At 65.9% G+C, this 56742-nt stretch carries 52 protein-coding genes (1 of these 52 only partly in view); 26 read left to right on the plus strand and 26 right to left on the minus strand.

Annotated features, from left to right (window positions below; translation table 11 throughout):
- Together prpC and prpB are read right to left on the minus strand one after the other, a co-directional pair.
- On the minus strand, positions 1-1124 hold a 1124-nt coding region (prpC, locus tag AC3FOF_RS21220), incomplete at its 3' end, for a bifunctional 2-methylcitrate synthase/citrate synthase (protein WP_488727689.1).
- Between the two features lie 83 nt (positions 1125-1207).
- The gene (gene prpB / locus AC3FOF_RS21225; RefSeq protein ID WP_017229720.1) at positions 1208-2116 is read right to left on the minus strand and encodes a methylisocitrate lyase; all 909 of its coding nucleotides are present in this window, start codon (positions 2114-2116) and stop codon (positions 1208-1210) included.
- A 287-nt stretch (positions 2117-2403) separates the two neighbouring features.
- Between prpB and prpR the strand changes: the two genes are divergently transcribed.
- On the plus strand, positions 2404-4419 hold the full coding sequence (gene prpR / locus AC3FOF_RS21230; RefSeq protein ID WP_488727690.1) for a propionate catabolism operon regulatory protein PrpR: 2016 nt from the start codon (positions 2404-2406) through the stop codon (positions 4417-4419).
- Positions 4420-4438: 19 nt separating this feature from the next.
- Here the strand turns inward: prpR and AC3FOF_RS21235 are convergent, their stop codons facing one another.
- The 3 genes from AC3FOF_RS21235 to AC3FOF_RS21245 all read right to left on the minus strand — a co-directional run bounded on the left by AC3FOF_RS21235 (position 4439) and on the right by AC3FOF_RS21245 (position 6680).
- Positions 4439-5446, minus strand: a complete 1008-nt coding sequence (locus AC3FOF_RS21235) for a cysteine synthase A (protein ID WP_488727691.1) — start codon at positions 5444-5446, stop codon at positions 4439-4441.
- Between the two features lie 193 nt (positions 5447-5639).
- Positions 5640-6026 (minus strand): hypothetical protein, encoded by a 387-nt coding sequence (locus AC3FOF_RS21240; protein WP_488727692.1) that lies wholly within the window; start codon positions 6024-6026, stop codon positions 5640-5642.
- A gap of 360 nt (positions 6027-6386) precedes the next feature.
- Positions 6387-6680, minus strand: a complete 294-nt coding sequence (locus tag AC3FOF_RS21245; RefSeq protein WP_017227670.1) for a putative quinol monooxygenase — start codon at positions 6678-6680, stop codon at positions 6387-6389.
- A gap of 248 nt (positions 6681-6928) precedes the next feature.
- Between AC3FOF_RS21245 and AC3FOF_RS21250 the strand changes: the two genes are divergently transcribed.
- Entirely contained in the window at positions 6929-7342 is a 414-nt protein-coding gene (locus tag AC3FOF_RS21250) for a RidA family protein (RefSeq protein ID WP_017227671.1), read from the plus strand.
- A gap of 24 nt (positions 7343-7366) precedes the next feature.
- Here AC3FOF_RS21250 and AC3FOF_RS21255 read toward each other — a convergent pair whose 3' ends face one another.
- The 7 genes from AC3FOF_RS21255 to AC3FOF_RS21285 all read right to left on the minus strand — a co-directional run bounded on the left by AC3FOF_RS21255 (position 7367) and on the right by AC3FOF_RS21285 (position 15961).
- On the minus strand, positions 7367-8833 hold the full coding sequence (locus tag AC3FOF_RS21255; protein ID WP_488727693.1) for an N-acyl-D-amino-acid deacylase family protein: 1467 nt from the start codon (positions 8831-8833) through the stop codon (positions 7367-7369).
- 73 nt (positions 8834-8906) lie between these two features.
- On the minus strand, positions 8907-9908 hold the full coding sequence (locus AC3FOF_RS21260; protein ID WP_488727694.1) for an ABC transporter ATP-binding protein: 1002 nt from the start codon (positions 9906-9908) through the stop codon (positions 8907-8909).
- Complete coding sequence (locus tag AC3FOF_RS21265) at positions 9905-10933, minus strand: ABC transporter ATP-binding protein (RefSeq protein ID WP_276267830.1); 1029 nt, start codon at positions 10931-10933, stop codon at positions 9905-9907. Before AC3FOF_RS21265 ends, AC3FOF_RS21260 begins: the two co-directional genes overlap by 4 nt.
- 17 nt (positions 10934-10950) lie before the next feature.
- The gene (locus tag AC3FOF_RS21270) at positions 10951-11850 is read right to left on the minus strand and encodes an ABC transporter permease (RefSeq protein ID WP_488727695.1); all 900 of its coding nucleotides are present in this window, start codon (positions 11848-11850) and stop codon (positions 10951-10953) included.
- Between the two features lie 46 nt (positions 11851-11896).
- On the minus strand, positions 11897-12832 hold the full coding sequence (locus AC3FOF_RS21275; protein ID WP_488727696.1) for an ABC transporter permease: 936 nt from the start codon (positions 12830-12832) through the stop codon (positions 11897-11899).
- A gap of 41 nt (positions 12833-12873) precedes the next feature.
- Positions 12874-14457, minus strand: coding sequence for an ABC transporter substrate-binding protein (locus tag AC3FOF_RS21280; RefSeq protein ID WP_488727697.1), 1584 nt, complete (start codon positions 14455-14457; stop codon positions 12874-12876).
- Between the two features lie 49 nt (positions 14458-14506).
- The gene (locus AC3FOF_RS21285) at positions 14507-15961 is read right to left on the minus strand and encodes a M81 family metallopeptidase (protein WP_488727698.1); all 1455 of its coding nucleotides are present in this window, start codon (positions 15959-15961) and stop codon (positions 14507-14509) included.
- A gap of 343 nt (positions 15962-16304) precedes the next feature.
- Here AC3FOF_RS21285 and AC3FOF_RS21290 point away from each other — a divergent pair, with 343 nt between their 5' ends.
- Positions 16305-17051 (plus strand): helix-turn-helix domain-containing protein, encoded by a 747-nt coding sequence (locus tag AC3FOF_RS21290; RefSeq protein ID WP_276267825.1) that lies wholly within the window; start codon positions 16305-16307, stop codon positions 17049-17051.
- A 165-nt stretch (positions 17052-17216) separates the two neighbouring features.
- The gene (locus AC3FOF_RS21295; protein WP_488727699.1) at positions 17217-18428 is read left to right on the plus strand and encodes a cyclic di-GMP phosphodiesterase; all 1212 of its coding nucleotides are present in this window, start codon (positions 17217-17219) and stop codon (positions 18426-18428) included.
- Positions 18429-18447: 19 nt separating this feature from the next.
- Here the strand turns inward: AC3FOF_RS21295 and AC3FOF_RS21300 are convergent, their stop codons facing one another.
- Both AC3FOF_RS21300 and AC3FOF_RS21305 read right to left on the minus strand, forming a co-directional pair.
- Positions 18448-20004: a class I adenylate-forming enzyme family protein gene (locus tag AC3FOF_RS21300; RefSeq protein WP_488727700.1), complete on the minus strand. Its 1557-nt coding sequence runs from the start codon at positions 20002-20004 to the stop codon at positions 18448-18450.
- Between the two features lie 73 nt (positions 20005-20077).
- Positions 20078-21718 (minus strand): acyl-CoA dehydrogenase family protein, encoded by a 1641-nt coding sequence (locus AC3FOF_RS21305; RefSeq protein ID WP_488727701.1) that lies wholly within the window; start codon positions 21716-21718, stop codon positions 20078-20080.
- A gap of 120 nt (positions 21719-21838) precedes the next feature.
- Between AC3FOF_RS21305 and AC3FOF_RS21310 the strand changes: the two genes are divergently transcribed.
- A complete protein-coding gene (locus AC3FOF_RS21310) occupies positions 21839-22480 on the plus strand; it encodes a TetR/AcrR family transcriptional regulator (RefSeq protein ID WP_488727702.1) in 642 nt (213 codons plus the stop codon).
- Between the two features lie 195 nt (positions 22481-22675).
- Here AC3FOF_RS21310 and AC3FOF_RS21315 read toward each other — a convergent pair whose 3' ends face one another.
- The 6 genes from AC3FOF_RS21315 to AC3FOF_RS21340 all read right to left on the minus strand — a co-directional run bounded on the left by AC3FOF_RS21315 (position 22676) and on the right by AC3FOF_RS21340 (position 27088).
- The gene (locus AC3FOF_RS21315) at positions 22676-23470 is read right to left on the minus strand and encodes a peptidylprolyl isomerase (protein ID WP_017227910.1); all 795 of its coding nucleotides are present in this window, start codon (positions 23468-23470) and stop codon (positions 22676-22678) included.
- A gap of 4 nt (positions 23471-23474) precedes the next feature.
- Positions 23475-23789, minus strand: coding sequence for a BolA family protein (locus tag AC3FOF_RS21320; protein WP_276267820.1), 315 nt, complete (start codon positions 23787-23789; stop codon positions 23475-23477).
- Positions 23790-23869: 80 nt separating this feature from the next.
- Positions 23870-24409 (minus strand): septation protein A, encoded by a 540-nt coding sequence (locus AC3FOF_RS21325; protein ID WP_017227912.1) that lies wholly within the window; start codon positions 24407-24409, stop codon positions 23870-23872.
- A gap of 70 nt (positions 24410-24479) precedes the next feature.
- Complete coding sequence (msrB, locus tag AC3FOF_RS21330; RefSeq protein WP_488727703.1) at positions 24480-24926, minus strand: peptide-methionine (R)-S-oxide reductase MsrB; 447 nt, start codon at positions 24924-24926, stop codon at positions 24480-24482.
- Between the two features lie 127 nt (positions 24927-25053).
- Positions 25054-26745 carry a protein adenylyltransferase SelO gene (locus tag AC3FOF_RS21335; protein ID WP_488727704.1) on the minus strand — a complete coding sequence of 564 codons (1692 nt, stop codon included), beginning with the start codon at positions 26743-26745 and terminating at the stop codon, positions 25054-25056.
- Positions 26666-27088 carry a hypothetical protein gene (locus AC3FOF_RS21340; RefSeq protein WP_276267838.1) on the minus strand — a complete coding sequence of 141 codons (423 nt, stop codon included), beginning with the start codon at positions 27086-27088 and terminating at the stop codon, positions 26666-26668. The genes AC3FOF_RS21335 and AC3FOF_RS21340 overlap by 80 nt, the downstream gene beginning before the upstream one ends.
- On the opposite strand from AC3FOF_RS21340, the gene AC3FOF_RS21345 reads away from it, so the two are divergent.
- The 6 genes from AC3FOF_RS21345 (at position 27029) to AC3FOF_RS21370 (ending at position 33987) form a co-directional block, all read left to right on the plus strand.
- Entirely contained in the window at positions 27029-28654 is a 1626-nt protein-coding gene (locus tag AC3FOF_RS21345) for a 3-(methylthio)propionyl-CoA ligase (protein ID WP_276267818.1), read from the plus strand. The two genes, AC3FOF_RS21340 and AC3FOF_RS21345, sit on opposite strands and share 60 nt — an antisense overlap.
- Positions 28655-28818: 164 nt before the next feature.
- Positions 28819-30063 (plus strand): branched-chain amino acid ABC transporter substrate-binding protein, encoded by a 1245-nt coding sequence (locus AC3FOF_RS21350; protein WP_276267817.1) that lies wholly within the window; start codon positions 28819-28821, stop codon positions 30061-30063.
- Between the two features lie 175 nt (positions 30064-30238).
- Positions 30239-31186: a branched-chain amino acid ABC transporter permease gene (locus AC3FOF_RS21355; RefSeq protein ID WP_017227917.1), complete on the plus strand. Its 948-nt coding sequence runs from the start codon at positions 30239-30241 to the stop codon at positions 31184-31186.
- Positions 31187-31190: 4 nt separating this feature from the next.
- Positions 31191-32504 (plus strand): branched-chain amino acid ABC transporter permease, encoded by a 1314-nt coding sequence (locus AC3FOF_RS21360; protein WP_488727705.1) that lies wholly within the window; start codon positions 31191-31193, stop codon positions 32502-32504.
- Positions 32501-33274 (plus strand): ABC transporter ATP-binding protein, encoded by a 774-nt coding sequence (locus AC3FOF_RS21365; protein ID WP_017227920.1) that lies wholly within the window; start codon positions 32501-32503, stop codon positions 33272-33274. The genes AC3FOF_RS21360 and AC3FOF_RS21365 overlap by 4 nt, the downstream gene beginning before the upstream one ends.
- Positions 33274-33987 (plus strand): ABC transporter ATP-binding protein, encoded by a 714-nt coding sequence (locus tag AC3FOF_RS21370; RefSeq protein WP_017227921.1) that lies wholly within the window; start codon positions 33274-33276, stop codon positions 33985-33987. The genes AC3FOF_RS21365 and AC3FOF_RS21370 overlap by 1 nt, the downstream gene beginning before the upstream one ends.
- 84 nt (positions 33988-34071) lie before the next feature.
- Here the strand turns inward: AC3FOF_RS21370 and AC3FOF_RS21375 are convergent, their stop codons facing one another.
- A complete protein-coding gene (locus tag AC3FOF_RS21375; protein ID WP_488727706.1) occupies positions 34072-34203 on the minus strand; it encodes a hypothetical protein in 132 nt (43 codons plus the stop codon).
- A 2-nt stretch (positions 34204-34205) separates the two neighbouring features.
- Positions 34206-34568 (minus strand): autotransporter domain-containing protein, encoded by a 363-nt coding sequence (locus AC3FOF_RS21380; RefSeq protein WP_488727707.1) that lies wholly within the window; start codon positions 34566-34568, stop codon positions 34206-34208.
- Positions 34569-34757: 189 nt separating this feature from the next.
- Between AC3FOF_RS21380 and AC3FOF_RS21385 the strand changes: the two genes are divergently transcribed.
- Complete coding sequence (locus AC3FOF_RS21385; RefSeq protein WP_488727708.1) at positions 34758-35030, plus strand: hypothetical protein; 273 nt, start codon at positions 34758-34760, stop codon at positions 35028-35030.
- A 270-nt stretch (positions 35031-35300) separates the two neighbouring features.
- Here the strand turns inward: AC3FOF_RS21385 and AC3FOF_RS21390 are convergent, their stop codons facing one another.
- The gene (locus tag AC3FOF_RS21390; protein ID WP_488727768.1) at positions 35301-36674 is read right to left on the minus strand and encodes an esterase-like activity of phytase family protein; all 1374 of its coding nucleotides are present in this window, start codon (positions 36672-36674) and stop codon (positions 35301-35303) included.
- 523 nt (positions 36675-37197) lie between these two features.
- On the opposite strand from AC3FOF_RS21390, the gene AC3FOF_RS21395 reads away from it, so the two are divergent.
- Together AC3FOF_RS21395 and prfH are read left to right on the plus strand one after the other, a co-directional pair.
- Positions 37198-38349, plus strand: coding sequence for an RNA ligase RtcB family protein (locus AC3FOF_RS21395; RefSeq protein ID WP_488727709.1), 1152 nt, complete (start codon positions 37198-37200; stop codon positions 38347-38349).
- Positions 38346-38960, plus strand: coding sequence for a peptide chain release factor H (gene prfH / locus AC3FOF_RS21400; RefSeq protein ID WP_488727710.1), 615 nt, complete (start codon positions 38346-38348; stop codon positions 38958-38960). Before AC3FOF_RS21395 ends, prfH begins: the two co-directional genes overlap by 4 nt.
- 87 nt (positions 38961-39047) lie before the next feature.
- On the opposite strand, the gene AC3FOF_RS21405 is transcribed toward prfH, so the two are convergent.
- A complete protein-coding gene (locus tag AC3FOF_RS21405) occupies positions 39048-40547 on the minus strand; it encodes a Fic family protein (RefSeq protein ID WP_488727711.1) in 1500 nt (499 codons plus the stop codon).
- A 418-nt stretch (positions 40548-40965) separates the two neighbouring features.
- Between AC3FOF_RS21405 and AC3FOF_RS21410 the strand changes: the two genes are divergently transcribed.
- The 7 genes from AC3FOF_RS21410 to AC3FOF_RS21440 all read left to right on the plus strand — a co-directional run bounded on the left by AC3FOF_RS21410 (position 40966) and on the right by AC3FOF_RS21440 (position 48035).
- Entirely contained in the window at positions 40966-41607 is a 642-nt protein-coding gene (locus AC3FOF_RS21410; RefSeq protein WP_276267809.1) for a helix-turn-helix transcriptional regulator, read from the plus strand.
- Positions 41597-42568, plus strand: coding sequence for an ornithine cyclodeaminase family protein (locus tag AC3FOF_RS21415; protein ID WP_276267808.1), 972 nt, complete (start codon positions 41597-41599; stop codon positions 42566-42568). Before AC3FOF_RS21410 ends, AC3FOF_RS21415 begins: the two co-directional genes overlap by 11 nt.
- A 51-nt stretch (positions 42569-42619) precedes the next feature.
- Positions 42620-43582, plus strand: coding sequence for a threo-3-hydroxy-L-aspartate ammonia-lyase (locus tag AC3FOF_RS21420; RefSeq protein WP_488727712.1), 963 nt, complete (start codon positions 42620-42622; stop codon positions 43580-43582).
- A 546-nt stretch (positions 43583-44128) separates the two neighbouring features.
- Positions 44129-44557 (plus strand): RidA family protein, encoded by a 429-nt coding sequence (locus tag AC3FOF_RS21425; RefSeq protein WP_276267807.1) that lies wholly within the window; start codon positions 44129-44131, stop codon positions 44555-44557.
- A gap of 83 nt (positions 44558-44640) precedes the next feature.
- Positions 44641-45969, plus strand: a complete 1329-nt coding sequence (locus AC3FOF_RS21430; protein ID WP_488727713.1) for a dicarboxylate/amino acid:cation symporter — start codon at positions 44641-44643, stop codon at positions 45967-45969.
- Positions 45970-46114: 145 nt separating this feature from the next.
- The gene (locus AC3FOF_RS21435; RefSeq protein ID WP_035804950.1) at positions 46115-47020 is read left to right on the plus strand and encodes an amino acid ABC transporter substrate-binding protein; all 906 of its coding nucleotides are present in this window, start codon (positions 46115-46117) and stop codon (positions 47018-47020) included.
- 40 nt (positions 47021-47060) lie between these two features.
- Entirely contained in the window at positions 47061-48035 is a 975-nt protein-coding gene (locus tag AC3FOF_RS21440; RefSeq protein ID WP_488727714.1) for a threo-3-hydroxy-L-aspartate ammonia-lyase, read from the plus strand.
- 5 nt (positions 48036-48040) lie between these two features.
- Here AC3FOF_RS21440 and AC3FOF_RS21445 read toward each other — a convergent pair whose 3' ends face one another.
- Together AC3FOF_RS21445 and AC3FOF_RS21450 are read right to left on the minus strand one after the other, a co-directional pair.
- Positions 48041-48553, minus strand: coding sequence for a ProQ/FinO family protein (locus AC3FOF_RS21445; RefSeq protein ID WP_488727715.1), 513 nt, complete (start codon positions 48551-48553; stop codon positions 48041-48043).
- A 95-nt stretch (positions 48554-48648) separates the two neighbouring features.
- Positions 48649-50229: an amino acid permease gene (locus AC3FOF_RS21450; RefSeq protein ID WP_488727769.1), complete on the minus strand. Its 1581-nt coding sequence runs from the start codon at positions 50227-50229 to the stop codon at positions 48649-48651.
- Positions 50230-50717: 488 nt separating this feature from the next.
- Between AC3FOF_RS21450 and AC3FOF_RS21455 the strand changes: the two genes are divergently transcribed.
- From AC3FOF_RS21455 to AC3FOF_RS21475, 5 genes are all read left to right on the plus strand, one after another.
- The gene (locus AC3FOF_RS21455; RefSeq protein WP_488727716.1) at positions 50718-52799 is read left to right on the plus strand and encodes a 3-hydroxyacyl-CoA dehydrogenase NAD-binding domain-containing protein; all 2082 of its coding nucleotides are present in this window, start codon (positions 50718-50720) and stop codon (positions 52797-52799) included.
- Between the two features lie 107 nt (positions 52800-52906).
- On the plus strand, positions 52907-53542 hold the full coding sequence (gene pncA, locus AC3FOF_RS21460) for a bifunctional nicotinamidase/pyrazinamidase (RefSeq protein WP_017223849.1): 636 nt from the start codon (positions 52907-52909) through the stop codon (positions 53540-53542).
- Positions 53543-53673: 131 nt separating this feature from the next.
- A complete protein-coding gene (locus tag AC3FOF_RS21465; protein ID WP_488727717.1) occupies positions 53674-54852 on the plus strand; it encodes an acetyl-CoA C-acyltransferase in 1179 nt (392 codons plus the stop codon).
- 16 nt (positions 54853-54868) lie between these two features.
- The gene (locus tag AC3FOF_RS21470; protein WP_017223851.1) at positions 54869-55300 is read left to right on the plus strand and encodes a PaaI family thioesterase; all 432 of its coding nucleotides are present in this window, start codon (positions 54869-54871) and stop codon (positions 55298-55300) included.
- Between the two features lie 213 nt (positions 55301-55513).
- Positions 55514-56742 carry the 5' portion of an acyl-CoA dehydrogenase gene (locus AC3FOF_RS21475; RefSeq protein WP_488727718.1) on the plus strand. Its footprint extends 622 nt past the window's final position, so 1229 of the gene's 1851 nt are visible here — the first part of the coding sequence; it begins with the start codon at positions 55514-55516; its stop codon lies off the right edge, out of view.

Raw genomic sequence — 56742 nt, forward strand, 5'->3', positions numbered from 1 at the left:
TTCTCCGGCCCGGTGTAGTTGGCGCTGGGGCGGATGATCTTGTTGTCGATGCGCTGCTCGATGATGTGGGCGGCCCAGCCCGAGGTCCGCGCGATCACGAACAGCGGGGTGAACATGGCGGTCGGCACGCCCATCATGTGGTAGCTCACCGCGCTGAACCAGTCCAGGTTGGGGAACATCTTCTTGATGTCCCACATCGTGGTTTCCAGCCGTTCGGCGATGTCGAACATCTTCATCGAGCCGGCGTCCTTGGACAGGCGCCGCGCCACTTCCTTGATGACCTGGTTGCGCGGGTCGCCGGTGGTGTACACCGGGTGGCCGAAACCGATCACCACTTCCTTGTTCTCCACGCGGTGCGTGATGTCGGCCTGGGCCTCGTCCGGGCTGTCGTAGCGCTTCTGGGTCTCGAACGCGACCTCGTTGGCGCCGCCGTGCTTGGGGCCGCGCAGCGCGCCGATGGCGCCGCAGATCGACGAGTACATGTCCGAGCCCGTGCCGGCGATCACGCGGCCGGCGAAGGTCGAGGCATTGAATTCATGCTCGGCGTACAGGTTGAGCGAGGTCTGCATGGCGCGCTCCCACAGCGCCGACGGCTTCTGGCCGTGCAGCAGGTGCAGGAAATGGCCGCCGATGGAGTCGTCGTCGGTCTCGACTTCGATGCGCTTGCCGTTATGGCTGTAGTGGTACCAGTACAGCAGCATCGAGCCGAGGCTGGCCATCAGGCGGTCGGCGATGTCGCGCGCGCCCGGGGTGTTGTGGTCGTCCTTCTCCGGCAGCACGGTGCCGAGCACGGACACGCCGGTGCGCATCACGTCCATCGGGTGGGCGCTGGCGGGCACCCATTCGAGCGCGGCCTTGACGTTGGCGGGCAGGCCGCGCAGGGCCTTCAGCCTGGCCTTGTAGGCGGCCAGTTCGGCGCGGGTGGGGAGCTTGCCGTGCACCAGCAGGTGGGCGATCTCTTCAAACTCGCAGGTCTCGGCGATGTCGAGGATGTCGTAGCCGCGGTAGTGCAGGTCGTTGCCGGTACGGCCGACCGTGCACAGTGCGGTATTGCCGGCGGTCACGCCCGACAGGGCGACGGATTTCTTCGGCTTCGGGGCGGCTAGCGGTTGCGCTTCGGACATGAGGGAGTCTCCTTGGGGATGCTGTGCTGACTGACTTGGCTTGATACGTGGTTGCGGACGTGATGGCCGTCGGGCCGCCGCGCTTATTTGGCCTTGCCCTGGGCGAACAGGGCATCCAGTTTTTGCTCAAAGGCGTGATAGCCGATGCTTTCGTACAGTTCGGCGCGGGTCTGCATGGTGTCGACCACATTCTGCTGCGTGCCGTCGCGGCGTATCGCAGCGTACACGTTTTCGGCAGCCTTGTTCATCGCACGGAAGGCCGACAGCGGGTACAGGATCATCGACACGCCGGCACTGCCCAGTTCATCGCGGGTGAACAGTGGCGTGGCGCCAAATTCGGTGATATTGGCCAGCACCGGCACCTTCACCGCTTCCACGAACTTGCGGTACATGGCGAGGTCGGTCATGGCTTCGGGGAAGATCGCGTCGGCGCCGGCTTCCACGCACGCCACGGCGCGCTCGATGGCCTTGTCCAGGCCTTCCACGGCCAACGCGTCGGTGCGCGCCATGATCACGAAATTTTCGTCGGTGCGGGCATCGACGGCAGCCTTGATGCGGTCCACCATTTCGCCTTGCGAGACGATTTCCTTGCCGGGGCGGTGGCCGCAGCGCTTGGCGCCGACCTGGTCTTCGATATGCATTGCGCCCGCGCCGAACTTGATCAGCGATTTGGTGGTGCGCGCCACGTTGAAGGCCGAGGCGCCGAAGCCGGTGTCGACGTCCACCAGCAGCGGCACGTCGCACACGTCGGTGATGCGGCGGATATCGGTCAGCACGTCGTCCAGGTTGGAAATGCCCAGGTCCGGCAGGCCCAGCGAGCCCGCGGCCACGCCGCCGCCCGACAGGTAGATCGCGCGGTAGCCGGCGCGCTTGGCCAGCAGGGCATGGTTGGCATTGATGGTGCCGACCACCTGCAGGGGGTGTTCGTCGGCCAGGGCCTGGCGGAAGCGGGCGCCGGCGGAGCGGGCGAGGTCGGAGGTGGAGAAGGTCATGATCTTCGCTTTAGGAGTGGACGGCTGGTAAGCGCAAAGGGTATGCCAGGGCGCGCAGGACGTGCATCCAGGCTTTCACGGCGACCGCCCGGCAGGCAGTCAGCCCTTGTCGGGCTTGGTCTGGCGGCGATTCTCAGGCTTCAGTCACGAAGTCTGGTGATGCTTTTTGCTCATATGTTGCATTTCAATAATGAAATTACGTATTTCAAAATTGAAATGCAGGCAGCCGGCGCGCATAATGGCAAGATTAGCCTTCCCCAGGCCTCCGCACCGTTTTTTTCGCTGCCATGACGCTCGGCCTTCCAGCGCCCCTCAATGCGCCTGTCACTGTCAATGCCGCCCGCCCGCGCATCTGGGCGATCGGTATCAGCCGCCTGTCGCGCGCTTTCGCCGACCTGATCCCCGGCTATGCGGCCCAGGCCGAATTCCGCATCGTGGGCAAGGGCTATGCGGCTGCCGCCAGCGCCATCGCCCGCGAAGCCCGCGAGGGCCGGCTCGATGCCGTGGTCGCGGGTGGCTCCAACGGCGCCTATCTGCGCCAGCACGTGGACGTGCCGGTGGTGTTGGTCAAGGTGACCGGGTTCGATGTGATGAGCGCGCTGGCCACGGCAAGGCGCATCTCGCCGAAGGTGGCGCTGGTGACCCATGCCGCGGTCTATCCGGAGGTGGACGAGTTCGTGCGGGCCTTCTCGCTGTCGGTTCCGGCCTACACCTACCTGACCGAGGACGATGCCGCGGCCCGCGTGAAAGCCCTCAAGCAGGAAGGTGTCCAGGTGGTGGTAGGGCCCGGCATGGTGACCGACCTGGCCGACCGGATCGGCCTGATCGGCGTGTTCCTGTACTCGGGCAATTCGGTGCGGGGCGCGCTGGAGGATGCGATCGAAGCGGCCCGCCTGCGCCGTATCGAGTCCGCCCGGCGCGACTACGTCAATACCATCCTGGCCCACCTCAACGAAGGCGTGGCCGCGGTCGACTCGGAAGGGCGCATCCAGACCTATAACCCGGCCATGGAACGTTTCCTCGGTACCGCGCCGGCCGCCGCGCTGGGCCGCAAGCTGCAGACGCTGGCGCCGGCGCTGTCCCTGGACGGCGTGATGCAAAGCGGCAGCAAGGAACTGGAGGCCATCCACAAGCTCGGCGACAAAATGGTGGTGGTCAACCGTATCCCCATCGTGACCGAGACCGGCACCGCCGGCGCCGTGCTCACCCTGCAGGATGCCAATGCCATCCACCGCGTCGACCGCAACCTGCGCTCGCGCAGCCGCGCGCGGCCGGCGGGGGTGCGCTACAGCCTGGACGACCTGGCCGGCGCCTCTCCCGCCATGCACCAGCTGCGCGAACTGGCACGGCGCTACGCGGCAGTGGACTCCACGGTGCTGGTGGGCGGCGAAAGCGGCACGGGCAAGGAAGTGCTGGCCCAGGGCATGCACGACGCCAGCCCGCGCCGGGTTTTCCCTTTCGTCGCGGTCAATTGCGCGGCCTTTCCCGAAACCCTGCTGGAAAGCGAACTATTCGGCTACGAGGAGGGCGCCTTCACCGGCGCGCGCCGTGGCGGCAAGGCCGGCCTGTTCGAATCCGCGCACAACGGCACGCTGTTCCTGGATGAAGTCGGCGATATGCCGCCTGCCTTGCAGACCCGCCTGCTGCGCGTGCTGCAGGAAAAGCAGGTGTTGCCGATCGGCGGGCTGGACGCGGTGCCGGTCAATGTGAGGGTAATCGCCGCCACCCACCGCGATCTTGGCGAACTGGTGCGCCAGGGCAGCTTCCGCCAGGATCTTTACTATCGCCTCAACATCCTGCGCATCGAGATGCCGCCGCTGCGCGAGCGTGCCGGCGATCTGCCCGAGCTGGCCGAACTGCTGTACCGGCGGGCCCAGGAACGGTTGGGCCAGCCGGCGCCGCAGCCGCTGCCGCAGGCCGTGCGGGCAAGGCTGTCGGGCTATGCCTGGCCGGGCAATATCCGCGAACTGGAGAACGTGACCGAGCGCATCGCCGTGCTGGTGGCAGGCCGCAGGCTGGTCCCGCGCGACCTGCTCGCGGAACTGCAGGCCGCGGCGCCGGAGCTGTTCGGCACGGAACCGGCTGGCGAGCCGGCGCCCGGGCAAGGCGGCCCACGGGGGATGACAGCAAGGGATGGCCACGGCGAGCCGGCAGCGGGCTCGCTGGCGGGCGTCGCGCGCGCCAGCCAGGCCGAGCATATCCGGCGCGTGCTGGCCGAATGCGGCGGCAACCGTGCCGCCGCCTGTCACCAGCTCGGCATCAGCAGCACCACATTGTGGCGGCGCCTGAAAGGGGCGGGGTAGCCAGCAGCCAGGGCGGCGCTCAGTGTCGCGCCCCGACGGGCGGTGTCTGCCGCGGCACCAGCCCCTTGGCGGCCAGCCAGACCGCATTGAACAGGCGCCCGGCATACAGGTCGCCGCGGTCGCAAAGCAGCGTGACGATGGTGTGGCCAGGTCCCATCTCGCGGGCCAGCCACGCTGCGGCCGCTACGTTGATGCCTGACGAGCCGCCCACCCACAGGCCTTCCTCGCGCAACAGCCGGTAAACCATGTCGACGCAGGTCTGGTCGTCGATTCGTACTGCATCGTCGATCGGCGTGTCCGCCAGGTTGGCGGTGACCCGGCTGGAGCCGATGCCTTCGGTGATGGAGTTGCCCTCCGCCTTGACCACATGGTGCTTGACGAACTGATAGAGCCCGCTGCCGTGCGGGTCGGCCAGCACGATGCGGACGGGCGGATTGCGTTCCCGCTCCTTCAGGAAGCGCGCGACGCCCGCCAGCGTGCCGCCGGTGCCGGTTGAGCAGACAAAGGCATCGACCTTGCCCGCGGTGTCATGCCAGATCTCGGGGCCGGTGGTTTCGTAGTGGGCCTGGCGGTTGGCCAGGTTATCGAACTGGTTCGCCCAGATGGCGTTCTCGGTCACCTTGGCCAGGCGGCCCGCCACTTTCTGGTAGTTGTCGGGATCCGCGTAGGGGGCTGCCGGCACCGGCCGTACCTCGGCCCCCAGCAGGCGCAGGCGGTCCATTTTTTCAGGCGACTGGGTATCGGGTATGACCACGATGCAGCGGTAACCCCGCGCCGCGCAGATATGCGCCAGGCCGATACCGGTATTGCCGGCGGTGCCTTCCACCACCGTGCCACCGGGCTTGAGCACGCCGCGCCGCTCGGCGTCGCGGATGATGTAAAGCGCCGCCCGGTCCTTGACCGATCCGCCCGGATTGAGGAATTCCGCCTTGCCGAGGATCTCGCAGCCGGTCTCGGCGCTCAGTCCTGCCAGCCGGATCAACGGCGTATGGCCGACGGTACCGACGAATCCGTCCCTGAGGTCCATGATGCACTCCGGGTATTGCGCCTCGCGCGTGCAGGGGCGTCACTCAGAGTGATAGATCGGCGTTGGGGGAATGACAAGCGCAGCAGAGGGACGCCGCGGGGCAGGCCGGCCGTGGCTAGATGAGGGGACGCTCTATGAGTGACGTCGAGTTGCCTATTGCGTACGGCGCGCGAGTCCGGTCTTCCACAAACGCCTAACTACGTTTTTTCGATCCAAAAACTATATCTCTCAGGTGCCTGGCATCTCTGTCCTCTACAAAAGCACATATGCTGCTCTTATTTTTTTCGACAAACGTGGCCGCGATTTTTGATGAGATTGTGAGTGCCAATATTAGAATAATGGAGCCTTCTTCTATTTGATCGGGTTCCAGTAGGAGGTATATCAATGTGGATGTTGTAAATAGAAATCCAATTACAATTATCGCCTTGGTTATGGCGATAATTTTTTCTGGTTTATCCAATTTTGTTTCTCCTCTCGATCTTCGAATCCAATTGCCCTCGGGTGGCCTGCGGGCGACGCTGGTTACCATATAGCCCGGCACACCTGTGCGAATTGCCATTTCCATGGCTTTTGACCGCATGCGCAAAGCCTGGTGGCATGTCAGGTCAAGGAATTATCTACTCGAGCGGATCAGTGTGATTAGCGTTGCTGATGATGCCTTATCCGCCAAATCCGTGCAGATGACCGTCAAACTCTAACATGGGATATATCAAAATGGGCTGGCCAGGCAGAAAATAGGTGCGTTCCGATAAATGATATGGGAAATATCCGAAGCGAAGTGCACAAGATCCCGCTGGCGCCGTGTCCATGAGCGTTGGCGCATCACGCAATGTGACCGGGCGTTCGGGAATGGCAAGCGATGGGCCAAGCCTGGGCGGAGACGGCTACGTCCAGGCTGGGAAGTGGACTTTGGGGTTTTTTCTGTGCCTATCTGACGACGTCAGGCCGCGTTCAACCACCGGAAATTGATATCGCCTTCGAGGAATTCCTGGCGAGTGGCGTGAAAGTCACGCACGTACTCGCTGTTGAGGTGCGATTCGAGCGCGTGCCTGGAATTCCATTCCATGTAAAGCACGAAGACTTCGGCATCCTCGGCGTCTTCCCCCACGTGGTAGCGCAGGCAGCCCGGCTCCATGGCGCCGCGCAAGCGCAGCGCGGCGAGCTTGGCTCCCAGGACCTCACGGCGGTGGGCCTTGGCGCGAGCGATACCGACGAGCGTGTACGTTGTGGACATTGTGTGACCGGCAAGCGTGTGGCGTGCCATTGTAGCCGCGCGGCCGGGGAGGGGGGCGAATGCCCGAGGGCGCCGGCTGGCTATTTGGGCGGCTTGACAAGCCGGCTGGCGGGTGATGGCGGGGTGCGGGGCGGTCGCGGCAACGCTGGCATAATCGCCTGTGCTTGCCACCCGTAACGCACATGGATGCGTGGGCATGACGCGGAACGGGCCCGCAACTGTCATGGAAATGCTGTCAAGGATCGTCAATGAGCCAGATCGACCGTCTTCGTCTCCCCGAGAACGATCCCGTTTTCGGCAGCAACAAGGTTTTCGACCTCTTCCAGTATTCCCCCGCCGTCACTGCCAACGGACTGGCCTTTATTGCCGGACAGGTCGGCATCCGCCCGGACGGCTCCATTCCCGTAACGCCCAGGGAGCAGATCCAGGTGGCGTTCGAACGCCTGGAAGCCATTCTCGGGCATCTCGGGCTCGGCTTCACCGATCTGGTGGAACTGGTGTCCTATCACGTCAACCCGGCCGAACAGCTTGCCGATTTCCGTGCCGTCAAGGCGCAGTTCATCCGGTCCGACTTTCCCGCCTGGACGATCCTGGGGGTGGCGTCGCTCGCCCGCCCTGAATTCGTGATCGAAATCAAGGCGGTGGCCGCGGTCCGCAAATAGGCGTGCCGGCGCCGTTACCGCCGCTCAGGAGACGGCCGTTCCTTGCCGGGTGATGACCTGCCCGTTGCGCGCGCCGCTATGGGTGCCGTGCCGCCAGGTGATGGCGCCATTGACGATCACGGTGTCGATGCCCTCGGCCGGGCGGGTGGGCGTCTCATAGCTGGCGGCGTCGCGCACGGTCGCGGCATCGAAGATGGCGATGTCGGCATGGTGGCCCACTGCGAGCGTGCCGCGCTGGTGCAGGCCGAAATTGCGTGCCGTGAGGCCAGTCATCTTCCAGACCGCCGTTTCCAGCGGGAACAGGCCGATCTCGCGGCAGTAGTGGCCCAGTACGCGCGGGAAGGTGCCCCACAGGCGCGGATGCGGGCTTTCGCCAACCGGAATGCCGTCCGAGCCGATCATGGTCTCGTCGAAGGCGAGGATGCGCTGCACGTCGTTCTCGTCCATCAGGAAATAGACCGCGCTGCCCGGTTGCAGGCGGCGCGCGGCCTCGTCCTTGGGGACGCCCCATTCCCGGGCGATATCGTCGAGGTCGCGGCCCGCGCATTCCGGATGCGGCTGGCTGGCGGAGATCAGCACCCGGCCTTCCAGCATGCCGCGGTCGGCGCGGATCATGGTCGAGCCGGCCGTGTACGGGTAGCAGTCGAGCGAGACGCACTGGTGCCGCATGGTCTCCCGGATGAAGGGCAGCGTGACCTGGCTCCTGCCGAAGTTGGCCGTGTTCTGTACCTTGTGGTGCGACACCACCACCGGCACGTCGAGTTCGCGGCCGATGCGGAAGGTTTCTTCCAGCGACTGCATCACCTGGTCGGACTCGTCGCGCATATGCGTCACGTAGAGCGCCTTGCGCGCGCTCAACGGCCGGCACACCGCGATGATCTCCTCGGTCGTCGCCTTGGCGGCGGGCGGGTAGAAGGTGCCGGTCGACAGGCCGATCGCGCCGGCCTGCATGGCTTCCTCCACCAGCGCCTGCATGGCGGCGATCTCTTCGGCGCTGGCGGCGCGGTCGAGCGCCGGCATGGTGACCGCGCGCAGCGTCGAATGGCCGACCATGGCGGCCACATTGACCGAGCTCGGCGCGGCGCGCAGCGCATCGAGATAAGCCGCGAAGGTGGTGAAGCGGCCTTCGGCCGGCGCGTCGATCAGGCTCAGCGGCATCGGCAGGTCCATGTCGGCGCGCAGCGGCGCGGCGCTGATGCCGCAGTTGCCGGCGATCACGGTGGTGACGCCCTGCGAGATCTTGAAGGGCATGGTGGCCTGCGACAGCACGGCCTGGTCGTCGTGCGTGTGCGCATCGATAAAGCCGGGGGCGACGATGCGGTCCGTGGCGTCAAGCGTGCGCTCGGCCATATGGCCGGCCAGATCGCCGATCGCCGCGATGCGGCCGCCGCTCACGCCGATATCGGCGCTGAAGCGCGGCGCCTTGGTGCCGTCGATCACGGTACCGCCGGCGATCAGCAGGTCGTAGTGGGTGGAAGCATTGCCTGGCATGGGATTCCTTTCCTTTCGTGATCGTGATGTTGCGAGGTCGCAAGGTCGCGAAGTTGCGATCAGGGTCAGCCGCTCAGCGGAAGTGGCAGGCCACCTGGTGGCTGCCGCCCGAAGCCGAGGGCCGTCCGGCAAGCTCGGGCGCCTGCTCCTTGCATACGGCCTGCGCAAGCGGGCAGCGCGTATGGAAGCGGCAGCCCGCAGGCGGGTTGGCCGGGCTCGGCGGATCGCCCTGCAGCAGCAGGCGCCGGGCTGGCGTGCGCGGGTCGGGCACCGGCACGGCGGAAAGCAGGATTTCGGTATACGGGTGGAGCGGCGCAGAGAACAAGGCGTCGCGGTCCGCCAGTTCGACGATCTGGCCGAGGTACATCACGGCGACGCGATGGCTGATATGGCGCACCACCGCAAGATCGTGCGCGACGAACAGGTAGGCGATGCCGAACTCGGCCTGCAGGTCCATCAGCAGGTTGACCACCTGCGCCTGCACCGAGACGTCGAGCGCCGACACCGGCTCGTCGCAGACGATCAGCTTGGGGTTGAGAGCGAGCGCGCGCGCGATGCCCAGGCGCTGCCGCTGGCCGCCGGAGAACTCGTGCGGATACTTCTTGATCGCTTCGGGCCGCAAGCCGACCTTGCCGAACAGCCACTGCACGCGCTCGGCGCGTTCCGCGCGCGAGTGCATGCCGAAGTTGCGCAGCGGCTCGGCGACGATCTCGCCGGCCGTCAGGCGCGGGCTCAGCGAGGCATAGGGATCCTGGAAGATGATCTGCAGGTCGCGCCGGCGCAGCCGCATGGCGTGCGCCGAAAGGCCCAGCAGTTCTTCGCCGTCGAGCTGTACCGAGCCCGAGCTGGGCTCGACCAGGCGCAGCACCGATTTGGCGGTGGTGGTCTTGCCGCAGCCGGATTCGCCCACCAGCGAGAGCGTCTCGCCGCGCGTCACGGTGAAGGAGACGCCGTCCACGGCCTGGATGGGGGGCTTGCGCGGCGTCAGCCAGCGCTGCGGCGCGGTGTAGTGCTTCTTGAGCCGGTCGACCCGGAGCAGGGGCGCGGGCGCTGCGGTGACGGTTGCGGTGTTCATGCGATGGCTTCCTGTTCGGGTTCGATGCGGGATGCTTCCACCGCGAAGCAGGCCACGAGGTGGTCGCCGCCGTGTCGCGTGAGTGGCGGGATATTGCTGTGGCAGCGTGCGTCGGCATGCCGGCAGCGGGCCGCAAACGGGCAGCCGCGGTGCGCCTCCTGCGGCGAGGGCACCAGTCCGGGGATTTCGGCGAGCCGCTGGCTGCTGGTATTCATCGACGGCATCGAGGCCATCAGCGCGCGGGTGTACGGGTGCAGCGGACGGTCGAAGAGCGCCATCACGCCGGCCTCCTCGACCTTGCGGCCGGCGTACATCACGATCACGCGGTCGCAGCTCTCCGCCACCACGCCGAGATCGTGCGTGATCATCACCACGCCCATGCCGAGTTCCTTCTGCAGCCGGCGGATCAGGTCCAGTATCTGGGCCTGGATGGTCACGTCGAGCGCGGTGGTCGGCTCGTCGGCGATCAGCACCTCCGGGTTGCATGCCAGCGCCAGCGCGATCATCACGCGTTGCCGCATGCCGCCCGAGAGCTGGTGCGGGTACTCGTGGACGCGGCGCTCGGGCTCGGGGATCTGCACCAGGCGCAGCATTTCCACCGCGCGCCCGAGCGCTTCGGCCCGGCTCGCGCCCTGGTGCACCTGCACCGTCTCGGCGATCTGCCGGCCGATGGTCAGCACCGGGTTCAGGGAGGTCATCGGCTCCTGGAAGATCATCGAGATGCGGTTGCCGCGGATGCGGCGCATCTCGCGCTCGCTGAGTTGCAGCAGGTCGGTGCCGCGCAGCCGCACGGCACCGCGGATGCGCGCCGGCGGTGTCGGCAGCAGCCGCATGATCGACAGGGCCGTCACGCTCTTGCCGCAACCGGACTCGCCTACCACGCCGAGAGTCTGGCCGGCGCGCACGGTGTAGGAGACGCCATTGACGGAACGGGCGGGGCCGGTGAGCGTGTCGAAATGGGTGTGGAGATCGTCGACTTCGAGCAGCGGCTCGCCGGTGGCCAGGGCAACGCGGGGCAGGGTCATGGTGTGGCTCCCGGGGTTCAGAGTTGCCGTGCCAGGCGCGGATCGAGCGCGTCGCGCAGTCCGTCGCCCAGCAGGTTGATCGCCAGCACCGTCGCGGCCAGCAGGATGCCGGGGTAGAGGATGATGTGGAAGGCCACGGCGACGAAGTTGCGGCCCTCGGCCATCATGTTGCCCCAGCTCGGCGTCTGCGCCGGAACCCCGACGCCGAGAAAGGACAGCGCTGCTTCGGTCAGCACGGCCGCCGCCGACACGAAGGTGGCCTGCACGATCAGTGGCGCCACCATATTGGGTAGCACGTGGCGCACCAGGATCACCGGCAGGCGGGTGCCGACCGCATGCGCCGCCTCGACAAAGAGCTGCTCGCGCAGCGTGAGCGCGAGCGAGCGCACCAGCCGCACCACGCGCGGCACTTCGGGGATGGTGATGGCCACGATGACGGCCGTGAGGCTGGCCTGCGTGACCGCCATCAGCGCGATCGCCAGCAGGATGCCGGGGATCGCCATCAAGCCGTCCATCACCCGCATCACGAAGGAATCGGCCCAGCGCACGAAGCCCGCGGTGAGCCCGAGCAGCACGCCGAGCGCGGTCGCCAGCAGGCCGACCGAGAGGCCGACGATCATCGATACGCGTCCGCCCCAGAGCGCGCGGCTGAACACGTCGCGGCCCAGCGCGTCGGTGCCGAACCAGTGCTCGGCCGAGGGCGGCTGCATGCGCGCCAGCGGGTCGATGTCCTCGGGATCGATGGAGGCGATCCAGGGGGCGCCGATCGACAGCGCGGCGATCACGATCAGCAGCAGCGCGCCGACGATCAGCGTGGGATGCTTGCGCACCCAGCGCCAGCGCGGCAGCACGAAGGGGGCATCGTCCGGCGTCGCCGCGGTGGCAGCGGCATCGGTCGCGGGCAGGGAGGTCGGCATGATGAAAGCGCCCGGGGGCGACGGAAGGTTCAATGAAGGTTCGATTTCAATACTTGATGCGCGGGTCGAACAGGCCGTAGCTCAGGTCGATCAACAGGTTGATCAGCACGTAGACGCCGGCCGAGATCAGCAGCACGCTCTGGATCACGGGGTAATCGTGGCGCTGCACGGAATCGATCACCAGGCGGCCGACGCCAGGAATGGCGAAGACGGTCTCGGTGACGACCACGCCGCCGATCAGCAGCGCGATGCCGATGCCGACCGTGGTGGCGATCGGGATGGCGGCGTTGCGCAGCGCGTGGCACAGCACCGGCAGCACGCCCAGGCCCTTGGCGCGCGCGGTGCGGATGTAGTCCTCGTGCAACACCTCGAGCACGGTGGCGCGCGTCATGCGGGTCACCAGCGCGATATAGACCATGGCGAGGTTGACGCAGGGCAGCACCAGGCTGCGCAGCCATTGGCCGATGCCGTCGGCAAAGCGCGCGTATCCCTGTACCGGGAACCACGGCAGCTGGATGGCGAAGGCATAGACCAGCAGGTAGCCGACCAGGAACACCGGCAGCGAAAAGGCCAGCACCGCGAACAGCATCACCAGCCGGTCCACCCAGGTGCCGGCGCGGTAGGCCGCCAGCGTGCCCAGCGGCACCGCTACCAGCAGGGTCAGCAGCATGGTCAGCGCGGCGATGGAGGCAGTCGGTTCCAGCCGCTGCGCCAGCAACTCGGCCACCGGCACCTGGGTGAAGATCGAGGTGCCGAGATCGCCGGTCGCGAGCCTGCCGAGCCATAGCGTGAACTGCTGCCAGAGCGGCCGGTCCAGGCCCAGCGCCCCGCGCAGCCTGGCGATGTCGTCGGCGGTCGCGAGGTCGCCGGCGATCAATGCCGCGGGGTCGCCCGGCGTCAGGTGGATCAGCAGGAATACCACGACGGCCACCACTGCCATCACGGGGAGCGTCGCGGCCAAGCGTCGGAGAAAATAGCCCATGTCGTCGTGTCGCCTCGGTCGGTGGTCCTGTTTTTCTTGTCTTACTTGTCGAGCATCCACACCGTGGGCATGCCGGCCCACAGCTTGTCCACGCCCTTCAGGCTGGCGCGTGCCGCGAAGGCGGCCGAATACTGACCCGCGTTCACATAGGGCACCGCCTCGTAGGCGCGTTTCTGGAAGGCCTCGAGCAATTCCTTGCGCTTGGCCGGCACGGTCTCGCGGATCCAGGCGGTGCGCAGTTCGTCGAGCGGTTTGTCGCAAGGCCAGCCGGGCAGGCTGCCGCCGCAGGCGGCGCTGAGATAGGCATTGGTGACCGGCGAATTCGAGTCGAACTCTCCCGCGACCGTCACATACATATTCCAGCCGCCGGCCTCGGGCGCATCGCGCTTGGCGCGGCGCGCGCCGATCGAGGCCCAGTCCATGTTCTGCATGTCCACGTTCATGCCCATGCTGCGCATGGTCTGCGCCGCCATCAGGGCCTCGGCGTTGAGCTGGGGCACGTCGGTCGGCACCAGCAGCACCACCTTTTCGCCCTTGTAGCCGGATGCGCCAAGCAATTGCTTGGCGCGGGCGATGTCGGCCTTGCGGTAGGGCTCGGCGCCGGCGGTGGTCGCGTTGGGGCCGCCGCAGATGAAATAGGTGGCGCAGTAGGGCATGCGCATGTCGAGCGGGTAGCCCATGGCGGCGGTGAAACGGTCCTGGCTCACTGCCTGCAGGAAGGCCTGGCGCACCTTGGGATTGTTGAAGGGCGGATGCAGCTGGTTCATCACCAGCACGCCCTGGTAGGCGCCGCCCGAGCCGATCTTGATGCCGGTGTCGGCGCGCAGCGGGGCGATATAGTCCGGCGGTACCTGTTCGACCACGTCGACCTCGCCGCGCTTGAGCGCCGCGATGGCGCTGTTGGCGTCCGGCAGGTAGAGCCATTCGACGCGGTCGAAGTGGCTCTTCTTGCTGCCTGCGAGACCGCTGGGCGGCTCGCTGCGCGCCACGTAGTTCGGGTTGCGCACGAACACTGCCTTGTTGCCTGGCACCCATTCGTCGCGCTTGAAGATGAAGGGGCCGGAACCCAGCACCTCGGGCAGCGGCGAGGTGGCGGGCATCCTGGCCAGGCGCTCGGGCAGGATCACCGGTGGGAAGCCCGACGGCTTGGCCAGCGCGTCGAGCACCATGCCGAAGGGCTGTGCGAGCGAGAGCGTGAAGCTGCGCGCGTCCACTGCCTTCCATTCGGCGCCGGCGTCGCCCATGGCGCGGCCGAGGTTGTCGCGCGCGCCCCAGCGCTGCAGCGAGGCGACGGCGTCGGCGGCGGTGACGGGGCTGCCGTCCGAGAACTTGAGGCCGGGCCGCAAGGTGAAGCTCCACTGCTTGCCGTCCTTCGAACTGCTGTACTTCTCCACCATCTGGGGTTGCGGCCTGCCATTCGCATCCTGCGCGAACAGCGTGTCGTAGACCATGTAGCCGAAATTGCGCGTGATGTAGGCGGTGGTGAAGGTCGGGTCGAGGATCTTCAGGTCGGCGTGCGCCACGACCTTCAGCGTCTTGGTCTGCGCCAGGACGGGGAAGCTGGCGCCGGCGAGGACAAGGGCGCTCGCGGCGAGGGCCGCTAGCAGGGAGCGATTCGGTTTCATCTGCAGGTCTCCGTTGTTGTCGTTGTGATATCGAACCGGCGGGCGGCGCTCAGGCCGCGGCGCCGTCGAGCGGCCACTTGGGCCGGCGGACCTTGCGATAGGGCAGGGTCGACAGGTCGAGCGTCACGGCGCCGGGCGCCCCCGCGTAGATCACGTGCTTCGCCACCTTCGAGAAGGACGCATAGAAGTGCTGCGAGGACTTGACCACGACGATCTTCTTGCGCGCGAGGTCGCAGCCCAGCTGTGTGAAGAGGTCCGTGCCCATGGCCTGGTTGCGCAGGGTGATCAGCACGATCTCGATGCCGCCTGCTTCCACCAGCGCGCAGTCGCCCATCTGCACCGGCATGTTCGACAGGCCGGTCATGACCATGTCGGCCCGCAGCGCCTTGACCGTGCAGTCCAGGTCCAGCGGATCGCCCGAAAGCGGGCTGATCTTGCCGCCGATGCGCATGGCCAGGCGCGCGCCGACGCCGGCTTCGAAGGCGATGCGCACCGCGATCGGGTCCCAGAGCGGGCCCACCGCGGCGCTGCCGATGCCGCGCTCGATCATGCGCCGCAGGATAAAGGTGGAATCGCTGGCCGCGCCGCCGCCCGGATTGTCGGCGCCATCGGCCAGCACCACCGGGCCGCCGTCGAAGGCCAGCGCCTCGTCCAGCGCGGTGTCGATATCGGGGTAGCGTACCGCGAGCGCCTCGCGCATGCCGATGAGTTCGTCCGCCAGCCGGCGGGCCAGCGCATTGGCCTTGGCCTGGTCGCCGTCCGTGTAGACCAGCACCTTGGTGCCCATCTCGGGCACGTCTCCCCAGGAGAAGCCATGCGCGATGGAGACCGACAGCACGCCGTCCCGGCCTTCCAGCGCCTGGATGCGGTCGACGAAGCCGCGCGCCGGTTCGCGCGAGGTGTGGACGGTGACGATCATCTCGCAGTCGACCACCGAGGCCACCGGCCGGATCTTGCCCTCCACCTTGGCCGCGCACAGGTCGACCAGCTCCAGGGCGCGCTCCAGCACGTCGGTATGCGGGTATTCCTTGAACGCGATCAGCAGGTCGGCGTGGTTCACCATGTCCGGCGTCAGGTGGCTGTGCGGATCCAGCTCTGCGCCAATCACCACTGCGGGGCCGACGATGGCGCGCACGCGCCGCAGCAGGTCGCCCTCGCAGTCGTCATAGCCATCCGCCACCATCGCGCCGTGCAGGCCCAGCAGCACCATATCGACCGGCAGCGCGGCGCGCAGGTCCGCCAGCAGTTCCTCGCGCAGGGTTTCGTAGGCGTGGCGGGTGGTGGTGCCGCTGGGCTGCGCGCCGGCCACCAGGCCCTCGAGCAATTGCCAGCCGCGCTCCTTGCCGCGCATCCGTGCGGCCCACAGCGGTCCCGAGAAGAACGTCATCTGGTCCGGATGCTGCCCGGCCGGGAAGTAGCCGCGATCCCGGAACGAGGCAAGGCCGGTGGGCATCGGGCCGAAGGTGTTGGTTTCGGTAGCGAGGGAAGCACTGAAGACACGCACGATGGTGAACTCCTGTGTGTGGAGGTTGGGGGGAGACGCTGAGGTATCTGGCGAAGCGTTCCGGCTCCGCCGCCCGGCCCGGTGCGACGGATGCGCTGGCGATGCAGCCACCGGTTACCGGCAAGCGGCGAAGACCATGCGCATGGAAGCGGCGGGGCTCGGCGGACTCATGGGCCCGCCTGCTTTGGAATGGGACTGAGTGTATTTAAGAATTTGCGAATATGCAAATTGCGAATGCGCAAATTCTGGTCTAGAGTGCGCTTCATCAGGGTTGTTCCCGATGTGGCCGGCTGATAGCATCCGATCCTCGCATCCCGTCCAACGGCAAAAAATGGAAGCACGCTTGAAAACACAGATCGGTCCAGGGCGCAAGGGCGAGGAGGGTGGCGACAGCGACGAATCCCGCACGCTCGATCGGGAGACCTTCGGCAAGCGCCTGCGCAGCGCGCGCAAGGGCTTCGGCTGGACGCTCGCGCATCTGGCGGCGTTGTCGGGCGTGTCGATCACTACCATCTCGCGTGCCGAACGCGGGCAACTTGCGCTTGGCTATGAGAATTTCGCTGCGCTGGGCCGGGCGCTGCAGATGGACATGGGCTCGATGTTCGCGGGCGCCGGGGTGCAGCCTGCGCCGTTCCAGGGGCCGGTGGTGACGCGGGCAGGCGAGGGCGTGACTTACCGTGGAACGTCGTTTTCCTATGAGTTCCTCGGCACCGAGGCGGTGGGAAAGCAGATGATCCCGGTTGTCAGCACGGTCCATGCACGCCGCATCGCGGGGCCCGAGGACTTCGCGCGCCATCCCGGCGAGGAATTCGTCTACGTACTCTCCGGCGAGATCGAGGTGCATTTCGACAATGGCGAGATGGTGCACCTGGCGCGCGGCGATTCGCTGTATTTCGATGCCGGCCAGGGGCACGCCTATATCAGCCTGAGCCGGCAGCTTGCCCGGATCGTGGGCGTGATGACCAGCGAGAGCAGTTTCATGAAATCGGCGCAGGCCGGAGAGAGGGAGGCCATGCCGAAGCGCATTGCCGAGCCGGCTTCGGAGAAGGCCGCCGGCGGCAAAGGCAAGGGCCGGGGCAAAGCGCGATGAGCCAGGCATGAGCGCTCTCGCGCAGACGCCGCCGCGGTATCCGGACGAGTCCATTTGCAGGCAGCGTTCCCGCCGTCTTGCGCGGGGTGCCTAAAGTTCTCCCGCCCCCTGCCGTTAAGCGGCCACGCCCTATTCAATCCTTACATGGGGACGCGAGGAGCTGGCATGCTGAAACGGATCAGGACCCAACAGCTACAAGTCGGAATGTTCGTGGCCCGGCTGGGCGGACCGTGGATCGATCACCCGTTCTGGCGTTCGCGTTTCCTGGTTAGCAGCCAGGAGCAGATCGACCAGATCGTGGCCTCCAAGGTCGACGAGGTATGGATCGACCTGCTCAAGGGCCACGGCATGCCCGTCACCACGCCACTGGCCACGTCCGGTTCGCTGGCGGTCAGGCCGGTGCCCGACGAGCCGGTTGGCGCGGTGCCGCAATCGGCGGTACCGCTGGAGGTGGAGTTCGGGCTGGCCCGGGAGGTGCTGAAGAACGGCAAGACGGTGGTCGGCTCGATGTTCACCGACGCCCGCATGGGCCGCGCGCTGGAGGTGGAAGGCGCCCTGATGCTGGTCGACTCCGTATCCAATTCCCTCACGCGTCATTCGCAGGCCCTGATCGCGCTGGCACGGCTGAAGGTCCGGGACGACTACACCTATCTGCACTCCTTCGCCGTTTGCGCGCTGATGATAGCGCTCGGGCGCACCCTTGGGCTGGGCCATGGCGAGGTGCAGCAGCTCGGGCTGGCGGGACTGGTGCACGATATCGGCAAGATCGCGGTTCCCGCGCAGGTGCTGCACAAGCAGGGCGAGCTGAGCGCAGCCGAGGTGGAGATGGTGCAGCGCCACCCTTCCGCCGGCTACCGCGTTCTCAACGAGGCCAGGCTCTATAGCAATATCCCGCTGGATGTCTGCGTGCACCACCACGAGCGGATCGACGGGCGCGGCTATCCCTTCGGCCTGCACGGGCACGAGATCAGCATCCATGCCAAGATCGCGGCGGTATGCGACACCTATGATTCGCTGACCTCCAGCCGCCCCGGGCACGAAGCCTGGACGCCGGCGCGGGCGCTCGAGTACATGGCGGTGCGGGTGGATACGCTGTTCGACCGCACGGTGTTCCAGGGCTTTACCCGTTCGATCGGCATCTACCCGCTGGGCACCGTGCTGCGGCTGCGCTCCGGGCGGCTGGCCGTGGTGTTCGCGCAGAACGACAACGAGCCGCTGCGCCCGCGCGTCAAGGTGTTCTACTCGGTCAGCGAGGCCACCCACCTGAACGCGGAAACGCTCGACCTGAGCCAGGCCGAAGACACCGTGGTTGGCTTCGAGGATCCCGCGCAGTGGGGCTTTCGCGACGCGCAGTTGCTGGAGCTGTGCGCGGCGTGACGGCGTGGCAGCGGGCCGCTCAGGGCGAGGGACCCGCCGCCCGGCCCGCGCGCAGCACATGCTTCATCAGCTTGCCGCTGGGCGTGCGCGGCAGTGTGGCGTGGATCTCGAACAGGCGCGGGATCTTGTAGCGCGCCAGGCGCGGCGCGAGGAAGTCGCGCAGCGCGCGGAAGTCCTCGTCCGCGAGCATGGCGGGATCCTGGCCAGGTTTTGGGACGATGCATGCCGCCACCGTCTCGCCCCATTCCGGATGGGGCCTGCCTACCACGGCCACGTCCTGTACCAGGGGGTGCGCCGCGAGCGCGTCTTCGACTTCCTTCGAGTAGACGTTTTCACCGCCGGTGATGATGACATCCTTGCTGCGGTCGACGATGTAGAGGAAGCCCGCGTCGTCGAGCCGGGCCAGGTCGCCGGTGCCGTACCAGCCGTCGGCGCCCAGCGCGGCGCGGCTGGCGGCGGGATCGTCCAGGTAGCCCTGCATCAACGCCACCGAGCGCATCTGGATCTCTCCGACCTGGCCGGGCAGGGTGGGGCTGCCGTCGGCCGAGCGGACCCGCAACTGCACGCCCGGCATGCCGATGCGGCCGATCGAGCCGGCTCGATCGAGCGCGTCGCCGGCGTACAGCGCCGTGCCGAGCGGCCCGGTCTCCGACATGCCGTAGACCTGGATGAAGTTGGGCGAACCATAGGCTTCGATCAGCAGGCGGGCCTGTTCCGCGCCGATGGGGCCGCCGCCGTAGATCCACTTGCGCATGGAGCCCAGCCGGTAGCGGCGGAAATCGGGCACCGCGTGCAGCGGCGCCAGCAACGCGATGGGCGCGCAGAAGGTGGCGGTAACCGCCTCGTCCTCGATGATCTGGAGGAAGGCCGCGGGCTGGTACTCGCGCAACAGCACCACCGTGCCACCCATCAGCAGCGTGGCCATGGTCCAGTTGTTCAGCGGCGAGGCGTGCCAGATCGGCATGGCGATCAGCATGCGCTCGTCGTGGCCGATGGCCATGCCCGCGGCGGTCGCCAGCGCGGCGGCAAAGACGTTGCGGTGCGAGTGCAGGCAGCCCTTGGGCTTGCCGGTGGTACCGGATGTGTAGAGGATCTCCGCCAGTACGTTCTCGTCCCGCGCATCGCCTTGGGCGGGCGCCGCCGGCCAGGGCTCGGCAACGCTTGCCAGCGTATCGAACGAGGGCGTGCCGGCGCATTCGCCGCCGGTGGCCAGCCGCGCGAAGTCGCCGGGCACGCGTGCCAGCACCGGTGCCAGGCTGGCGTCATGGACACAGGCCCTGATGCCCGCATGCCCCACGATGTATTCCACCTCGGGCGCCTGCAGCTTGTGGTTGACGGGCACCACCACCGCGCCCAGGCGCAGCGCGCCGAACATGGCGGCCAGGAAGCCTGGCGTGTTCAGGCACATCAGCGCCACGCGGCCGCCCGCACGCACGCCGTGCGCATGCAGCACCGTGGCGGCGCGGCGGGACAGGTCGCTGAACTCGGCATAGCCGATGCTGCGCCCCTGGTAGCGCAGCATCGCCTTGTCCGGATGGTTGCGCGCGGACGCTTCCAGCATGGAAACCAGATGCAAGGTGTGTCTCCCCAAGCCGCGTGGACGCGGCGTTCTTTCCAGTGGATGGCGGATGGGTGGCGGTGGCCCGGCTTCAGGCGGCCCAGGCCAGCTCCAGCAGGCGCGCGGCGTCGCCGTTGCCCGCGCTGATCCCCATCACCGCGCCCCAATCCGGGTCGAAACGGCTGGCAATGAAAGCCTGCGCGGTGGCCGCGTCGGCGTGCTGGAGCATCAGGCAGGCCTGGGCCGTGAGCACCAGCCGCGTGGTGGTGCGGCGGGCCTCGGCCTGCTGTTCGTCGTCAGGCAGGCGCAGTGCCGCGCGCAGCGCGGCCACGCTGGCCTGGATACGCGGCTCGCCCGCGCCGACGGTGCTCATCTGTTCCAGTACGCGCAGGTAATCCTCGGGGTTGCGGCCAATGGCGCGCAGCACGTCCAGGCACATCACATTGCCCGAGCCCTCCCAGATCGAGTTGACGGGCGCTTCGCGGAACAACCGGCCCATCGGGCCGTCCTCCACATAGCCGTTGCCGCCGAAGACTTCCATGGCTTCGCCGGTCATCTCGACCGCGCGCTTGCAGATCCAGAATTTGGAAGCGGGCGTGAGGATGCGGCGCCAGGCCAGCCGGGCGGGATCGTCGGTGGCTTCGAAGGCGGTGGCGAGATCCATGGCGAGCAGCATTGCGGCTTCGCTTTCCAGCGCCATGTCGGCCAGCAGCCTGACCATCAGCGGCTGGCGGATCAGCGGCTTGCCGAAGGCGCTGCGATGGCGCGCGTAGTGCAGGGACTGCACCAGCGCATGGCGCAGGAAGCCCGCACTGGACAGCGAGCAGTTCAGGCGGCTATAGGTGGCCATCTCCAGGATGGTGGGAATGCCGCGGCCTTCCTCGCCCACCATGACGCCCCAGGCTTCGCGGAATTCCACTTCGCTGCTGGAGTTGGAGCGGTTGCCGACCTTGTCCTTGAGGCGCTGGATCTCGATCGGGTTCTTGTTGCCGTCCGGCCGCCAGCGCGGCACGAAGAAGCAGGAGGAGCCGGCTTCGGTATTGGCCAGCACCAGGTGGGCATCCGACATCGGCGAGGAGAAGAACCACTTGTGACCGGTGATGAGGTACTCGGCGCCGCGCCCTTCGCCGCGGCTGGGCACCGCGCGGGTGGTGTTGGCGCGCACGTCGGAGCCGCCTTGCTTTTCGGTCATGCCCATGCCGACGTTGATCGAGCGCTTGTGCTCGATGGGGATATCGCGCGGATCGTAGGCCTGGGTCAGCAACTTGTCGCCGAACTGCGCGAACAGTGCGGGCTCCTCGCGCAGCACCGGGATGCAGGCCTGGGTCATATTGGTGGGGCAGAGCGAGCCGGACTCGATCTGGCAATGCATATAAAGCGAAGCCGCGTACGCGGGCCAGGCCGAGGGGCGCGTGTCGGCAAACGGCAGGTTGGCCAGCCCGCTCCTGCGCGCAATGGTCATCATCTCGTGCCAGCCCGGGTGGAAGCGCACCTGGTCGATGCGCTCGCCGGTGCGCGAGTGCGTGTGCAGCTCGGGATGGTAGCGGTTGGCATCCTCGGCATGGCGGATGGTTGCCTCGGCGCCAAGCACCGCGCCCTGGCGCTCCAGTTCCGCCTCGCTCCAGTCCGCGCCGGCGCGCGCGACAGCGCGGCGCAGACCGGGATCGCTGGTAAAGAGGTTGTAGTCCTTGAGTTCGGGTACCTGGTTGGTGATGGCGTGGGTAGCGTGCATGGCGAGCTGTCTCCTTGGGCCGGGCCGGCGGGGCTCGTTGCCGCCCCGTTGTCGCCCGTTAGATTCGAGAGATCATTCTAGATACAATGCCCAGCCTGCATGTTCGGCTTTCGGAGCACCATGAACCCACAGCAGAAAGGCCCGGCAAAGCCGCGGCGCAGGCCGGTGCAATCCCGTTCCTGGCAGACATCGCTGGCCATCCAGGAGGCCTTTGTTCGGCTTTTGGCCGCGCACGATTACGCGCAGGTGACGATCCGCGCCATCGTCGACCTGGCCGGCGTGGGTCTGGGTACCTTCTACGAGTACTTCGGCAGCAAGGAAGAACTGGCGCGGGTGTGCCTGCACCTGCGCGCCAAGCGCATCGTGCTGGCGATGGACGAATGCCTGGCGCAACGCCGGGGCGAGCCCATCGTGGACATCGTGGATGCGCTGATCTCCGTCAATGTGGAACACCACAGGGAGACGCCCGAGCGCTGGGGGCCGATCTACCTGCTGGAGCGGCATCATTCGGGGCGCGCGGCGTATCGGGAGATGTATGGGCGATTCGTGGCGCGGTGGAGCCGGGCGCTGCTAGGCGCCGCCGACGCGCCGCCTGCCGCCGTGGTCGAAGAGGCCGCTGTGACGCTGCAGGCCATCGTCTATGGCCTGATTTCGCATGCTTGCATCGATGAGGGGGAGGGGATCGATTTTCCGGGGCTGATGAGGCGGCTGCGCGGCGCGGCACATGGTTACCTGGCTACGCTGGGCGCGCGGGATGGCTGAAGGGAGCGTCCCGCAGCGCATGGCGACGCTGCCAGGATGCGCCAAAGCCGTCTGAAATGGCGACGGCAGGCAGCAAACAAACGGTTGAGGGGGCTCGCTCCGGCTGCCGGCACCTGGTGCCGCCGCCACGGGCCACCAAAACAAAACCGGCGCCATCGGCGCCGGTTTTCCTGTCGCAGGGAAGCGCAAGCCAGCTTACTGGATCTTGGCCTTTTCCTTGAGCGCCTTCATCATCGCCTGGAACTGCTCGCGCTGCCAGTTCTGGTCGCCCATCAGCATCTGCACCAGCTGCGGCTTGACTTCTTCGAACGTGGGGATCTTGGCGTCGCGTACGTCGTCGAGCTGGATGATGTGCCAGCCGAACTGGGTCTTGACCGGGGTGTCGGTCATCTGGCCCTTCTTCAGGGCCGTCATGGCCGCCGAGAATTCCGGCACGTAGCTGCTGCTGTTGGCCCAGTCGAGATCGCCGCCGTTGGCCGCGGAGCCCGGGTCCTTGGACGAGGCCTTGGCCATGTCCTCGAACTTGGCGCCGGCCTTGATCTTGGCGATGATGGCGCGCGCGTCGGCTTCTTTCTCCACCAGGATGTGGCGGGCGTGGTATTCCTTGCCGCTGCCGAACTGGGACTTGATCTTCTCGTACTGCTTGCGCAGTTCGTCGTCGCTGGCGCCGTGGGTCTTGACGTAGTCTTCGAACACCGCACCGGCCAGCACGTTCAGCTTGGCCTGTTCCAGTTGTTCCTGCAGGTCGTCGCGCTGGGTCAGGCCCCGCTTGTTGGCTTCCTGCAGCAGCAGCTCACGGTCGATCAGCATGGTGCGGGCACGGTCGCGCAGCTCGGCGCTGGGAGGCTGGCCGGTGCTGGCAATCAGCTTGTCCAGCTTGGCCGAGGGGATCGCCTTGCCATTCACGACGGCGGCGTTCTGGGCGAGGGCGGGCAAGCTGCCAGCGGCAAGCACAGCCGCCAGGCTGAACGAGAGGACGGTGGTCTTCATGGAATCAGGTCTGAGAGTTGCTCGAGGAATCGCGGGAGGTTTCGCGGGATTCAAGTTCTTGGTCGGTCAGCGCGGTCACGGCCAGCGCGTGAATTTGTGCGGGGAACAGATCGCGCAGCGCATCATACACCATGCGATGGCGTGCCACCCGGGTACTGCCGGCAAATTGCGCGCTGACGATGGTCACGTGATAGTGCCCGCCACCCGAGGCGGCACCGGCGTGGCCGGCGTGCAGCGCGCTGTCGTCGCGCACCGTAACACTGGAGGGGGAGAGGGCTGCGCGCAGCAGGGCTTCGATTTGTGCGGGTTCGGCGGCCATCGGCGGTTGTGCGTGTCCTGGTGGGAGATCCGGCCGGGGCCGGACAGTCGATCGGGGGCGGGCATGGCCCGCCGGCGGGCTTACTCGGTGGTGTTTTCCTGCATGTGGCGCGACAGCCAGACGCTTTGCGCCAGGATGAACACCAGCATCAGGCCCATGCTGCCGAACAGCTTGAAGTTGACCCAGGCGTCGGTGGAGAACTGGTAGGCCACGTAGAGGTTGACCACGCCCATCACGGCGAAGAAGGCGGCCCAGGCAGCGTTGAGCTTGCTCCAGGCGGCGTCCGGCATGGTCACCTGCTTGCCCAGCATGGCGCGGATCAGGTTCTTGCGCCATACCAGTGCCGACAGCGTCAGCGTGGCGGCAAACAGCCAGTACAGCACGGTGGGCTTCCACTTGATGAAGGTCTCGTTGTGCAGCAGCAGCGTGGCGCCGCCAAACACGGAGATGATCACCAGGCTGACCCACTGCATCGGCTCGACCTTGCGGTGGCGCAGCCAGACCCAGCCGATCTGCACCACCGTGGCGGCGATGGCCACCCCGGTGGCGGCGTAGATGCCCTGGAACTTGAAGGCGACGAAGAACAGGATGACCGGAAACAGGTCGAACAGGAATTTCATGCGGACAGGATTTATCGACGCGAGGTCGAGGGCTGGGTTGGCGGCGAACCGCCGCGCGGGCGATTCGGGCCTAGCGCGGCGTGTCGGGCGATGTCGGCGCGGCGTCACCCGCTTCGAAGTCGGCGGGGTCGCGCTCGTCGAATTTTAGCGCAGCCGAGTTGATGCAGTAGCGCAGACCGGTGGGAGCGGGGCCATCTTCGAAGACATGGCCAAGATGGCTGCCGCATTCCTTGCAGCGGACTTCCACCCGCACCATGCCATGGGTGCGGTCGGTGTGCTCGTCGATCACCTCGCCGTTGATGGGACGGAAGTAGCTCGGCCAGCCGCAGCCGGCATCGAACTTGGTGCTGGCTTCGAACAGCGGCGTGCCGCAGCCGACGCAGCGGTAGGTGCCGCGCTCCCAGTGATCCCAGTAGCGGCCGGTGAAGGGGCGTTCGGTGGCGGCCTTGCGGGTCACGCGGTATTCGATATCGGAGAGTTGCTCGCGCCACTCGGCTTCGGTCTTTTGCGTGGTCATCTTCGGCTTTCCTTTCTGCTTTCTGGTTGGCTGGGCACGAACCGGGCGCGTCGCATCTTGCCCGTCTTTCGTCACCCGAGGCCCTTGGTCGTTTCCTGACCGTCAAACCTTACATGCTGCCACCCGCTTATGACGAGCAGCTCACTTCCAGCCCCGCCGCCCAGTCCGGCGGCAGCGCGGCGTAGGCGTCGGCCTCCGGCTGCTCGTCGAAGGGGTGCGACAACACGGCGAGCAGGCGGTCCACCTCGCTGTAGTCGTTTTCGCGCGCACGCTGGATGGCGGTCTCCGCCAGGTGGTTGCGCAGCACGTATTTGGGGTTGACCGCCAGCATGGCGGCGGTTCTTGCCGCGTCGCTGGAATCTTCCGCGCGCAGACGGGCGCGGTAGTTCCCGGCCCAGGCGTCCCAGGCCGCGCGGTCCATGAACAGGTCGCGCACCGGTGCATCCTGGCTGCCGTCGGCAGAGGAGATGCGGGCCAGGTTGCGCCAAAACAAGGTGTAGTCCACGCGCTGGGTGTGCAGCAACTGGAACAGATCGGTCAGCAGGGGCTCGTCGTCCTCATCGCGGCCGCCTGTCGGGCGCAGGCCGAGCTTGTCGCGGTAGCGCTGGAAGAAGGCACCCGCATAGCGCGCCCGGAACGGGTCGAGGGCGGCGCGCGCGGCTTCGACCGCGGCATCGGTGGCGGCCTTCCCGGCTTCGGCTTCGCCATCGGCCTTGCCATCGGCTTCGCGCCACAGCGGCATCAGCGCCTGGGCCAGGCAGTGCAGGTTCCAGAACGCGACCTGCGGTTGCTGGCTGTAGGCGTAGCGGCCCTGGGTATCCGAGTGGTTGCAGATATGGTTGGCGTCGAAGGCATCGAGAAAGCCGAAGGGGCCGTAGTCGATGGTCAGGCCGAGGATCGACATATTGTCGGTATTCATCACGCCATGGCAGAAGCCCACCGCCTGCCACTGCGCCATCAGGTCGGCCGTGCGCAGGGAGACTTCGCGCAACAGGGCCTGGTACGGCTGCCTGTCCTCGCGGCATTCCGGCATGAAGCGGTCGATCACGAAATCCGCCAGCTGGCGCAGCGAGCCGATGTCTTCGCGGGCGGCGAAATGCTCGAAATGGCCAAAGCGGATAAAGGATGGCGCCAGGCGCGTCACCACGGCGGCGGTCTCGATGGTCTCGCGCCGTACCGGGGCGTCCGAGGCGACGATGCACAAGGCGCGGCTGGTGGGCACGCCCAGCGCGAACATGGCCTCGGAGCAGAGGTATTCGCGGATCGACGAGCGCAGCACGGCGCGGCCGTCGGCCATGCGCGAGTAGGGCGTCATGCCGGCGCCCTTGAGCTGGATTTCCCAAGGCCCGGTGGCGGTATGGGCCTCGGCCAGGCGGATGGCCCGCCCATCGCCCAACTGGCCCGCCCAGACCCCGAACTGATGGCCCGAATAGACGCTGGCGAGGGGGGCGGCCCACCCGGGCACGTGATTTCCTGCAAAAGTTTCGATGAAGTTACGCTGCGTTGCGGCATGCGCATCCCAGCCGAGCAGCCCGGCTGCGGCGGACGACATGCTGACCAGCCGGGGCGAGGGCAGCGGCGTCGGGGCCAGGCGCGTGAAGAAGCGCGAGCCCAGTTCGGCGAAGCCCGGTGCAGTGACGAAAGGCGGCACCGGCGCCTCGGCATCCGGCTGGGTGGGATTGGCGCCTTCTGGCAAGGCGTGGCTGGCTTCGGTAGGCGCGGAAGGGTTCACTGGAGCGTCACTGTGGGTGGCTGGGCGGCGCGGCGCCGGCCTGTCGAATTTCCCGCAAGCGCGCTTGCAGGCTAGGGAAAACGACATGTTGAGGTGCAACATGGCAGGCGTTATTGTACTTCCACGCCGTCATTTGCATGTCTGACCGCAGTTGTCGCCACAATGTTTCCGGATATCCCTTGAATCCCGCTTCCCGCCGCACCGGCGTGGTGCGGGCAGGCAGCCACCCGGTATCGCGGATATGGCAGCGCACAACGGAATCCCGTTGACGTTTCATCAAAGGATGGGAACAATCGGCCAAAAAATAGAACGGTTGTTCGTTTTTTGGCGGTTTTTTTGACGGATCTACAAAATCACAGGAGACTATTCCATGGCATTGATGGGTCAAATGATGAGCGAACCCTTGCTCATTTCCTCCATCATCAAGCACGCCGCACGCCACTACGGCGGCACGGAAATCGTCTCGCGACGGACCGAAGGCGATCTGCACCGCTATACCTACCGCGATTGCGAATTGCGCGCCCGCAAGCTGGCCCAGGCCATCGCCGCGCTGGGGGTGACAGCGGGCGAGCGCGTCGGCACGCTGGCCTGGAATGGCTATCGCCACCTGGAGATCTACTACGCGGTGTCGGGCTCGGGCGCGGTATGCCATACCGTCAATCCCCGCCTGTTCCCGGAGCAGGTCGCCTATATCGTCAACCATGCCGAGGACCGGTACGTCTTCTTCGATGCCACCTTCCTGCCGCTGGTGGAAGGCGTGGCGCCGCATTGCCCGAACGTGAAGGGCTGGGTGCTGATGAGCGACCGCGCCCATATGCCGGCCGACGCCAAGGTGCCGCTGATCTGCTATGAAGACCTGATCGACGCGCAGGACGGCAACTACGCCTGGCCGCAGTTCGACGAGAACACGGCATCCAGCCTCTGCTACACCTCCGGCACCACCGGCAACCCCAAGGGTGCGCTGTATTCGCACCGCTCGACCGTGCTGCACTCCTACGCATCCGCGCTGCCGGACGCGCTGGGCTGCTCGGCGCGCGATGTGATCCTGCCCGTGGTGCCGATGTTCCACGTCAATGCCTGGGGCCTGCCGTACTCCGTGCCGCTGGTCGGCGCCAAGCTGGTATTGCCCGGCGCCAGGCTCGACGGCGCCTCGCTCTATGAACTGTTCGAGCAGGAGAAGGTGACCTTCTCCGCTGGCGTGCCGACGGTCTGGCTGGGCCTGCTGCAGTACGTGCAGGCCAATCAACTCAGGTTCTCCACCTTCCGCCGCACCGTGATCGGCGGCTCGGCGGCGCCGCCGGCCATGATCCGCGCCCTCAAAGCGCTCGACGTGGAAACCATTCACGCCTGGGGTATGACCGAGATGTCCCCGCTGGGAACGACCTGCAAGCTGCTGGCGCGCCACGCCAGCCTGCCTGAAGAAGAGCAGCAGAAGATCCAGGAGAAGCAGGGTCGCGTCATCTTCGGCGTCGATATGAGGATCGTCGACGGCGACGGCAATGAACTGCCCTGGGACGGCAAGGCGTTCGGCGACCTGCACGTGCGCGGTCCCTGGGTGATCGAACACTACTACCGCAACGACGCCTCGCCGCTGGTGGATGGCTGGTTCCCCACGGGCGACGTGGCCACCATCGACCCGGACGGCTATATGCAGATCACCGACCGCAGCAAGGACGTGATCAAGTCCGGCGGCGAGTGGATCTCCTCGATCGATATCGAGAACGTGGCGGCGGCCCATCCGGCGGTGCATATGGCAGCCTGCATTTCCTGCTATCACCCCAAGTGGGACGAGCGCCCGCTGCTGGTGGTAATGACGAAGCCGGGCGCCGAGGTGACGCGCGAGGAATTGCTGAAATTCTTCGAAGGCAAGGTCGCCAAATGGTGGATTCCCGATGACGTGGCCTTCGTCACCGAGATTCCGCTCACCGCCACCGGCAAGATGCAGAAGCTCAAGCTGCGCGAACAGTTCAAGGACTACCGCCTGCCGGCTGCCTGACCTGATGACCTGACTGACGCCAAGGCGGCCGCAGAGCCGCCAACCCTTTGCCGGCCAGCGGCCGGCATCCGTAGGACAGGTTTGCAGCGCGTTGAGGTAGCGGAGAGGGCGTCGCGGCGAATCGGGATCAAATACAGCCAACTATAAAACCGAAGGAGACAAGCATGATCAGAATGCGTTCGCTGGTGGCCGCCACGGCTATTCTTGCGGCAATGGGTTCCGGGGTGGCGGCGGCCGACACGGTGAAGATCGCCTTTATCGATCCGCTGTCCGGCCTGATGGCGCCAGTGGGTCAGAACCAGCTCAAGAGCTGGCAGTTCGTCGCCGACATCGCCAACCAGAAGAACTGGGGTGGCGGGCACAAGTTTGAAGTGGTCGGCTTCGACAACAAGCTCTCGCCGCAGGAAAGCCTGACCATCCTCAAGCAGGCCGTGGACCAGGGCATCCGCTACATCGTGCAAGGCAACGGCTCCTCGGTGGGCCTGGCCCTGGAAGACGCGGTGGCTAAGCACAACGAGCGTAATCCGGGCAAGGAGATCGTCTACCTGAACTACGCCGCGGTGGACCCGGACATGACCAATGGCAAGTGCAACTACTGGCATTTCCGGCTCGACGCCAACTCCGACATGAAGATGGAGGCCCTGACCACCTTCCTGGCCAAGGACCCCAGCGTCAAGAAGGTCTACCTGATCAACCAGAACTACTCCTTCGGTCACCAGGTGGCGCGCGCCGCCAAGGAATACCTGAAGCGCAAGCGTCCGGACATCCAGATCGTCGGCGACGACCTGCATCCGCTGGCCCAGGTCAAGGACTTCGCCCCGTACGCGGCCAAGATCAAGGCCTCCGGCGCCGACACCGTGATCACCGGCAACTGGGGCAGCGACCTCGCGCTGCTGATCAAGGCCGGCAAGGACGCGGGCCTGTCCACCAACTACTACACCTACTACGCCGGCACCACCGGCGTGCCGACCGCCATGGGGCCGTCGGAAGCCGGGCATGTCAAGTATGTCGGCTACTACAACCCCAACAACAAGGGCTTCAAGGGCGCGGATGTCATCGAGGGCTTCAAGAAGAAGTACAACGACGACTTCTACGTGATGGCCGCCTACACCGGTATCGCCATGCTGGGCAAGGCGTTCACCGACACCAAGTCGACCGATCCGGTCAAGGTGGCCAAGGCGCTGGAAGGCATGAAGGCCGAAAGCCTGAACGGCGCGGTGGAGATGCGCGGCTCGGATCACCAGGCCCAGCAATCGCTGGTGGTGGCGACCTGGACCAAGGCCGACGGCAAGGAGGTCAGGTTCGACCAGGAAAACACTGGCTTTGGCTGGAAGACCGATGCGCTGCTGGACCAGTACGTGGCAGCGCAGCCGACTTCCTGCCAGATGAAGCGCCCGGGCGGAGCCTGAGCGCGGCGGGGAGCGCGGCCAGTTCCGGCGCGCGCCCCGATCCTGCATACTTCGGTCGGCCCGGGGCGGCGCATGCCACCCCGGGTGGGCAGCGCTCACCCGCGCGCGCCCGATTTCCGACCGGCCGACCGCTGGCCCGCCAACTGGCCGCGAGCGTCAGAATGAAGGATATGTTGTGGAATTCTTCGTCATTTCCATGTTGAACGGCGTCAGCTACGGGCTGCTGCTGTTCATGCTCTCTTCCGGGCTTACGCTGATCTTCAGCATGATGGGCGTGCTGAACTTCGCGCACGCCAGTTTCTACATGCTGGGCGCCTACTTTGCCTACACCATCGCCAGCAAGATCGGCTTCTGGCCCGCGCTGATCTTCGCGCCGCTGCTGGTGGCCGGTGCCGGGGCGCTGGTGGAGCGCTTCGGCCTGCGCACCGTGCACAAGTACGGGCATGTGGCCGAGCTGCTGTTCACCTTTGGCCTGGCCTACCTGATCGAGGAAGGCGTCAAGCTGGTATGGGGCCTGGCCGCCGTGCCTTACCGCATCCCGGCCGAGCTGGACGGGCCGCTGTTCACGGTCTTCACCTCGTCCTTCCCCAAGTACCGCGCGTTCATGATGCTGGTGTCGCTGGCGATGCTGGTGGCGATCTACCTGGTGCTCACCCGCACCCGCATCGGGCTGGTGATCCAGGCCGCGCTGACGCACCCCGAGATGGTCGAGGCGCTGGGACACAATGTGCCGCGCGTGTTCATGATGGTGTTTGGCGGCGGCGCCGCGCTGGCGGGGCTGGCCGGGGTGATCGGCGGCAACGCCTTTGTCACCGAGCCGTCGATGGCGGCGGCCGTGGGGTCGATCGTCTTCGTGGTGGCGGTGGTGGGCGGCATGGGCTCGCTGGTGGGCGCCTTTATCGCCTCGCTGCTGATCGGCGTGCTGCAGACCTTTGCCGTCACGCTGGACGCCTCGCTGGCCGGCCTGCTGGGTTCGGTCGGCCTGCATGTGACCGACAGCACGCCGCTGTCCTCGCTGTGGAGGCTTACCGTGGCGCAGGTCGCCCCGGTATTGCCGTATCTGTTGCTGGTTGTGATGCTGATCTTCCGGCCGCGTGGTTTGATGGGTACCCGGGAGAGCTGACAGCATGGAGACGACAATGCAACAACGCCGCGAGGCGGCCGCGACGGGCCGCACCATGCGCTATCGCCCGCTGAACCTGGCGCGCTGGCTGATCTGGGGCCTGACCGCGGCCCTGATGCTGGTGATGCCGCTGTTTTTCACCGGCGGCTTCGCCATCACGCTGATGTCCCAGATGGGCATCATGATCATCTTCGCGCTGTCCTACAACATGCTGCTGGGGCAGACCGGCATGCTGTCGTTCGGCCATGCCGTGTACGCGGGACTGGGCGCCTTCATCGCCATCCACGTGCTGAACATGGTGGGCGCGGGCAAGGTATGGCTGCCGGTCTCGCTGCTGCCGGTGGTGGGCGGCCTGGCCGGCGCCTTCTTCGGCGTGCTGTTCGGCTATGTCACCACCAAGAAGTCCGGCACCACCTTCGCCATGATCACCATGGGCATCGGCGAAATGGTGTTCGCCAGCTCGCTGATGTTCCCGGATTTCTTTGGCGGCGAAGGTGGGATCTCCACCAACCGCATGGTGGGCGAAGCCGTGTTCGGCATCACCTACGGCCCCGGGCGGCAGGTGTACTACCTGATCGCGGTGTGGTGCCTGCTGTCGATGGTGGCCATGTATGCCTGGACCCAGACGCCGCTGGGCCGTATCGCCAACGCAGTGCGCGACAATCCGGAGCGGGTGGAATTCATCGGCTACAACACCCAGCGCGTGCGCTACCTGGTGCTGATCCTGTCGGCCTTCTTCGCCGGCATCTCGGGCGCGCTCTCGGCCATCAATTTCGAGATCGTGTCGGCCGAGAACGTCAGCGCGGTGCGCTCCGGCGGGGTACTGCTGGCGGCGTTCATCGGGGGCGCGGGCGTATTCTTCGGCCCGGTGATCGGCGCCGTGGTGTTCATCCTGTTCGCGGTGGCGCTGTCCGACCTGACCAAGGCATGGCTGCTGTATCTCGGCCTGTTCTTCGTGCTGATGGTGATGTTCGTGCCGGGCGGCATCGCCAGCCTGCTGACGATGCAGGTACCGCTGCTGGCGCACCGCAAGCTGGGCCGCATGCTGCCGGACTACGGCCGCGCCGCGGCTGCCGGGCTGGTGCTGCTAGCGGCGGTGATCCTGACCGTGGAGCTGGTCTACAAGGTACAGGTGGACAGCGCCAACGGTACCGACATGTCACTGATCGGCATCGGCTTCGATGCCGGCACCGTCGCGCCATGGCTGGCGGCAGCGGTGCTTTGGGTGGGCGGCCTGCTGGCCTGCCGCGCCGCGAAGGCGCGCGTGCGCGCCACCTGGGACAAGGTACAGGCCGAAATCACGGGAGGTACGGCATGACCGCGGCATTGGAACTGAACGATGTGCGCAAGAAATTCGGCCAGACCGAAATCATCCGGGGGGTGAACCTCACCATCCCCAAGGGCGAGCGCCATGCGCTGATCGGCCCCAACGGGGCCGGCAAATCGACCACCTTCAACCTGATCTCGGGCCGCTTCGCGCCCAGTTCGGGCACGGTCAGGCTCAACGGCCAGGAGATCGGCGGGCTGCAGCCCTTCGTGATCAACCGCATGGGGCTGTCGCGCAGCTTCCAGATCACCAATATCTTTCACCGGCTGTCGGTGTTCGAGAACCTGCGCTGCGCGGTGCTGTGGTCGCTGGGCTACAAGTATTCTTTCTGGCATCGCCTGTCCGAGCTGCGCGACGCGCGCGAGCGGGCGGACGAAGTGCTGGAACTGATCGGCCTGCAGCACCGCCGCAACACCCAGGCCAGCCTGCTGACCTACGCCGAGCAACGCGCGCTGGAGATCGGCATCACCATCGCCGGCGGCGCCGAGGTGATCCTGCTGGACGAACCCACCGCCGGCATGAGCCGCTCGGAGTCCGACCACGCGGTGGAACTGATCCGCCGTGTCACCGTGGGCAAGACCCTGGTGATGGTGGAGCACGACATGAGCGTGGTGTTCGGCCTGGCCGACCGCATCTCCGTGCTGGTCTACGGCGAGGTCATCGCCACCGACACCCCCGAGGCCATCCGCGCCAACCGCAAGGTCAAGGAAGCCTACCTGGGCACGACCCTGGACGAACCTGCCACTGAGGGAGCGCACTGATGGGCAAGCGCATGCTGGACGTGCAGGGATTGCACGCCTACTACGGCAAGAGCCATATTCTCCACGGCGTCGACGCGCATATCGACGAAGGCGAGATCGTCGCCCTGCTGGGCCGCAACGGGGTGGGGCGCTCGACCATGGCCAAGGCCATCCTCGGCATGGTCAAGGCGGAGGGCTCGGTGCGCTTTCGCGACGAGGAGATCCTCGGGCGGCGCACCTTCGAGATCGCCCACCTGGGCGTGGGCTATGTGCCGGAGAACCGCGACATCTTCCCCACGCTCACGGTGCGCCAGAACCTGCAGCTAGGGGAGAAGCGCAATCCGCGCCAGTCCAAGCCCCGCTGGACGGTGCAGGACATGTACAACATGTTCCCGCGCCTGAAGGAGCGGGAGAACACTTCTGCCGGCGTGCTCTCCGGCGGCGAGCAGCAGATGCTCACGCTGTGCCGCACCCTGATGGGCGACCCCGACCTGGTGCTGATCGACGAGCCCACCGAAGGGCTGGCCCCGATGATCGTCACGCTGGTGGGCGACTACCTCAAGGTCCTGAAGGAGCGCGGCGTGTCGGTGCTGCTGATCGAGCAGAAGCTGGCCATCGCGCTGGATATTTCCCAGCGGGTCTATGTGATGGGGCACGGGCATATCGTGTTCGAAGGCACGCCGGGGGATCTGAAGGCGAATGCCGCCATTCGCAAGGAATGGCTGGAGGTGTAGGGGGGCCGCCGCCAGGATGGCCCGGAGGCCTTCGGCCATCCGGCGCCTTCCTCACGCCCGAGCCGAGCAGCGGGCGGCGGCACGCTAGAACGACACCTTCAACCCCAGCTGCCCGCCGAGACTGGTGAGGCCAGAACCGTCGACGCTCTGTTCGACGCCGATCCGCGCATTGACCACGACGTTCTTGCGAACCTGGCCTTCAATCCCGCTCTGCAAGCTCAGCGCCGTACCTGGCAGCCGACGTCGCCCTGGGTCGGCGTGCTGAAGCGCGTACGGGCATGGGCACCCACGCGCTGCAGCAGATTGCCGCTTACCCAGGCAGTACCCGGCGCTTGATCTGACCACCGCAGGTCCTTGCTCAGCCGTGCCCCCAGGCGCAGCAGCGCGGTGTCGGTGCTGGGGAACATCACCCGGCTGGCAGCATCCGCGCTATCGCGCAGGTCCAGATGCTGATACACCAGCTGGGCCTGCGGCTGGACATGCAGGCCGGGCGCCAGATCGTAGCGGCGACCGGCTTCCAGCTGCCAGAGGGCAATCTGCCGATAGCGCCGGCGGGATATGCGTGGGAGATTCGCCCCCACACAGCCCCCTGCCGGAGGCTGCGAACCGCCGTGCCTGGCACATTGGGCAAGAGGTCGACGATGGTGGAGCTATTGCCATCGGATAAATCCTGAGGATGCGCCGAACAATCTGATCGTCCTGCGGGCAGGTTCCCCAAGGGCTGGGACCATGACATCATGGCGTTCCTCAGGATCTTCATACGATCGAGCATGCGTCCGGAAGCTGATAACAAGCCCAGGCTCTTTGAAGTGGCCTTCTTTTTCTCCTTCTATGGCTTCTCGATCCTTTTCGCCGGAGGCTGGCTCCTGTTCGACGCGCTTGACCTGAGTGCCAACTGGCCAAGGTGGCTGCGCCTCTCCTGCGTCAGCGCATTCGCCTGCGTCGGCGCCTATGTCATTGGACGCCTGTTCCGGTCGCTATTCCACCTATTGGCGGTCGGCCTCGTGCTGGGCGTTGCGGCGGCAATCGGCCTTCTTTGGTGATTTCGCCGCAATAGGATCGCGTACCGCCGTCTCGCCCTGACTCAGTTCGCCATGGGTGCAATTCCGGCTTGCGGGGGGCGGGGATGAGGCTGCGCACAAGCGCCAAGCCGGATGGAGGCAGCACAGGTGGTCAGTCGCTGACCGGGGAGGGGGAACAGCGGCAATGCTCGTGGCGGCTGCGTGACGCTTGCCAACGGCGCCATGTACAAGGCAGCGCCTGTTTCATCCGCAAGGACCGGCGCTGCGCAAAGCGCGCCGCGCCGGCCAGGCTCAACGGGCCTTCAGGAACTCCCCGACCTCGAGCAGCACCAGCTCGTTGTCGTCTGCCTTGTTCGGCTCGCGGCTGCTGGAGAAGGGCAGGTTGTTGTCGTTGCCGACCACGATGTGGGTGGGGTCCACCACATCCACGTTCTCGATGGTGAAGAACGGGAACTTGAGCACGCCGTCGTTCAGCGGCTTGCGGGCCAGCTTGTCGGGGTCGGCGATGTTGAGCAGGTCGATATAGCCGATCTTGCGTACTGGGCCGCCGGCATTGGCATCGGTCAGCTCGATCTTGTAGACACGCTTGAATTTGGCGATATCCGAGAAGCAGTCGTTGCGCTTCTGGCCTTCCGGGCAGGCTTTGTCGGCCGTGCCTTCGCCGTTGTCGCGCTCGATGATCAGGCCGGTGGTGGCGTCGATCATGTTGAAGTCGCCGATGGCGTTGCCGTTGGCTTCCAGCGGGTACTTCCACGAGCGGCCCGTCCATTTGCCGGCCTGGGTGTCGAACTCCAGTACGCGCAGGGCTTCCTTGCCGTCGACGCGTTCGAAGTCCTTGGCTTCGGCATGCCACACCGGACCTTCGAGCAGTGCGTAGAGCCTGCTGCCGTCCGGCGACGAGGCCATGCCTTCGAAACCCTTGGAGCGCTTGATCTGGAAGTCCACGACACCGCCCGGCACGCCGGGCGTGGTCACGGCGGGGTGGTCGGGCGAGCGGACGACTTTGCCGTCGACCAGTGTGTCGTACACCGCCTGCACCTTGCCATTCAGGTCGGCCTTGATCAGGAAGGGACCGAACTCGTCGCCGATCCAAAGCGAGCCGCCGGCGAACTGGAAGCTCTCGGTGTCGAAGTCCGAGCCCGTCAGGTAGCGTTGGCTGGTGCCTTCGTGGACGATGCGGAAGGGAACCTTCTTGTCCGGGTCGTGCAGGAAGACGGTGCCCAGGCGCTGGAGCTTGCCGTTCTTGAAGTCCACCTTGTAGTGGTTCAGGTAGAGCATGAAGTCCGGCGAGTTGGCCTTGCTGCCGGCGCCGTTGTCGGTCAGCACCCAGAAGGTGCCGTCGGGCATGTGCTTGATGCCGGAATGTCCTTGCAGCGGCTGGCCCTTGAAGGGCAGCGAGACGCCGGTCGGCCGGTTGGCCGACATGCCTTCCACGGCGCCGATCTTTTCCACGCGCGCGCCGGTGGTGAACTTGCCGCTGACCTGCAGGTCTTGCGGCGCATCCTTGGGCGCGGCGATAAAGCTCTGCGCCGGCAGGATGGCATGACCGGAAAGGGTGGCGGGATAGGCCGGTGCGGCGGCCGTCTCGGCGGCAGCGGGCAGGGACCACGCTGCTGCGGTGATGGCGATAACGGCAATGACGGTCGCGGACGGGAGCGTGCGCATATAGGCGATGAAGGTGATGACTCGGAACGAAAGATCGCTACGATGCATGGTCTGCGTGACGACAGCATGACAATTCGCTGGGGGCGGAATTCGCCGCCGGCCATGGCCTTGCCGGGGATTACGGGCGCGTCAGCCGCCCTCGGAATCTGCCCCGGCCTGCGCAGCAGCGGCAATGGCGCCGCTGGCCGGAACCGGTCCTGCGAGACGCGCGCGGACGGTCGACTCGATATGTGCATTGTCTCCGGCGGACAACACTCCGATGCCTGAATACCGCCGCCGGCATTGCCAGTTTCGCTGCGCGGCGTTACGATCACTTCCCTCAATCAACCGCACTGCAAAGGAGAGCACATCATGAAACAGTCGATGCATCTTTGCAGGCCGCGCCAGAATTAATCGTTCCGCCCGCTAGCGCCATTGGCGCCATTGCAGCACTGCACGCATCGCGTCGCATGCTTCGCGCGGGGAATCGCATTGCTCGGCCTCGGCCTGCCACATCAGATTCTTCTCTTATCTGGATGGGTATATGGGCAACTGCATCAAGCATCTGTCCGAACGCGTATCGCTGATCGCGTCGGACGACACCTGGATCGAAGGTAACGCGATCCATCAACTTCATCACACTGCAAGTCTTGCCGGCATGGAGCAGGTCGCCGGCATGCCGGACCTGCATCCGGGCCGGGGTTATCCGGTCGGCGCGGCATTCTTCTCCCGCGGGCGGTTGTATCCCGCGCTGGTGGGCAACGACATCGGCTGCGGCATGGCGCTGTGGCGCACGGAACTGGATGCCCGCAAGCTCGGCGCGGAGCCGCTGGAAAAGCGGCTGGGCAATATCGACGGTCCGCTCGACGCGTCCTGGGCCGACACGATGGCACAGGTCGTGGCAAGCCACGCACTGGAGGGCGCGGGCCACGCGCAGGCGCTGGGCACCATCGGCGGTGGCAATCATTTCGCGGAGCTGCAACTGCTCGAAGAGATCCACGACGAGGCCGCGGTGGCGGCGCTGGGGCTCGAACGCCGGCGGCTGGTGCTGCTGGTGCACAGCGGCTCGCGCGGGCTTGGCCAGGCGATCCTGCAAGACCATATCGAGCGTTTCGGCCATCGCGGCCTGGGCGACGATAGCGGGGACTGCGCCGACTACCTGGCCCGGCACGCGCAGGCGCTGCGCTTTGCGCGCGGCAACCGCGAACTGATTGCGCGCCGCATGCTGGAGCGCCTGCGAGGCGGCGGCGAACGGGTGCTCGACGTCGATCATAATTTCGTGGCTGCCGCCACGATCGGCGGCAATACCGGCTGGTTGCATCGCAAGGGGGCTACGCCGGCCGATGTCGGGGCGGTGGTGATTCCCGGTTCGCGGGGAGACTACAGCTATCTGGTCGAGCCGGTGGCGGACGCACGCAGCCTGTTGTCGCTGGCGCACGGCGCCGGGCGCAAATGGATGCGCGGCGAATGCAAGAGCCGCCTGTCGGCGCGCTTTACCGCGGAGCAACTGAGCCGGACCCACTTCGGCAGCCGGGTGATCTGCCGCGACCGGCAACTGATCTACGAAGAAGCGCCGCAAGCCTACAAGCCGATCGACAGCGTGGTGGCCGCGCTTTGCGACGCGGGCCTGGCCAGGCCGCTGGCGCGGCTGCGCCCGGTGTTGACGTACAAGACGCAAGGGGAGTGCTGCCGATGATCCTGCTACAATTCTCCGCGGCGCAGGGACCGGCCGAATGCTGCCTGGCGGTCAGCCGGGCGCTCAAGCGCTTGCTGCACGAGGCAGCGCAATGCGGCGCGCAGGCCGAGATCCTCGAAGAGGAGGCGGGCGAGCGCGGCGGCACCTTGCGCTCGGTGCTGCTAAGCCTGGATGGCGAACCGGCGCAGGCGCTGGCGCGGCACTGGGAAGGCACGGTGCAATGGACGTGCCCAAGCCCTTACCGGCCCGGACACGCGCGCAAGAACTGGTTTATCGGGGTGGCGCGTTGCGCCGCGCCGTCGCCAGCGCTGGCAGGCGAGATCCGCTTCGAAACCTGCCGGGCCTCCGGGCCGGGCGGGCAGCACGTCAATCGCGCCGAGTCGGCCGTACGCGCCGTCCATATCGCCACCGGGATCAGCGTGCGGGTGCGGTCCGAGCGCAGCCAGCATGCCAACAAGCGTATCGCCATGCTGCTGATCGCGCACCGGCTGGCGCAGCAGGCCGAGCAGGGTGAGCTGGCCCGGCGTGCCCAGCGGCGCTTGCTGCACCATCAGGTGGAGCGTGGGGCGCCGGTGCGGGTCTTCAAGGGGGAGCGCTTCGAGCCGGCCTGAGGCCCCGGGTTACGGCACGGCGCCTGCCTTGCGGGCGCCGCGCCGATCGCACCAGGCCGGTACGGCCCTTGTCTTGACGCGATCCATTCACTCGCTATCGGTGTCCTCGTCGTCGGCTTCATCCAACACGTCTCGGACAGCTGCTTCAATAACCTCGAACGACGCTTCCGGAACGCGATCTGCAAAACGCTTGCGTTTCTTCCTGGAGATGACGCCGTCGTTGTCAAGGCAGATGACCACCAGCGTCGCCAGATCGTTGCCGCGGACGTCGATTTTCTCGTTCACCCGTCGCATTACCTGATCGTAGCGCTCAAGGAAGACCGTTTCCTGGCGCAGTTCCACATCCAGCGCCTGCGCCGCCATCCGGAAGCCGAACTCGACGCAGGCCGTGGCATCCCAGTAACGAAAGATCGCATCGTCCGTCTTGAACTCGAACTGGTATTCGCCTTCATCAATCCAGGTCACCTTTACCCGCTCGCGAGCCTGGCTTGAGTACGCCCGAAGCGCAGCGAGGTAGTCAGCTTCATTTCGCTTCATGGCCACCGACACAGGCAGGAGCAGTCCCTTCGCGAGCTTGCCTGACGTGCACAGGGCCTTGTGAAAAAGGAATCGCGATAGCCGTCCATTGCCATCCATGAACGGGTGAATGAAGACAAAGCCGAACGACGCGATGCTCGCGGCGACGATGGGGTCGGTCTGGCTGGGTGCGTCGTTGGCGAATGCCATCCACGCATCCATCAGCGGCTCGACCAATTCCGGCCATGGCGGCACGTAGGTCACGCCACTGGCGCCGCGCCCAGGGCCGCGCAGCCAGTTTTGCTCGCCCCGAAACTGCACGGCCTGATCGAGCGGATTGGTCACGGTCGACGACTGCAGTTCAGCCAGGTAGTCCTCGCTCAGTCGCCGGCCTTCATGGGCCTGGTGAAGGAGTTGGACAAAGGCGCGCGCCTTGTCTTCGCTCGGGGTCTCTTGCTCGATCGCGTAGGAATCCTCCGTTTCGTGCAGATAGGCCCAGGCTAGCGCGCGGTCAAGCATGGCTGGTCCCAGGCTCTTCAGGAACGCATTGGCGCGGCCCAGGATGTCGGAGGCGATCGCGGCCTCGATTGCCGGCGTGCGTTCGACCGTGGCGCAGTACGCCAGGGAGCCCAGACCGTTGAAATCTACCCGCCACCGCGCATCGCGCCGCGAGGGGCCCGTGATATAGCGAGCTGGATCGAATACGCTCGCATAGCCGACCGTGATTTCCGGTCGCCCCTCCAGCCGCTGGCCATTGAAGTGCTCCCAAAGGAATGCCGCGACCCGGATGTACTGGCCGTTGGGTGTTTGTTTCAGCGCTGCCAGCATTTGCGCGGCGGGAATTGCCGGCAGCACTTGGGCCAGTATCTGGAGATTGACGCCTTCATGCTTCAGGGCGAACAAAATGTGGTCCAACGGATCCTCGGACTGTGGCGCCACCTGCGCCGGAATGGCCAGCAGCCCGTTCCCAGGCATCACTTTCGTCACCGGCCGCACCTGCGCCGGCTGTGCTAGCGCAAAAGCGGTCAGGCCGCCCTTCCGGCGAAGAAGCTCATATCCCACTGCGCTCATATTTTTCTAATCGGGCCATGTTTTTTCGCATTGTTGCACAAAGTATTCTTTTTTTTATCAAAAGTTACTCATACGTTACTTATAAATTACCTTGAGCGTCTGACACAGACCGGAGGCGGCAGTTGGATTTTTATCAGTCCGCAGAGATTCTTATCAATTCTAATGTGGTTTATCGGATTTTTATCAGCCAGGATAGGAGCAGTCATACCAGCGGGGTAGTACAAATTCCAATCCACGAGCGCGCTCCCTTTGCATGCACGAACGCCGGACGGAAGTATTCCTTGCGCGCCGCAGCCGGACATAGCAACCACGATCCAGTCAGTTCGGCGTGCAATGGAATCCACATGGATTTGCAGCAAGTGCCGGTGTGGCCATCCTCGATATTGACAAATTATCCATATCTGGATAACCTGTCCATATGAAAAAACGCACGCCGGAACGCACGCTCGAGCAGCAAGCGCTGCTCGATCAACTCAAGCAGGTGGCCCAGGGTCTGAGCGAGACCTTCGCTCCCTTTTGCGAGGTGGTCGTCCACGATCTGCTGGATCCCAGGCACGCCATCCTAGCCATCCACAACAACCTGTCGGGCCGCGCGGTGGGCGATCCCGCCACCGAACTTGGCCTTGCCCGGATTGCCGATCCGGCATATCCGCAGGTCATCGCCAATTATGCCAATCAGTTCGCGGACGGGCGCCAGGCCAAGAGCACCTCGATCGGCATCAAGGATTCGACCGGCAGCTATGTCGCCGCCCTGTGCATGAACGTCGACCTTACGCTGTTCCGCAGCTTGCAGAATGTGCTCGGGCAGTTCGGCAGCGTGGATTCGGGCGCGGCCATGAAGGAGTCGCTCGACCCGGCCGGCGCGGACGCCATCCGGGCGCGCATCGACCAGTTTGCCGCGCGCCTTGCCACCACGCCGCGCTCCCTGAAGGCCGAGGAACGGCGCGCGCTGCTGCGCGAACTCAAGGAAGCGGGATGCATGGAGGTTCGCCGCGCCATGGAAATCGTGGCGCTGCATCTCGGCGTGTCGCGGGCTACGGTGTACAGCTATGCCAAGTGACGCGCGCCTGCTCCTGCTCGACAAGAACCAGGTCGAGGCGCTGCTGCAGCCGGCCGACGTACTGGATGCGGTGAGGGAAGCCTTTGTCCTGCATAGCCAGGGCGAGGGCCGCGTCTTTCCGCTGGTGCGGGAGCCGCTGGCGACGGGCGGCGTGTTCGGCATCAAGTCGGGCGACGTCCAGTCACAGGGCCTGCTGGGTTTCAAGGCAGCCGGATTCTGGCCGGCCAACCGTGCCCTGGGTGGCGAGCCGCATCAGGCCACGATCCTGTTGATCGATCCTGCCACCGGCCGTCCGCAGTGCGTGATCGATGGCAATGCCGTCACTACCATGCGCACGGGCGCCGCCGGCGGTCTGGGGCTGCAGTTGCTGGCGCGCCAGGACAGCCGGCGTCTCTGCCTGTTCGGTACCGGCGTGCAGGCGCGGATTCAGCTGACGTTTGCGCTTGCGCTGCTGCCATCGCTCAAGCACGTTCGCTATGTCACGGTGACGGATCAGCCCGATGCCGGTTTCGAGCGCGCCTTCGGCGAGCGCTGCGACATCTCCCACGCCACCGACCGCAACGCGGCGGTGGCGGCCAGCGATGTGGTGATTACCGCCACGCCTGGCGGTGGCGCGCTGTTCGACCTGCAGGCAGTGCAGGCCGGGACGCACCTGAACTGCGTGGGCGCGGACACCAGGGGCAAGCGCGAGCTGCCCGATGGCCTGCTGGCGCGTACGCGCCTGTTTGTCGACGACCGGGACCAGGCCCGCCAGATCGGCGAAACGCAATGGGCGCCCGATACGCCTTGCACGGAGATCGGCGACCTGCTGAGCGGCAAGGCGCAAGTGGACCGCCACGCCAGCGACATCACCGTTTTCGATATGACGGGCCTCGCGCTGCAGGACCTGACCGTGGCGCGCCTGCTCCACCAGCGCGCCGCCGCGGCGCAGGCCGGCACCAGCGTCCACTGGCCCTGGTAGGGTTTTCCATTCCAACGCGATTCCAACGCGATTCCAACGAGACTTACGATCATGCTGAACCTGCCCACTTTCGACGATGTGTCAGCCGCCGCGAAGCGGCTCGAGGGCCACGCCCACCGGACTCCCGTGATGCGCTCCCGCACCGCCGACAACGCGCTGGGCGCGGAGCTTTTCTTCAAGTGCGAGAACCTGCAGCGCATGGGGGCGTTCAAATTTCGCGGCGCCTTCAATGCGCTGTCGAAGTTCGACGAGCGCCAGAGGCGGGCAGGGGTGGTGGCCTTTTCCTCGGGCAACCACGCGCAGGCCATCGCGCTGTCGGCTTCCCTGCTCGGGATCTCGGCGACCATCATCATGCCGCACGACGCGCCGGCCGCGAAAGTAGCCGCCACCAAGGGCTACGGCGGCAAGGTGGTGATCTATGACCGCTATACAGAGGACCGCGAGGCGATCGGCCGCAAGCTGGCGGAGGAGCAGGGGCTGACCCTGATCCCGCCGTATGATCATCCGGACGTCATCGCCGGCCAGGGCACTGCCGCCAAGGAATTGTTCGAGGAAGCCGGCGCGCTCGACGCGCTGTTCGTCTGCCTCGGCGGTGGCGGCTTGCTCTCCGGCTCTGCGCTGTCCGCGCGCGCGCTGGCTCCGCAATGCAAGATCTACGGCGTGGAGCCCGCCGCCGGCAACGACGGCCAGCAGTCGTTCCGCTCCGGCTCGATCGTCCATATCGATACGCCGAAGACCATCGCCGACGGCGCGCAGACGCAGCACCTGGGCAACTACACCTTCGAGATCATCCGCCGCGATGTCGACGATATCGTGACCGCGAGCGACGAGGAACTGGTCGATTGCATGCGCTTCTTCGCCTCGCGCATGAAGCTGGTGGTGGAACCCACCGGCTGCCTCGGCTTCGCCGCCGCGCGCGGCATGAAGGCCGAGCTGCAAGGCAAGCGGGTGGGCATCATCGTCAGCGGAGGCAATGTGGATATCGACCGGTTCGCGGCGTTGCTCGCCGGTTGACCTGCATGATGCGTGTGCCGGGCGGCAGGTACTCACGGCACTGGCTGGCGCACGCCTGAAGCACTGCAGACAATAGCGGCGGCGATAAGCCGCGCCAGCATGATCGACGGGGCCATCGGTGTCTCTGCGGTGGATCGGTCCGTCCAGCTCCGTCGATCGCCGTCCGCGCGAATTAGCCCATCGCGCGGTGCGCACCAGTTCATTCGCTGGCGGCCCGGATGTCGTGATCGCGTCCTGGGCCATGCTCCGGCCATCTCCCCATTCCCCCCTCATTTCGGCCTTCGCCGGATGGCACTGACGCGTGGCCATCCAGGCGCGCCGCTGCATGGCTCGCGGCCGGCTCCTGTGCGCTTTTCCGGCGCATCGGCCCGCGTGCAAGCGCCTTGATGCGGCATGCTCCCCCCCAGTTCCGGTCTTTCTTACCGCATTGACGTTTTGTCTATTATTGGATAATCTGTACAAAGCAAGTCGACAGGACAGCGCTGTGGCAACGTCCCCGCGATCTGCCGGCGGCTCACGATCCAACCCTAAGTCAAGCGGAACCCCATGACACCCAATCCTTCCTCGCCGGCCATTCTTTGCGCCGACAGCAGCAAGATCACGCCGCCCGCCGGGCATTACTCGCATATCTGCGTGGCCGGCGGCTTTGTCCATATTTCCGGCCAATTGCCGGTTGACGCAAGCGGGGAAGCGCCGGGCGAGCGCCCGTTCGCGGATCAGGTGCGGCTGGCGCTGGCCAATGTGGATGGCTGCCTTGCCGAGGGAGGGGTGGACAGGCGCAGTCTTGTCCAGGTTCGCGTCTACGTGACCGATATCGCCCTGTGGCCGGAATTCGACCGTCTCTACGGCGAATGGATCGGCGAGCATCGTCCGGCCCGTGCCGTGGCGGGAGTATCCGCGCTGCATTACGGCGCGGCCGTCGAAGTCGAGGCTTTGGCGTTGGCGCCTGGCGCCCGCCAACTCAGGCTGGCATAGCGCCCGCCGGCGAGGGCAACAAAGGCAGCCCCAGGACACATTCAGCCCTGGGCGTCGATATCGGAAACCGGTCAGGAGGCGACATGAAGAAAACCACCAACAAACTTACCCGCTGGATCATGCTGAGCATGGCTCTTGGCGTCATCGTAGGCTACGCCTGCCACCATGTGGCGGCGGATGCCGCCGAGGCCAAGGCGATTGCCGGCAATTTCTCGATCATTACCGAGATTTTCCTGCGCATGATCAAGATGATCATCGCTCCGCTCGTGTTCGCGACGCTGGTCTCCGGTATCGCCGGCATGGACGATACCAAGGCGATCGGCCGCATCGGCGCCAAGGCATTGACCTGGTTCGTCGTCGCGTCGCTGGTTTCGCTTAGCATCGGGCTGCTCTTCGTGAACCTGGCGCAACCCGGTGTCAACCTGAACATGGTCTTGCCGGACGCGGGCGCGAGCACGAATCTCAAGACCGGCGCGCTGAACCTGAAAGAGTTCGTCACGCATATCTTCCCCAAGAGCATCTTCGAGGCGATGGCGACCAACGAGATCATGCAGATCCTGATCTTTTCGCTGTTCTTCGGTGTTGCGCTCGGCAGGGCCACCGGCGGCTCGGGCCAGTTCGTGAAGCGGTCCGTCGACGAACTGATGGACGTGATGCTGCGCATCACCAACACCGTGATGCTGTTTGCCCCGGTCGGCATCTTTGCCGCGCTCGCCGCGGCAGTTACGGTGCAGGGGCTCGACGTGCTGCTGACCTATGGCAAGTTCATCGGCGCGTTCTATCTCGCGCTGCTGGCGCTGTGGGCTGTGCTATTCATCGCAGGCTACGCGGTGCTGAAGCGCCGCATGTTCGATCTTGCCAAGGGCATCCGCGAACCCATGATGATCGCTTTCTCCACGGCCAGCAGCGAGGCCGCCTACCCGAAGATGATCGAGCGGCTGCAGCGCTTCGGGGTGAAGAAGCGCCTGGTCGGCTTCGTTCTTCCCCTGGGCTATTCATTCAACCTCGACGGTTCCATGGTGTACCAGGCGTTCGCGGCCGTCTTTATCGCGCAGGCCTTCAATGTCCATATGTCCCTCGGTCACCAGATCACCATGCTGCTGATCCTGATGGTCAGCAGCAAGGGCATGGCCGCCGTGCCGCGCGGCTCGCTGGTGGTGGTGGCCGCCATCCTGCCGATGTTCGGCTTGCCGGAAGCCGGGCTGTTGCTGGTGATGGGAATCGACCAGTTCCTCGATATGGGGCGCACGGCCACCAACGTACTGGGCAACAGCATTGCCACCGCCGTGGTCGCCAAATGGGAGGGGGAACTGGGTCAGGAAGGCGATATCGAACCGTTTGCCGACGAGGCCCTCCCAGGCCACGGGACCGCGGCGGGACAAACACTGCCCGTCGCGCGGGGCGTCGCCTGACGGCGCAGCGAACGCCATGGTGGCCACAGCGTTACCCGGAAAGGTAATTTGCTAATGAGAAGTCGGGGCATGCACTTATAAGAAAGAGTTTGTTTCACTGGTACCGTATGCGTAATACGCTGCGCGCTTTGCCTGAAACCTCGCCATGTCCTTTCCTACTTCTTTGACAGCCCGCACGTTCGCTGCGCTGATTGCCTTCGCTGCCATCGCGGCTCCCCAGGGTGCGCGAGCCCAGAGCCCGATACTGGAGCAGATCCGCGAATCGGGCACGATCATGATGGGCTATCGCGAGGGCGCGCTGCCGTTTTCTTTCTCCGACATCAAGGGACAGCCCTCGGGCTACGCGGTGGACCTGTGCCTGCGCGTAGCCGAGGCCGCGCGCCAGAAGCTTGGCCTGAAAGACCTGAAGGTACGCTGGCTTCCGCTGACGGCGCAAAGCCGCGTGCCCGCGGTGATGAACGGCCTGGTGGCGGTCGACTGCGCGCCCAACACCAATACGGCTGAGCGCCAGAGACAGGTGGCCTTCAGCGTATCCCACTATGTATCGGTGGTACGCATGCTGGTGCGAGCGGATTCGGGCATCCAGTCCTTCGGCGACCTGCGCGGCAAGGTGGTGGTCACCAGCGCTGGCTCCACCGGTGACCGCCACGTGCGCCGGCTGAAGGCCCAGTATGCGTACAACGATGTCTATGCGAAGGATCACAATGAATCCTTCCTGCTGCTGGAGTCCGGCCGTGCCCAGGCCTTCGTGCTGGACGACGTGGTGCTGTACGGGCTGCGCGCCAATTCGAAGAATCCGGCGCAGTACACCGTTGCCGGACCGGCGCTATCGGTCGAGCGCAACGCGCTGATGCTGCCGAAATCCGATCCCGAGTGGAAGCAGCTGGTCGACCAGACCTTGACGTCGGTCTTCGCCGGCCCCGATGTGGTGGCATTGCAGAAGCGCTGGTTCCAGCAGCCCATCGGACCGCGCGGCATCAATCTCGCATTGACGCCGTCGCCCGAGGTGCTGGCCGCCTGGAAGCATCCCACCGACGAGGCGACGGAATGAGGCCGGCACACCCTGCCTGCGGCATGCGCGGACCCGGCCAATGAACGAAATCCTGCCGGGCTACGACGATGTGGTAGCCGCTGCCGGCCGGCTGGCCGGGCACGCGTGGCGCACGCCAGTGCTGCGCTCGCCCGCGATGGATGCCTGGGTGGGCGCCGAGCTGTTTTTCAAGTGCGAGAACCTGCAGCGCACCGGCGCCTTCAAGTTTCGCGGCGCATTCAACGCGCTGGCGCGCTTCGACGCCGGGCAGCGCAGCCGTGGCGCCATCGCCTTCTCCGGCGGCAATCATGCGCAGGGCATCGCGCTGGCCGGGCAGGTGCTCGGCATTCCGGTGACGGTGGTGATGCCGCGCGACGCGGCGGCATCCAAGGTGGCAGCGACCCGCGCCTGCGGCGCGCAGGTGGTCTTGTATGACCGCCAGGTCGACGACCGCGAAGCGATCACGCGTCGCCTGTCGGAAGAGCGGGGCCTCACGCTGATTCCGCCGTATGACCACGCGGATGTCATTGCCGGACAAGGCACGGTGACCCGCGAACTGCTGGCAGAAACCGGTCCGCTCGATGCCCTGTTCGTTTGCCAGGGGGGCGGTGGCCTGCTCGGCGGCGCCGCGCTAGTGACGGAACAGCTCTCGCCTGGCTGCCTGCTGTACGGCGTCGAGCCCGAGACCGGCAATCATGGGCAGCAGTCGCTTCGCAAAGGCGCCATCGTGCATATCGATCCGCCCGACACGATCGCCGACGGCGCGCGCGCCCAGCATCTCGGCGCGTTGACATTCGCATTGATCCGCCGTGGCGTAACCGATATCGTTGCCGTGCCGGACCGTGCGCTGATCGAATGCATGCGCATGTTCGCGCAGGCGATGAAGCTGGTGGTCGAGCCGACAGGCTGCCTTGGCCTCGCGGCGGCGCGTTATGCGGGGTTGCCGGTGCAAGGCAGGCGTGTGGGCATCATCGTCAGCGGCGGCAATGTGGATCTGCCGCGCTATGCGGAGCTGCTGTCCGCGGACATGGCCTGACTGGATCAGTTGGGCTTCGGCTCGGCGGCAGGTTTGGCTACCGTGCGCGCCGTGCGATGCGCTTGCAGTTGCTGCGCCCGTTTCGCATCGGCCTGCGAAACCTGTCCCGCCTCCTGATTCGCCAGATCCACGCGCGGGGCGCCTTCCACCATGCAGGTCCAGTAGCGGGTGCCGCGGCACCAGGTCCGGATCGCATCGCGCAGTATCGATTCCGTCAGGCCAAGCTCCTGCGCGTGCGGCACGAGATCCTCGAAGATGCCGATCTTGAGCGGTACCTTGGGCGCAGGATTCTTCGGAAAGGTCTGCGGAAAACGCTTTTGCAGCTTCCCTATGGCCTGCACCACCGGATCGACCGGCTTGGCCGGGCTGGCCGGACTAACCGGCTTGGCCTGCTTGACCGAAGCCGCAGGCGGGGCGCGTCGCGCCTTGACGCGTGGTTCTGCCTTAGCTTGGCGTGGTGCAGCCTTGGCTTGCTTTGCCAGTTGTTCCTTCAGTGCCGCCAGTTGTTCGAAGCCCATTTTGCCCAACCATTAAATACGTGGCGAGATTGTAGCAGCCCCACGCGATTCGCTTTGCCGCCTTCGCAGCGGCGGCTTACGTAGAAAAGGAGAACCTAGGCGGCGGGTTGTTCGTCGGCCGGGCGGGTGGCGCCTGCAGCCGGCTTTCCTTCTCCGGCGCGCTTGCAGTCGAACGGCATGTCTTCATAGCTGACCAGCCGCGATTTCCTGACCAGCCGGTAGCCGAGCCACAGCATCAGGAACAGCGGCACGCCGATATAGGTGCCGACGATCTCCATCCAGCGCCCGCGCACATCGCTGAAGGCCTGGTAGTTCTGCCCGAGCACGATCACCACGCACAACACGGTGGCAAAGATCGGGCCGAAGGGATAGAGCGGCGAGCGGTAGGCCAGGTCGGACGGCTTGTAGCCCTGGTACACCAGGCCCCGGCGGAAGCGGTAGTGGCTGACGGCAATGCCCAGCCAGGCGATAAAGCCGGTCATGCCCGAGGTGTTGAGCAGCCACATATAGACCACCTTGTCGCCGAACAGCGAGCTGAGGAAGCACAGCGCACCCACGGCGGTGGTGGCGAACAGCGCGTTATAGGGCACGCCGTTGGCGGAGAGCCGGGCCAGCGCGCGCGGCGCCCGTCCGCTGACCGCCAGGCCGTACAGGATGCGGGCGGAGGCGTACATGCTGGAGGTGCCGGCGGAAAGCAGGGCGGTCAGCACCACTGCGTTCATCACACCGGCGGCCAGGGCCAGCCCGGCGTGGCGGAACACCAGCGCGAAGGGACTGACGCCGATGTCGGTGACATCGTTGCGCAGCAGGTTGGGATCGGTGTAAGGAATCAGCACGCCGATGATCAGGATCGCCAGCACGTAGAACAGCAGGATGCGCCAGAAGGTCTGGCGGATGGCGCGCGGGATGGTGCGCGCCGGGTCGGCGGCTTCGCCGGCGGCCACGCCCACGGTTTCGGTGCCCTGGAAGGAGAAGCCGGCGATCATGGCGACGCCGAACATGGCAGGAATGCCGCCTACGAACGGCGCATCGCCAATGGTGAAATTATGCCATCCGGATTCCGGCGCGCTCTTGAGAATGCCGAAGATCATCATCAGCCCAGCCGCCAGGAAGACCAGCACCGTGACCACCTTGATCAGCGCGAACCAGTATTCGGCCTCGCCGAAACCGCGTACCGAGAAAGCGTTGAGGCCGAACATCAGCAGCAGGAAGCCGGCGCTCCAGACCATGCCGGAGACATGCGGGAACCAGTATGCCATCACCAGCTGCGCCGCCGCGAGCTCCACCGCGATGGTCACCGCCAGGTTGAACCAGTAGCTCCAGCCGAGCGCGAAGCCGAAGCCTTCTTCCACATAGAGCGCGCTGTAGGTGACAAAGGAACCTGCCACCGGCATATGCACGGCTAGCTCGCCCAGGCTGGTCATCAGGCAGTAGACCATCAGGCCGATCAGGCAATACATCAGCAGTGCGCCGCCGGGGCCGGCCTGCGAGATCGACGCGCCGGAGGCCACGAACAGCCCCGTGCCCACCGCGCCGCCGATGGCGATCATGGTCAGGTGGCGGGCCTTGAGCTTGCGCTGGAGATCGTCGTGCTCGACGACGGGGTGCTGGTGAGGATGCGGTTGGGAGGACGGGCGGCGGAGAGGCTGGGACAGGGAATCAGGCTTGGAAGACATCAGGGTCACTGGAACTCCGGCGGCCGGAGCCGCGACTTCGGCACGGGTGGGGCCTTGTGGGGTCATCCGCGCGGGCAAAGGGCGGAAGTTTACCGGGTTCTCAGGGTAAATCCGAGGGTTGAGGCGGTTTATGTCAGGAAAGTCGTCTACTGTGACTAGAGGTAACCCTCGGGAGCGGACGAATGTGCTGCATGGGACATGGTGCCCCGGGCTTCCCCTGACTTTTTGCCGCCCTCGGGCGCCCGGAATGCACGCCGGCGAGATCCTCCATGAACGGGGCGCATGGCGCTGCCCGGATGCCCCAAAATGAAATTGAACGACCGTGCTATTTTGTGTATGCTTGATCCGCTCGCGATAGGGCGGGCATCGGCCAGGGGGCGTCGGCATGCGGTTTTCCCCCGGGTCGGGCGGTGGCCTGGCGCCTCGCCCAGAACAATAATTCGAGAATTCGAATCCCGAGACAACTTTCAGTTTCCAAAGGAACCAGCATGACAGCGCAGTATCAGGTTCAGGACGGCGTAGCCGTCATCACGCTCGACAATCCCCCCGTGAATGGCCTGGGTCTCAGCACCCGGCTCGGCATCGTCGAAGGCATGACCCGTGCGCTGGACGATGCGGCCGTCAAGGCCATCGTCATTACCGGCGCCGGCAAGGCCTTCTCGGGCGGCGCGGACATCCGCGAATTCAATACGCCCAAGGCCACGCAGGAGCCGACGCTGCATTCGGTGATCAAGGTGGTCGAAGGTTCGAGCAAGCCGGTGGTGGCGGCGATCCATTCCGTGGCCATGGGCGGCGGCCTGGAGCTGGCGCTGGGCTGTAACTACCGCGTGGCTTCGAAGGGCGCGCAGATCGCCCTGCCGGAAGTGAAGCTGGGCCTGTTGCCCGGCGCCGGCGGCACGCAGCGCCTGCCGCGCGTGATCGGCCTGGAAGCGGCCCTGAACATGATCGTGTCGGGCAATGCCATCCCCAGCGAGAAGTTTGCCGGCACCAAACTGTTTGACGAGATCGTGGACGGCGACGTGCTGCCCGCGGCCGTGGCTTTCGCCAGGACGGCAGCTGCCAACCCTGGCCCGTACCCCAAGGTGCGCGACCTGAAGGTCAAGCATGAGAACGCCGAAGGCTTCATCGCCTTCTCCCGCAATACCGTGGCGGCCGTCGCCAAGAACTTCCCGGCGCCGCTGAAGTGCGTGGACGCCGTGGCAGCGTCGCTCCTGCCGTTCGAAGCCGGCCTGAAGGCCGAGCGCGAAGGCTTCATGTACCTGATCACCACGCCGGAATCGCGCGCGCTGCGCCACGCCTTCTTTGGCGAGCGTGCCGCCAGCAAGATCCCGGACGTACCGGAAGGCACGCCGACCCGCAAGCTGGAGAAGATCGCCGTGATCGGCGCCGGCACCATGGGCGGCGGCATCACCATGAATTTCCTGAACGCCGGGATCCCGGTGATCATGCTGGAAACCAAGCAGGAAGCGCTGGACCGCGGCGTGGCCACGATCCGCAAGAACTACGAGAACAGCGCCAAGAAGGGCAAGCTCACGCAAGAGAAGGTCGAGCAGCGCATGGGCCTGCTGACCACCACGCTGTCCTATGACGACATCAAGGACGCGGACATGGTGATCGAGGCCGTGTTCGAGGAAATGGGCGTCAAGGAAATCGTCTTCAAGAAGCTGGACGAAGTGATGAAGCAGGGCGCGATCCTGGCGTCCAACACCTCCACGCTGGACGTCAACAAGATCGCCTCCTTCACCAAGCGTGCGCAGGACGTGGTCGGCATGCACTTCTTCAGCCCGGCCAACGTGATGAAGCTGCTGGAAGTGGTGCGTGGCGAGAAGACCGGCAAGGACGTGCTGGCAACCGTCATGCAGGTCGCCAAGAAGATCAAGAAGACCGCCGTGGTATCCGGTGTGTGCGACGGCTTTATCGGCAACCGCATGATCGAGCAGTACAGCCGCCAGGCCGGCTACCTGCTGGACGAAGGCGCGCTGCCCGAGCAGGTGGACAAGGCCATCGAGAAGTTCGGCTTTGCCATGGGCCCGTTCCGCATGGGCGACCTGGCCGGCAACGATATCGGCTGGGCCATCCGCAAGCGCCGCGCCGTGGACAAGCCGGACATCCAATACTCGAAGACCGCCGACCTGCTGTGCGAGCAGGGCCGCTACGGCCAGAAGACCGGCGCGGGCTGGTACGACTACAAGGCGGGCGACCGCAAGCCGTATCCGAACCAGCAGGTCAACGACATGATCGTGCAGCACTCCAAGGACCTGGGCATCACCCGCCGCAAGATTTCCGACGAGGAAATCGTCGAGCGCCTGGTGTTCGCGCTGGTCAACGAAGGCGCCAAGATCCTGGAAGAAGGCATTGCATCCAAGGCCTCGGATATCGACATGGTCTACCTGACCGGCTACGGTTTCCCGCTGTTCCGCGGCGGCCCGATGCTGTATGCGGACCAGGTCGGCCTGTTCAACGTGGCGCAGTCGATGGCGCGCTACGCCAAGGGCTACCACGGCGAAGCCTGGAAGGCAGCGCCGCTGCTGGAGAAGCTGGCCGCCGAGGGCAAGGGCTTCAACGGCTAAGTCGCGGCCGAGCATAGCCAGGGCGATTCGATGCCGCGCGGCCGGGTAAAGCCGCGCGGGGTTTCCACCACAGATCGCAATGCGGTCACCGGGCAAGGAGTAGCGGCATGGTCAAGCAGTACGGCCCCGAAGATTGCCTGCTGGTCATCGACGTGCAGAACGATTTCATGCCGGGCGGCGCGCTTGCCGTGGCGCATGGCGATGAAGTCGTGCCCGTGATCAACCGCCTCGCGGCGGCGTTTGCGCATGTGGTGCTGACCCAGGACTGGCATCCCGCCGGCCACGTCTCGTTTGCCGCCAACCATGCCGGCACACAGCCGTTCCAGACCGTGGCGCTGCCCTATGGCCAGCAAGTGCTGTGGCCCACGCACTGCGTGCAGGGCAGCCACGGCGCGGCGCTGCACGCCGGGCTGGACGTGCCGCATGCGCAGATGGTGATCCGCAAGGGCCATCATCGCCAAGTGGATAGCTACTCGGCCTTTATGGAGGCCGATCGCATCACCCGCACCGGGCTGGGCGGCTATCTGCGGGAGCGCGGCGTGCGCCGGGTATTTTGCGTGGGACTGGCAACGGATTACTGCGTTGCCTGGAGCGCGCTCGACGCCCGGGCTGCAGGATTCGAGGCCATCGTGATTGAGGACGCCTGCCGCGCCATCGATCTCGGCGGGTCGCTGGCGCGTGCGTGGCTGGACCTGGAAGCCGCGGGCGCGCAGCGCCTGCAGTCGGCCGGCCTGCTGTACTGAACCGTACCGAACCCGACGGATCGCCTGACCAAGCTAATACGGCTGAACGTAGCCAGACACATTGAATGACACTGCCGGACGTGAAGGCACGCCGCAAGTCACCAGATACCAGAGATACCGAGGAGCAAGACATGAAAGAGGCAGTCATCGTATCCACCGCACGTACCGGCCTGGCCAAGAGCTGGAAGGGCGGTTTCAACATGACCCACGGCGCCACCCTGGGCGGCCATGCGGTCCAGCACGCTATCGCCCGCGCCAAGATCGACGCTGGTGAAGTGGAAGACGTGCTGATGGGCTGTGCCAACCCGGAAGGCGCCACCGGCGCCAATATCGCGCGCCAGATCGCCCTGCGCGCAGGCTGCCCGGTCACCGTGCCCGGCGCCACCGTCAACCGTTTCTGCTCGTCCGGCCTGCAGACCATCGCCATGGCCGCGCAGCGCGTGATCGCCGATGAAGGCGACATCTTCGTTGCCGGCGGCGTGGAAAGCATTTCCTGCGTGCAGCAGGAAATGAACCGCCACATGATCCAGGAAAGCTGGCTGACCAGGAACAAGCCGGAAATCTACTGGAACATGCTGCAGACCGCCGAGAACGTGGCCAAGCGCTACAACATCTCGCGCGAGCGCCAGGACGAGTACGGCGTGCGCAGCCAGCAGCGCGCCTTCGCCGCCCTGGAAGCCGGCAAGTTCAACGACGAAATCGTGCCGATCACGGTGCTCGCGGGCGTGGCCGACAAGGCCACCGGCCAGCTGATGACCAAGGAAGTCACGGTCTCGGCCGACGAAGGCATCCGCGGCGACACCACGCTGGAAGCCGTGGCCAAGATCCGCACCGCCATGCCCGGTGGCGTGGTCTCGGCCGGTAACGCCTCGCAGTTCTCCGACGGCGCTTCGGCTGTCGTGGTGATGGACGCCAAGGTGGCCGAGGCCAAGGGCCTGCAGCCGCTGGGCGTGTTCCGCGGCTTCGCCGTGGCCGGTTGCGAGCCTGACGAAATGGGCATCGGCCCGGTATTCGCGGTGCCCAAGCTGCTGAAGAAGGCCGGCCTGACCGTGGGCGATATCGGCCTGTGGGAGCTGAACGAAGCCTTTGCCGTGCAGGTGCTGTATTGCGCCGACACGCTGGGCATCCCGATGGATCGCCTCAACGTCAACGGCGGCGCCATCGCGGTGGGCCACCCCTACGGCGTCTCGGGTGCCCGCCTGGTCGGCCATGCGCTGATCGAAGGCAAGCGCCGCGGCGTCAAGTACGTGGTGGTGACCATGTGCATCGGCGGCGGCCAGGGCGCGGCCGGCCTGTTCGAAGTCCTCTGAGCGACGGCACGGCATCATGGGCGACCATGCAGACCCGGTGCTCGCACATGGCCGTGCGGTGCTGGCCAGCCAGCCGTTTTCCGTGCTGGTCGGCGCCGAGCTGGCTGCGTTGTCCGCGGACGGCCATGCCGAGCTGCGCCTGCCGGTGCGGCAGGACCTGCAGCAACAGCACGGCTTCCTGCACGGCGGCGTGGTCAGCTACCTGGCCGACAATGCGCTGACCTATGCGGGCGGCGCGGCCATGGCGGTGCCGGTCGTTACCTCGGAGTACAAGATCAACTACCTGCGTCCGGCGATCGGCGACCTGCTGATCGCCCGCGCCGAGTGCGTCAGCCGCGGCCGCCAGCAGGCGGTGGCGCGCTGCGATGTCTTCGTGCGCAAGGATGGCGAGGAAAAGCTCTGTGCGGTGGCGCAGGGCACCATCGCACGCCTGGGCGAAGGTAGCTAGAAACAAGGCAGGGAGAGGAGGGCGCGCGAGCGCTTTCTCTTTCCCCATGCCATTGACAGAATTTGCGGTGCGCCGTGAGAGCGCGCCGCCGTGGAGACAGCGACGATCCATGCCGCGAAGCCGCCATGCCATGCCATGTCATGTCATGCGAGGCGCCGCCGCCGGGTCGCGCATCTTTGATTTCCCCTTCCAGTCTGGGAGCCGTTTCCTGCCATGTCGCTGATCCTTTCCCGCCGTGACCTGAACTTCGTGCTGTACGAATGGCTCAAGGTCGAGGGGCTGACCCGTATTCCGCGCTATGCCGACCATTCCCGCGAGACCTTCGACGCCGCGCTCGATACCTGCGAGAAGATCGCCACCGACCTGTTCGCGCCGCACAACAAGAAGAACGACCAGCACGAGCCGCATTTCGATGGCGAGACCGTCACCATCATCCCCGAGGTCAAGACCGCGCTGAAGGCCTTCTGCGAGGCTGGCCTGATGGCCGCCGGGCAGGACTACGAGATCGGCGGCATGCAGCTGCCGGTGGTGGTGGAGAAGGCCGGCTTCGCCTACTTCAAGGGGGCGAACGTCGGCACCAGCTCCTATCCTTTCCTGACCATCGGCAACGCCAACCTGCTGCTCACGCATGGTACGCCGGCGCAGGTGGAAACCTTCGTCAAGCCGGAGATGGAGGGGCGCTTCTTCGGCACCATGTGCCTGTCCGAGCCGCAGGCGGGTTCGTCCCTGTCGGACATCACCACCCGCGCCGATTACGAGGGCGAATCGCCGCTCGGCCAGCAGTACCGCCTGCGCGGCAACAAGATGTGGATCTCGGCCGGCGAGCACGAGCTGTCCGACAATATCGTGCACCTGGTGCTGGCCAAGATCCCCGGCCCGGACGGCAGGCTGATTCCCGGCGTGAAGGGCATCTCGCTGTTCATCGTGCCGAAATACCTGGTCAATGCAGACGGTAGCCTGGGCGAGCACAACGACGTGGTGCTGGCCGGCCTGAACCACAAGATGGGCTATCGCGGCACCACCAACTGCCTGCTGAACTTCGGCGAGGGCATGAAGTACAAGCCGGGCGGCAAGGCCGGCGCAATCGGCTACCTGGTGGGCGAGGCGCACAAGGGCCTGGCCTGCATGTTCCATATGATGAACGAGGCCCGCATCGGCGTGGGCCTGGGCGCGGTGATGCTGGGCTATACCGGCTACCTGCACTCGGTGGACTACGCGCGCAACCGCCCGCAGGGCCGCCCGATCGGCCCCGGCGGCAAGGATCCGGCCAGCCCGCAGGTGCGGCTGGTGGAGCACGCGGACATCCGCCGCATGCTGCTGGCGCAGAAGAGCTATGTGGAAGGCGGGCTGGCCCTGAACCTGTATTGCGCGCAACTGGTGGACCAGGAGCGTGCCGCCGAGGGTGCGGCGCACGAGCGCCTGGCGCTGCTGCTGGATATCCT

The sequence above is a fragment of the Cupriavidus sp. 96C5-1 genome (assembly GCF_057798855.1).

Coding starts and splice junctions, on each gene's coding strand:
- prpB (WP_017229720.1), bottom strand. CDS start 2,116: ATGACCTTCTCCACCTCCGACCTCGCCCGCTCCGCCGGCGCCCGCTTC.
- prpR (WP_488727690.1), top strand. CDS start 2,404: ATGACGCTCGGCCTTCCAGCGCCCCTCAATGCGCCTGTCACTGTCAAT.
- AC3FOF_RS21235 (WP_488727691.1), bottom strand. CDS start 5,446: ATGGACCTCAGGGACGGATTCGTCGGTACCGTCGGCCATACGCCGTTG.
- AC3FOF_RS21240 (WP_488727692.1), bottom strand. CDS start 6,026: ATGCGGTCAAAAGCCATGGAAATGGCAATTCGCACAGGTGTGCCGGGC.
- AC3FOF_RS21245 (WP_017227670.1), bottom strand. CDS start 6,680: ATGTCCACAACGTACACGCTCGTCGGTATCGCTCGCGCCAAGGCCCAC.
- AC3FOF_RS21250 (WP_017227671.1), top strand. CDS start 6,929: ATGAGCCAGATCGACCGTCTTCGTCTCCCCGAGAACGATCCCGTTTTC.
- AC3FOF_RS21255 (WP_488727693.1), bottom strand. CDS start 8,833: ATGCCAGGCAATGCTTCCACCCACTACGACCTGCTGATCGCCGGCGGT.
- AC3FOF_RS21260 (WP_488727694.1), bottom strand. CDS start 9,908: ATGAACACCGCAACCGTCACCGCAGCGCCCGCGCCCCTGCTCCGGGTC.
- AC3FOF_RS21265 (WP_276267830.1), bottom strand. CDS start 10,933: ATGACCCTGCCCCGCGTTGCCCTGGCCACCGGCGAGCCGCTGCTCGAA.
- AC3FOF_RS21270 (WP_488727695.1), bottom strand. CDS start 11,850: ATGCCGACCTCCCTGCCCGCGACCGATGCCGCTGCCACCGCGGCGACG.
- AC3FOF_RS21275 (WP_488727696.1), bottom strand. CDS start 12,832: ATGGGCTATTTTCTCCGACGCTTGGCCGCGACGCTCCCCGTGATGGCA.
- AC3FOF_RS21280 (WP_488727697.1), bottom strand. CDS start 14,457: ATGAAACCGAATCGCTCCCTGCTAGCGGCCCTCGCCGCGAGCGCCCTT.
- AC3FOF_RS21295 (WP_488727699.1), top strand. CDS start 17,217: ATGCTGAAACGGATCAGGACCCAACAGCTACAAGTCGGAATGTTCGTG.
- AC3FOF_RS21305 (WP_488727701.1), bottom strand. CDS start 21,718: ATGCACGCTACCCACGCCATCACCAACCAGGTACCCGAACTCAAGGAC.
- AC3FOF_RS21310 (WP_488727702.1), top strand. CDS start 21,839: ATGAACCCACAGCAGAAAGGCCCGGCAAAGCCGCGGCGCAGGCCGGTG.
- AC3FOF_RS21315 (WP_017227910.1), bottom strand. CDS start 23,470: ATGAAGACCACCGTCCTCTCGTTCAGCCTGGCGGCTGTGCTTGCCGCT.
- AC3FOF_RS21320 (WP_276267820.1), bottom strand. CDS start 23,789: ATGGCCGCCGAACCCGCACAAATCGAAGCCCTGCTGCGCGCAGCCCTC.
- AC3FOF_RS21325 (WP_017227912.1), bottom strand. CDS start 24,409: ATGAAATTCCTGTTCGACCTGTTTCCGGTCATCCTGTTCTTCGTCGCC.
- msrB (WP_488727703.1), bottom strand. CDS start 24,926: ATGACCACGCAAAAGACCGAAGCCGAGTGGCGCGAGCAACTCTCCGAT.
- AC3FOF_RS21335 (WP_488727704.1), bottom strand. CDS start 26,745: ATGTCGTTTTCCCTAGCCTGCAAGCGCGCTTGCGGGAAATTCGACAGG.
- AC3FOF_RS21345 (WP_276267818.1), top strand. CDS start 27,029: ATGGCATTGATGGGTCAAATGATGAGCGAACCCTTGCTCATTTCCTCC.
- AC3FOF_RS21350 (WP_276267817.1), top strand. CDS start 28,819: ATGATCAGAATGCGTTCGCTGGTGGCCGCCACGGCTATTCTTGCGGCA.
- AC3FOF_RS21360 (WP_488727705.1), top strand. CDS start 31,191: ATGGAGACGACAATGCAACAACGCCGCGAGGCGGCCGCGACGGGCCGC.
- AC3FOF_RS21365 (WP_017227920.1), top strand. CDS start 32,501: ATGACCGCGGCATTGGAACTGAACGATGTGCGCAAGAAATTCGGCCAG.
- AC3FOF_RS21370 (WP_017227921.1), top strand. CDS start 33,274: ATGGGCAAGCGCATGCTGGACGTGCAGGGATTGCACGCCTACTACGGC.
- AC3FOF_RS21385 (WP_488727708.1), top strand. CDS start 34,758: ATGCGTCCGGAAGCTGATAACAAGCCCAGGCTCTTTGAAGTGGCCTTC.
- AC3FOF_RS21390 (WP_488727768.1), bottom strand. CDS start 36,674: ATGCGCACGCTCCCGTCCGCGACCGTCATTGCCGTTATCGCCATCACC.
- AC3FOF_RS21395 (WP_488727709.1), top strand. CDS start 37,198: ATGGGCAACTGCATCAAGCATCTGTCCGAACGCGTATCGCTGATCGCG.
- prfH (WP_488727710.1), top strand. CDS start 38,346: ATGATCCTGCTACAATTCTCCGCGGCGCAGGGACCGGCCGAATGCTGC.
- AC3FOF_RS21405 (WP_488727711.1), bottom strand. CDS start 40,547: ATGAGCGCAGTGGGATATGAGCTTCTTCGCCGGAAGGGCGGCCTGACC.
- AC3FOF_RS21410 (WP_276267809.1), top strand. CDS start 40,966: ATGAAAAAACGCACGCCGGAACGCACGCTCGAGCAGCAAGCGCTGCTC.
- AC3FOF_RS21415 (WP_276267808.1), top strand. CDS start 41,597: ATGCCAAGTGACGCGCGCCTGCTCCTGCTCGACAAGAACCAGGTCGAG.
- AC3FOF_RS21420 (WP_488727712.1), top strand. CDS start 42,620: ATGCTGAACCTGCCCACTTTCGACGATGTGTCAGCCGCCGCGAAGCGG.
- AC3FOF_RS21425 (WP_276267807.1), top strand. CDS start 44,129: ATGACACCCAATCCTTCCTCGCCGGCCATTCTTTGCGCCGACAGCAGC.
- AC3FOF_RS21430 (WP_488727713.1), top strand. CDS start 44,641: ATGAAGAAAACCACCAACAAACTTACCCGCTGGATCATGCTGAGCATG.
- AC3FOF_RS21435 (WP_035804950.1), top strand. CDS start 46,115: ATGTCCTTTCCTACTTCTTTGACAGCCCGCACGTTCGCTGCGCTGATT.
- AC3FOF_RS21440 (WP_488727714.1), top strand. CDS start 47,061: ATGAACGAAATCCTGCCGGGCTACGACGATGTGGTAGCCGCTGCCGGC.
- AC3FOF_RS21445 (WP_488727715.1), bottom strand. CDS start 48,553: ATGGGCTTCGAACAACTGGCGGCACTGAAGGAACAACTGGCAAAGCAA.
- AC3FOF_RS21450 (WP_488727769.1), bottom strand. CDS start 50,229: ATGTCTTCCAAGCCTGATTCCCTGTCCCAGCCTCTCCGCCGCCCGTCC.
- AC3FOF_RS21455 (WP_488727716.1), top strand. CDS start 50,718: ATGACAGCGCAGTATCAGGTTCAGGACGGCGTAGCCGTCATCACGCTC.
- pncA (WP_017223849.1), top strand. CDS start 52,907: ATGGTCAAGCAGTACGGCCCCGAAGATTGCCTGCTGGTCATCGACGTG.
- AC3FOF_RS21465 (WP_488727717.1), top strand. CDS start 53,674: ATGAAAGAGGCAGTCATCGTATCCACCGCACGTACCGGCCTGGCCAAG.
- AC3FOF_RS21470 (WP_017223851.1), top strand. CDS start 54,869: ATGGGCGACCATGCAGACCCGGTGCTCGCACATGGCCGTGCGGTGCTG.